Below are 46961 nucleotides of genomic sequence, written 5' to 3' on the forward strand. Positions count from 1 at the left end.
GTCCCCGCAACCAACACCATTCGCAACGCCAAACGCCGCCCCTCGGGGCGGCGTTGTCGTTTGTCGACCAAAGCCTCGAACGGTTCTTGGTCAATCTGAACCGATCCCTGCGTTGGTCAAGCTATTGGAGGATTCGCACGGCTGGTAAAGGTCGAGAATCCGGTCGACGGCACTTTTTACGCTGTTGGCTGGATCGCCTGGGAATGCACAAAGCGCACGCTGCCGGAACGGAAGCCTTGCGTCGTGTCCTCCGTTCGTTCGCGTGGACTACGCTTTTCGTCTGTGCAAGGCGGGGCGGGCGAGAGGCATTGCGCGGTGCAGGGCTACGACCGGGCTGTGCGGTCGAGAGATTACCGCGTCGTTCAAGCGAACCGCTTTCAGCGAGCACGCACGCGCGACCGTAGAGGACCAGATCGCCTGTCTGATGCACACGATCGGCCAGAGAGCTGGCGAGCGCTTCCCCAATGATGCGGGCATGAGAGTAAAAGAGAGTCAAAATAGCTGATCGGTGCCGAGGTCAGCTAGCCGTCCCGGTCCGCAACACGAAGCGGTCCATTGTCGATGAGCAACTGCTTCCATCAAGCCCGGTACTTCTCCTGTTCTATCGCGGCGAGGGCGCTCTGGATGTTGAGCAGTCGCGCCATCTTTTAAGGCGCGAGGGCCAAGGGGCTGATCGCCAGCCACGGTGCGGTATCTGTTCCCGCACCGCCTACCATCAGGTGGGTAACGTCGATCATCTTGCAGCGCGCATCGTCGAGGTGAGAAAGCCACCAGGGGAAACCGGCATAGCTCCGGGTATCACGACGCCAGATTCAGGCGACCGGCAAGACTTCGTTCGATCCGGATGCTTCAAGGAATGGCCACGTATCGACCACCACGCGGTCCCAAGCGGCGAAACCCCGTTCATCCTCGACCCATGCGACCCTGACGGCGTCGCCAGCCCCGGCCGGCCCAAAGCTGAAACCATTGAACGGGCACGCGACCTGGTCGGCTCGACCTCGTTCCCGCGCCGTTGAGCCAAGATCTGGCGCAGTGTTCCTGCGCCAGACGGGTTAAACAGAACGTGGAGCAAGGGCTTTGACACATCGTTCCTCACGAGTTGGTGCGCTGCCCGTACTTCCAAGGCGTCAACTTCGTCATGCGGTTCGCCGGATGCCCATCGGCAATGTGGGTAAGCACGTCACGCAGTCAGGCTTCGGGGTCGACGATGTTGGGCCGGGCGGTCTGGATGAGTGTGCAGATCGCCGCTGCCCGCTCACCGTCCTTGTCGGAGCCGGCGAACAGGTAGTTCTCGCGGCCGAAATTGACGGGTCGGAGGCAGTAGCTCCAATTGGAGGAAAACGGAGGGCAAGTCATACCTGACTTTCCCTAATAAGCAGTCTAGGGGCAGCGCTACGCAATCATTCAGCGGCGAGGACGAATGACGGTCCGCGACCGTTCTTCAGCGACGGCAAATGGCGACACAGTATTCGCCTGTGGGTCGTAGTTGCGGTCGATCCGGTTGCGAATGCGGGACTGGACACGGTTCTGGATACGGCTGTCGATCCTCGACAGCGGTGTGATCCCCTCCGTTTCGGTCTGACGCTGGCCGGCTTCGCCGACTGTCGAAGGGGCCACCCGACCGGCCCGCGCCGGTTCCACCCTAGGCCGCAGCACTTCGTTCTCATCCGGTGCCGGCAGGTCGCCTTCGGGCACGATCTGGGCCTGCGCCGCGACCGGTGCCGCCAACAGCAGGCAGATGACGGACAGAATTACCCGGCGGATCACAAGGTGTCCGGAAACCGCAGTCTTCACAACGCTGGAGCCAACTGCACGCGGTCGAGCTCTCCCGAGAGCCCCGCAACCGTGTCGGAAGCGCGTCCGACCAATGCAAGCGTCTGTACCGGGCAATCCGCCGGGACACGGAAGTTGCCCGCGAAGTTGCCGCTCCGTTCTGTCGAACGCGGTAGAACCACGCGACCCAGTTCGCGACCGTGCCAGCACTTCAGCGTCCAGTAGGGGAGTGCGTCGTTGGCTTGCTCTATCCCGCGACTATGCCCTTCAACCCGGTAGATGCCCGGCGTAAGCAACTGCATCTGCTGCAGCAGCATACCTCCGACGCTCGATGGCAAGGCGAAGCTGACGGTTCCGTCTTGGATAGAGGTTATGCCGCCAGCTTCCGAAACCGGCGTCCAGTCGAACGCAGAGGGAATGACGAGGTTCGCGGTAAAGCGCGGATCGCGTGAGCGGCGGCGATCCACACCGCGCCGGATCGTCGTGTAATAGGCCCACGCGTTCTCGACTGCGCCGGCACGAATGAGCGCGCCGACCGTCGCTGCCTTTGCTCCTTCCGGGAGGGGGACGCCCGCCTTGCCAAGTGCGCCGAACAGCATGGCGGCCTCGTGCGCATCGGCCGCACCGGCCGCAACTCGATTGATGAAGGCTTCGCTCCAGATCGGCTTGCGGGCCAGCGTCGCGACCAGCGCTGTGCGGATGTCAGCATTGCTCCCGGCTTTGGCCAACACCGGGAATAACAGTTCCCCCGCACCCGGCGACGTTCGCAGCGCGATGTCGTAATGGTGGAGCGCCCCGGGTATATCGTTGCGACCGACCGCATCCTCGATTGCCCATAGCTGCGTTTCTAGGTCGCGCCGCGATAGTACGTTGGCATAAGCCAGCAACCGGCGAGCACTGATCGCGTCGCCGCGCAACTGAGCGGCGATCCCCAACGTCGACACTGCCGCGACGGCGGTTGGATCCTGCCGTAGTGCGGTGCGTGCCAGTGCGTTGGCACGTACGCGTTCCGCATTGCTTGCATCGATGCCGGTCAGCGTTCTGGCAAACGCGGCGGTGACGCGACCGTCATTCGGAGCAAGCGCATGCCCGGTCACGACGTCTCCCTGCCGCACCATGTACGCGAGCGACCCGGTGGCGCCGACATAGCCCCCTGCGACTGCTGCGACTGCCAGGAGTCCGCGAACGATCCATTCGCGTGCAGAACGCTGCGACAGGGAGCCGACCTGGGGCATCAGTTGTGCGCAGCCTTTTCATCGGCGCGCGTGTCCTTCCCATAGCCATAGCCATAGTCATAGCCGTAGCCGTGATGCGCTTTGCTCGCCTCGAATTTGGTCAGGACGCCACCGATCACGCGTACGTTCGCACTGGCGAGACGGGCGAGGGCGGTCTTGACCATGGTCGAGCGGGTGCCATGCGATTCCACCGCGAAAATGACTCCTTCTACTCGATTCGCGATCAACGGAGCGTCCGCTAGTCCCATGACCGGCGGTGAATCGATCACCACATGGTCGTAGTTCTCGAGTAGACGATCGATCAGAATGGCAAGGCGGTTGCCGGTCAGCAGTTCGGCTGCGTTGGGTGGGATCGGCCCCGCCGACATAGCGGTAAGGCTAAGATCGTTCATCGAGAAGATGAGCGAACCAATGTCGTCGTCGCCGGCCAGAAAGTTGCTCAACCCCCGGTTGTGGTCGACGCCACCCAACTGGTGAACCGAAGGCGACCGCATGTCGCCGTCGACCAGAATGACCCGGCGTTGCGAACGGGCAAGTGTCGTCGCCAGTGCCAGCGCGGTGGTCGACTTGCCTTCCGATGGCTTGGTCGAAGTAATGGCAAGTGATCGCGGTACGCCGTGCTCTGTCGTGAACGCCAGGTTGGTCTGGACCGCCAGATAGGCGTCAAACAGGTCGGACTTGCGATCGAGCAGGGCATCCTTCGGAGAACCACCGTCTACCTTCGGTACCACGCCAAGCAGCGGCATTCCAAGACGTCGTTCGACCTCGGCCGGATCGGCGATGGCTTCGTCAATCTGTTCGAGCGCCAAGGCAAGCAACGTACCTAAGCCAAGTCCCGCCAGCAACGATATAAGAAGGTTTACCAGCAGTCGTGGGCTGGACGGATCTTCGGGTACGTCAGCAGGATCGACGATCGAGATGTTGTTCACACCGACGCCCCCGGCGACCCCGATTTCTTTGAAGCGCTGCAACACCCCGTCGTACAGGGCGCGGTTGGTATCAACCTCCTGCTGATAAATGTTGTACTGGATGCTGCGGCGGCGCAGGTCGAGATAGCTCGACTTGAGTTCCTCAACTTTGGCCTGAAGCGCACGCTCGCGCTCGCGCGCCTCGCCATAGTCAGCCTGAACCGACCGAGATACCCGGCCTTCTTCCCTGGCGATCGAGCTGTCGAGCTGATCGACTTGGGACTGGATCGCTTTGGCGGCGGGGTATTCGGGTTCGAACTGCGTCATCAGCCGCTGATATTCGGCCGCCAGTTCGGCACGCTTCTGGCGCAGGCCGTTAATCGCCACGTTGCGCAACGCCTCGGTTGAGGCACCGGCCCGACCGCCCTGCTGATAGCGTGCTTCGGCCTGGATGCGATCCGCCGTCGCTTGCGACAAAGCAGTGTTGAGCGCGGCCAGATCATCGGCGACGATCGACCGCTCGGACGTCGTCTTGCCGTCGTTGTTCGATTGCGCCGGCAGGTTGATGATACGCTGCGCTGATGCGTAACCCACGAGCTGGCGCTGGGATTCGTCCAGTCGTTCCTTAAGCTGCGCAAGCTGGCGTTCAAGCAGGTTGCGGCCATAGGAGGTCGCCTGGACCTTGCGCTCCAGATTGGTCTGAATGAAATTATCGCCCCATGCATTGGCGACGCGCGCAGAGAATGTGGCATCGGGGCTGGTGAATCGGATATCGACCAACCGCGACAACTGTGTCGGCGCGATGGCAAGGTTCTCTAGCAGAACCTCCCCGGCGACCCGCCGTCTGGTCGCTAGCCCGGATGCGGGATAGCGACCGTTGGTCAGTTGGAATGCTGGATCGGCGTCGTCCGATACGTCAAACAACGCGAAAAATTTGGGATCGTCGACCAACCGTAGCTGGACCGCCACCCGCTCAGACAGCGAGCGCGAACGCAGCAGGCCATACTGGGTTTCGTAGAATTCCTGGTCGGCAAGGCCTGCTTCGCTCTCGACGCCCTGGAATTCGGTGACCTTGTTCGATTCGCGCGCGATTTCAACCGTAGCTTCGGCGGTGTATTTGGGTGTCGTCAGCAGCGTGATGACCAGCCCGAGCAGAACGCAGGCACCGATTACGCCAAGGATGACGTAACGCCACCGCATCGCAATCCGCAGATATTGACGAAGGAACGAGGTGTGGTTGGCGTCACCCGCCGAAGGGTCCGCGATTAGCGGCCCGACCTGGCTACCGTCGCGCAGGTTGGATGCAACCAGATTCATTGCGGGAACAGCCTTTAATTCTGCAAGATTGCGATGAGCGGCGCTGCAAGGATCGGAGCGACCGAGGCGACATCACGGAACAGGCGACGCTGTGGAGAATCGCCCACGACGATCACGTCGTTGGCATAGACTTGTGGGTCGTCGTACGCACCGCGCCTGATGGCAGCGACATTGTACAATCCTGCCATCTTCTGATTGTTAACGGTACGCAGGATGACGACGTCGTCCTGCCGGGCGAATTCGGACATTCCCTTGGCTGACGCGATGGCGCGCATCAAAGTCATCTGGTTAGTCACCGGATACAGCCCCGGCTCGACCACCTGTCCGTCGATCGTCACCACCTGGCTTACCGAGCTGGTGATGTTGACGGTGACCTGCGGGTCCCGGACGTAGCGTCCACGCAACGCCGCTGCGATCGCGCTGGACAGTTCCTCGGCCGTGCTGCCGCTTGCCTTGATTGTCCCGACAAGCGGCATCGATATGCGCCCGCTGGCGTCCACCTGCATTTCCCGCTCCAGATCGGGCACGTTGAACACGTCGACCTTGATCGTGTCGAGCGGGCCGATCAGCGAAGGTCGGTCGGCCGCGACGAGATCGTTCCGGGTCGGTGCGGGCAATACCCCGCTTTCGGATACGACCGTCAGGTTGGAGGTCGTCTCGAGCGGAACCCGGTCGGCGCAAGCGGACAGCAGGGTCGCGAACAGCAGGACGGCAGAAGTTGTACGCATACGTTCGAGACGTTTCCGGGTGAAGGGAGAAGCCGGCAGCCTATAAGTGTTGGTCCGGCTCAGGTAAAGCTGGCGTCGAACGTCCGCCGTTGCGGTCACCCAGCCATACGGCCGCGATGACGATCAGGGCCATCATGATCGGTGTTCGGGCGGGATAGTCGATCACGCTGGCTAGCAGGACGAGCAGCAGCATTGCCGACCCAAGCCGCGGCAGGGCGTGGCGCATTGCCGGCCCGGCACGCCATGCGCGGAGGCTCGAACGGCCCCACCAGGCGAGGGCCGCCAGCAGCAACAGCAAGCCAGGCAATCCGGCGTCTAGGACGATCTCCAGCAGGTCGTCGTGCGCGTGGTTGAAATACGTCGGCTTCAGGAGGTCGAACGGCTCGTGCATGCGGAACAGCGGGTCGAAGCTGCCAAGTCCCGTACCGAACGGGAAATAAGTACGAACCATCTCCAATACGGTCGGTAGACCGCGGCGGCGCATGTCCTGCCACGGATCGACGGTAATCGCCCGGTTGATCGAAATTGCTCGATCGCTTGCGATGCTGACCAGAACGAGGATCGCGATCAGCCCGATAATCGCCGCGACCATCGCCGGGAACACCCAACGCGGATAGCGGGAAAGCGCCTGACTGATCGGACGCCGCACGAGGACCAGGCCGATCACGAGCGCTATCCCGCTTAAAGCCGTTCCGGCGCGCGACCCGCTGGCCAATACGGTCAGTGTGAACAATATCAGCAGACCTGCTGCGACCGCCGCGCGCCATCCTGGCGATCCGCCATTGGAAAACCCCCAGACCGGCGCCAACAAGCAGCCCATCGCAAGCAGCAGCGCGAAATGATTATAATTGGCGAAGGTGCCCGCAACCTGTCCCAGGTCGTCGTTGACGAACGGGTTGTCGAAGCCGGCCCCGGAGAATTGCAGCAGCCCGATCAAGGTCGCGGCGACGATCAAGCAGAGCATCATGCCCGGCAGCCAGCGGCGCTCATGGTCCCGCAGGCCGGCAACCAGGATTAGGGTGGTGATGGGAACGATCAGGGCGGCAACAGAATTGGCCGTGGCTCCCGGCACGATCGACCATGGTCGCCACGGTTGGGGTTGGCCGCTTGCGGCCGCCGCTTCCGCAAACGGGGCACGCCCCGGCAGTGCCAGCCATATGTCCGGCGGCAACGGCACGAGCTGGAGCAGCGCGAGCGACAGTGCGGCAACCAACAACAGGGCTACTGGTCGGACAGGCCGAAGCGCAGGACGATTGCCGAACAACGCCGCTACCGCCAAGACAATCGCCGCGGCGCTCCGCACCACCACCTGGCCCAGAGCATCGGCCCGCGATGCGCCGCCTGCGATCCAGAGGGTACACAGAAACAGGCCCAGCAGGATCGCATACAGGCCCGGTCTTGTCAGGGGATCGGAACGATGTCTGGCCATAGCCGCCTCAGGCAACCCGGTTGCTAGTCGGGAACCCGACCGCATAGGACGACCTGCCTGCTTGCGGGCGCCGCCAGGCCAGGCGGCACAGTACGAGATACGGGATCATGATGAAGATATAACCCTTGGTGATCTGGGGCAGGTAACCACGCGAATAATTGTAGTAGCCGACGAACCCGGCCACCATCGCGATGCCGACGATAAGATGCGCGGTCGACGGCGCGAGCTTTCGAACGAGCCTGTGCAGAAACAGATAGACGAACGCGAACAGGATGGAGCCGATCGCGATCCCGGCCCATCCGCCCATGATCGCGAATTCGCCGACGACCGGATATGTCGTGCCCGACCGGAAACCCTCGTTGGTCAGCAGCCCGTGAATAGCGCCCTTCCGATATTCGCCGACCATGCGCGTCGGCATCAGTACGCGCGGGACGAGTCCGGAAATGCTGTCGATGATTGGGGACAGCGGATAAGTCACGCCGCGGTAGATATAGGTGCGGATCACGGATGTGAGCCCGAACAGGACGTTGGACTCCGCAAATATTCCGAACAGTGGATCTGTAGTCGGGGCGCGCTGTGTAAAGTCGATCCCGGAAAATTTTGATCTGTAGAGCGTCATCACGGTGAACAGGGTGAATACCGCAGCGCTAAAACCCGCGGTCAGTCCAATCCGTTTGGCAACGCTCCGTTCCTTCAGGAACATGAAGACCACGATGGGAATCGCAAGCAGCGCTAGCTTGTATCGAAGCCCGGTGAAGATCGTATAAAATACCAAGAAGGCAAAGCGTGCCAGGACGGGACCGGTGAACCCGCGGCGTGCGAGCATGTACAGCCATGCTGGGATCATCATGTCCGCGAACTGGAAGGCGATGAGAAAATAGCTGGCTTCGCCGTTGAGTGCGGCGCGGGCGCTCGCGGCGCCGCCTTGGATGACGTAAAGAGCCGCCAGCACGCCGATAGCGAAGAGCATTTCGGCCGGGATGACGGACCGCAGGGGATCCGGACTGAGGCGGTCGGTGACGACCATCGTCGATGGCGTCCGGCGCGAAACCACCCAGACAGTCAACGCCATCAGTAGCGTCGCAGACGACAGGGTCAGCGCCGCCTCGTTTAACCGTGCCGCGCCCCACATGGTGCCGACGAAATAGGTGTTCTTCTGATATATCCAGTACCAAGTTCCGCCAAGGCAAACATAAGCGTGACAAAACAGCAGCACGCCCAGGAAGGGCCGGTGCATTGTCGGGGCCGTCATTGTCAGCCAGGCATGGGCAGCGACGATCGCCACAATAAGCAGGAGGGTCATCGACCTAATCCAAAAATCGTGCCCTTTGGCAACACTGAACGCACATCTTTACCTGGACCGCCGACTATCAGGACACCGCCAGCCTGTCCACGCGGGGGGTTGGGGCGCGCAGTACGTTCATCCACCTGTGGGCTGCCGGTCCAGCGCCGCGACGGAGGCACGAACGCCGTCGGTGAAGGCGTCCCAGTTCAGTTTTCTGGCTATGGCGAGGCAGTCGGCCCGCATCGCCGCCAGTGCTGTGGGTTCGGCCGCAATCCGGCGGAGGAGCGCGTCCGTCGCCTCCAGCGATGACGGCGCAACCTGGTAACCATGGACGCCGTCCCTGCACATGTCGGCCGGGCCGGTGTTTTCGGTCCAGACGATCGGCGTGCCCACAGACATCGCCTCGACGTAGACGAGGCCAAAGCCCTCGATCACCGATGGCATAAGGAACAGGTCCGCGCTCGCCATTAACGCGGAAAGCTCGGCCTCCGTCAGTCGCTGCAGCATCCGCGTACCGGGGGCAACCATGTCGGCGATGACGGGATCGCCGACATGGGAGACGATGACATGCTCGAACCGGTCGCGGATCTCCGGGGGCAGTCGCTTCAGCGCTTCGAAGGCCCAGTGCATTCCCTTGCGCTGCGTCAACTGGCATACAGTGAGGAGCCGTATCCGTCGCTCCGCGCCCCAGAACCGGCTTGGGTCGACGTCCGAATGCTCCAGCAGCTTGCTTCCGTAGGGTATGATGTCGAATGGCAGCGCGAGATCGGTGCCTTCCTCGACGCTCCGCCGGGTTACGCCGCTCGCACAGATGACGCGATCGCACATCGCGAGCGCACGCCGGACGTCGGCTATGTCCTTTTCATCTAGTATGTCCTCGAAATCCTCTAGGAACCGGATGGGGCGGATTGACGAGAATGCCGCGACGTCGGCGGCGATGACGCGGTGGATGAACCAAGGGGTCGGATGAACCTGGAAACAAATGAGCGCGTCGGGTCGACGCCCGATCATTCGGTAGAAGCTGGTGAATCCGTGCAGAAAATAGGAATAGACAATAGCCCGGTTGGGTCCCAGGAAGCACAGGATCGCCGCGACGAAACCGAACAGGTCATCTACCCAGCGCTTGCGTGCCCGGTTGTGTAATCCCGGCTTGAGCAGCGCCGACAGCAGCGCCGTAGGCCAGAACGATCTGGCATAACGGGAGGACAGTCGTTCGTTCCACCGCTTGCTAATCCGATGGCGCAGCCAGTCGGGCGTGTAGAAGTCGGTGACCGCCTTATGCAGGCGCCCCGCCTTTTCCAGTGCGATCGCGACCTGATAATAATCGCGCGCGCCGATCGTAACGACATCGTAACGCGGCAGTCGCTTATTCGGGGAGTGGGGCATAGAAGGGCGTTACTGCCTTTGTCATCGAGCTTGCGCGAACGCCCAAGCGGAAGAGAGGTGCAATGAACTGCGACCTAAACCAGGGAGGGGGTAACCCTCAGCATAGTTCATCTGCCCGAAAGTGCCGGCAACTGCAATACGCCATTGACCTCGTCTGCTCTTGCGTTCAAGTGGCGATCTGGCCAAATTTGCGGATGTATTGCATCGCTTTCGGTGCGTATCGACTTAGTGAAGTGGAAGAATATGAACTTGGTATACCCAAGTCCCGCGTTCCGGGAGCGGATGGGTGCCGGTTCGAATGCTAAGGCGGTATTCGACAAGCAATCGTGCAAAGGTTTCTTATTCAAGATCTATATTGCATTAGTGCAAATCGATGCGGTTGCATTTGTCGCGGGTATTATTTCGCGAGTATTTTCTAGTTTGGTCGAATGTTTCATCTGCAGGGATCTGGGTTACATTGATTCCTGGTCGATCTGGCGCGACATCGCGCCCATCACTGCGACCTTTCGCGTACTCCTCATCCGCAGATCCGCCTTTTAAGTCGCGGATAGGATCGATGATCTTACAGGGTGGCGTTCTAGGCCGCGCCGGTATCGTGCTGCGCGGCCGAACTACGATAGGGCAATCGGCATGAGCAGGGCACGCAGTGCGGCACACGGGATGGTCGCGCTTTCCGCGATGCGCATCTGGGGCGTCGTTGTCGGGTTGATTTCGCTTGCGGCGCTCGCGCGCCTGCTGCCACCCGACGAATTCGGTCTGGCGGCGATGGCAATGACGGTCGTCGCTTTCATCACCCTGTTTCGCGACTTCGGCCTTGCCTTGGTGGTGATGCAGCGATCGAGCCTTGACGCCGAGGATCAGTCGACACTGTTCTGGCTGAACCTGTTGCTGACTGTGTTCCTCACCGTGCTCGTAATCGCGACCTCCGGGCTACTCGCGTATTTCTACGGACAGCCCCGCCTCACGCCGCTGTTGTGTGGTGCTGCCCTCAGCCTGTTCATCTCGGGCCTGACCGGTCAGCATGACGCGCAACTGCGCCGCGAGATGGCGTTTGGAGCGGTTGCACGAAGTGATGCCCTCGGCCTGACCGCAAATCTGGTGGCAAGCGTCCTTACGGCGATGGTGCGACAGGATGCGTGGGCGATTGTCGTCGGTTCCATCGCGCAATCGGTGACGCACAGCCTCAGCATTTATCTTGCCCATCCCTGGCGGCCGCAGCACGGCCTGCGACGCGACCGCGCGCGCGCATTCCTCCGGCCAGGAATGGACGTCACCATCTATTCGGTACTGACCTACCTTTCGACCAACGTTGCACAGATCATGATCGGCTATTGGCGCGGACCGGGTGCGCTCGGTCTTTTTTACCGCGCGCAGCAGATATTCATGCTGCCCTACCAGCTCATCTTGTCGTCGGTCACGCAAGTCCTGTTGGTGCTCTTGAGCAAGCACCAGGGCGATACGCAACGCTACCGCCAGATCTATCTGGGATGTCTGCAGCGCATGAGTCTCATATTCTTCGTTCTAGCAGCGGCATTGCCGTTTGTTGCGTATGATCTCGTGCTTTTCATACTCGGACCCCGCTGGGTAGAATCCGGCCGTATCCTCGCTTGGCTCGCTCCGGCCCTGGCCGCGCACGGTGTCACCGGAATCGTGGCGCCCGCACTGATCGCGATCGAGCGATCGGCCACTTTGCGCAACTGGGCTCTCATCGATGTGCTTGCGCGTGCCGGCGGCGTGATGCTGGGACTTCCGTTCGGGCTGACTGCGGCCGCGGCAGGCTTTTCGATCGCATCTTTGGGGATTTCCGTGCCGCTGGGGGTGGTCCTGCTGGCACGATCGCGGCACGTGGGCATCCGCGATCAGGTTGGGGCCTGTCTGCCGTCGCTGGCCGTCGCCGTCGCCGTCGCCGTCGCCGCTGCGCTGGCCCATTCGCTTGTTCACCACATGCTGCCGGGCGGCCTGGCGACACTCCTTCCGACGGCGCTGTTCGGTATCAGTGCCGGGGTAGCGTTGGCGGCCATGCTGCCCGCGACCCGCGCGTTCGTCCTGCACGATCTGGGAGAGGTGTTGCGGATGACGGGATTTGCGAGGTTTGCAAGGCACGTACCTCCCGCCGACGGTGAAGCGGATCACCACGGTCGATAGATTGGCCGATCGGTCGGCCGGGTTGACGGGATTGCGCGGCCAAGGGTATTCGCTCTTGGACGCGGGTCCCGATCTTTCGATCGGAAAGTCGCCTTGGCGGCGACGGACTCTATCCTTGTTCTCTTTGGGCGCGACCCCGTGGATGCTTTGCTAATTATGGACATGGTGTTCGCGATCGGCTCGGCCGAACATGCAGGTCGGGAGGAAAGCCGTGTCGGCTGATATCTTCGCGCGTACAGCGGTCCTCGTTCCTACCCTGGACGCGGACTATCGGCGCCGACAGGCTGGCTGACGGTTTTTTACCAACGCTGGTGCAAACCGCTTTTCCGACCGTGTCGCCCGACCTGACCCATGAATCGACGAATGGAAGAACGCCAGTGAGCAAACTTGATTTCGGCTGCGGCCAGACGAAAGAACCGGGCTATGTTGGCATGGACATCTATCCCGGGTCCGGGGTCGATGTGATTCATGACTTCGACGTCTTCCCCTATCCCTTTGCCGACGACAGTTTCGATGCAATCGTCAGCAAGTCTTCGCTTGAGCATGTCGACGACGTCGTAAAGACTGTGGTCGAACTGTATCGGATTCTCAAGCCCGGTGGCATCCTTGAGGTCTGGGTGCCCCATTATTCGGGACCGGACGCCTACCGGGATCCGACGCACAAGACGTTCTTTGCCTATACTACGTTTGATCGGTTCACCGGTGAAACATCCTACGAAACGCCACATTCCGGAATGTTTACAATGGTGCAGCGGACATTTGGCCTGCCGACGCGCGGCAACCCGCTGAAGGCGCTGCCAAAGATCTTCGCCAATCGCTTTCCCGAACTGTACGAGCAGGTGTTGTGCTGGATGATGCCCAGCAAGACGATGTACTACAAACTGCGCGCCAACAAGCCGCGGCTTGGTATCGCTACCGGCACCGGTGGAGCGCAGGCGGGCGAGCAGCCAGCTCCGTGACGACATCCGCATCGGACGGCACGGCAACGGCTGCGGCCGTCGCGCAGCGTCGACCGTCGAGCAGTCTTCCGTCGCGCAACAACCTGGACCTCGCGCGGTTCATGTTCGCCAGCATGGTCGTGCTCGTCCATGCTAGCGTCCTAACCGGCCATCCTGCGCTCGCGCCGCTTCATGTCTACATCTCGTCGGACATCGCGGTGCAGTCCTTCTTCGTCATTAGCGGGCTGCTCATCGTCCAAAGCTATGAGCGCAGCCGTTCGCTGCGCTCCTATTTCGGCAAGCGGGTGCGCCGGGTCTATCCGGCCTATCTGCTGGTGATCCTGTTGTGCGCAGCGGGTGGGCTGGCGCTAACCCGCCTCACGGCGAGCGAGTATCTGGGTGCCGGGACGCTTAAATATCTCGTCGCCAACCTGACATTCCTGAATTTCTTGCTGCCTGCGCTGCCTGGCGTGTTCGAGGACAATCCGATGTCCGCGGTCAATGGCTCGCTCTGGACGCTCAAGGTCGAAGTCGCCTTTTACCTTGCCGTTCCACTAATCGTCTTGGCTGTTCGGCGCTGGGGCGCGGTTCGGGTGCTCGTTCCGCTTTATTTGCTGTCGGTACTGTACATGGCGCTCGGGCTTCTGCTTGCTGAACGCACGCAGCATGCATTCTTCGACCTGCTTGCCAAACAGTTGCCTGGCCAGCTAACCTATTTCTGCGTTGGCGCTGGTGCTTATTATCTGGCTCAGCGACGCGCGCTGCCTATCTTGCCGATGATCGTGGTAGGGGCGCTCCTCCTGCTCGCCTCGCAATTTTTCCTGCCATTGCTGCTGCGTCCGGTTGGTCTTGGCCTGCTGGTACTCGGGGCTGCTTATGGGCCGTGGTTAGGAAACTGGAGCCGCTACGGCGATTTCTCCTATGGCATCTACATCGTGCATTTCCCCATCATCCAAACCCTCGTCGCCTTGCGCGTGCTGGAAGATCGGCCGTGGCTGCTCCTGCTGTTCTGCTACGCGCTTGCCGTGCTCGTATCCGTTCCGCTCTGGCACTTGGTCGAAAAGCAGTTCCTGCGCAGCGACAGCCATTATCGCAATGGGGAGGGGCCGGGTGTGGATCCGGTCCCGACGAACACATCGGGACGGGTGAATGCGGTCTGATTGTAGCAAGCGGACCGTAGCGAACATGATCGGAATATCGCCAGCGATGCGTCCGGGACGGATCATGCTGGCTGCATTGCTCCCGTCGCTGGTGGTCATGTCGCTGATGTTCGGCCAGGCATGGGGTGCGGTGAAGGCAAGCGTCCGCCTGATACCGGCCGCCGCGAGACAAGCGATAGCCCCCCCCCGACGGGTCTTTGCACATTATGTGATGTGCTGCACCCTCCACGGGCCCAATGTTTCGGTGCCGCAACTGGGCCAGGAAATCGCACTCGCGCGCGATGCCGGTCTCGACGGCTTCGTACTGAATGTAGGCGCCTGGACACGTTACCCATCCTACGCGTCTGATACAAAAAACTTTTTCGCCGCCGCCCGTGCCACCGCGACGCAGTTCAAACTGTTCTTTTCCCTCGACCCCTCCGGTGGTCTTACACCGGCAGAAGGTGCCGACATCATTGCTACCTATCGAACGGACCCCGCATATTTCCGGGTGAACGGCATGGCAGTGGTCTCTACCTTCGCCAGTTCGGACCGGTGGAACCGGGAGCTGCGCGCGCTGCTACAGCGTCGGGGTATAGCGATCCTGCTGGTGCCACACATGGTCAGCACCCGTGACGAAGGTGAATCGGGCGGACACGAGACACCCGGTCCCGAACTGGTAGCGCGCTTCCTGACCGATGACCCAGAACTGGCCGGCTATTCCTGGTTCGGCGCAGCGGCACCGGGAAGGACGCTGGGCGACGTAAGCCGGGCCGCGGCGCTGGCTGCCCGACGCCTTGGCAAGTTCTACATCGCTCCGATCACTCCATATTATCTTGGTCACAACACCAACAACCGCGTGTTTGACAACGCCGGCTTCGCAGGGCTGGACAGCCAGTGGATGGCGGCGATCGAAGGCGGTGCCACTTGGGCACAGATCGTGACTTGGAATGATTGGGAAGAGCGCAGCTATGTACGGCCGCTTGGGGTGGGGGCGCAGGCGGATACCGGACAATGGGGTCCGCGCAACCCCCATGACGGCTTCTTGGATGCAAGCCGGTACTTCATCGACTGGTACAAGAGCGGGCGCAAGCCGACGATCCGATCGACCCGCGCGTTCGTTGCCTTCCGACCCGACCCGGTATCGCGATGCATCAAGGACAGGTACGCATGTCCTGCAGGGACGCAAACCTTGTCCGATACGCTCTACGTGGTCGTCGAGGCCGCCGCCGCGACATCAGTGACGCTCAACGCCGGCGACCGCACCCGCACCTTCGCCATCCCGGCGGGGCGGACCAGCCTCCGCATGCCGATGGCTCGTGGTGATGTCTCCATCGCCCTGTCGTCGCGCGGGTTGCGGCGTTACTGGCGTGCTCCAGTGGGGTTTGCGATCGTACCGAATAGCGACCGGCTTAATATGGTCGCATTCACCGTGCCCCTCGAATAGCGGCGAATGATGTTCTAATCTCTCCCGGTTTGGTGGACACGCTTGGTTTTCAGTCATGCCCTGCCCGGTTTGCCTGGGGTGAGATATCCGAGGGCCGAGTGCATGCGGTGCCGGTTGTAGTTGCCCTCAATGTATCCAAGCAGGCGCCTGCCTGGCGTCAGCATCGCCCATCGGCACTGGTGCACAAGTTCGACCTTCAGAGTGTGCAAAAATTTCTCCGTCGGGCATTATCGGAGCAGTTGCCGGTGCGGCGCATTGACGGCGTCGCGCCGATTACCGCGAGGTAAGCGACATAGCCACCGGCGGCCGCGCGGCGTGCATCCCGGGTGATCCGTACCGACCCTGATGACGTACCTGAAGCCCGCGAACGTCGCCGGGCAACGACAGGTTCGTCGTAGTCCATACATTCAGTGCGGCCCGCCAGTTGCAATACCCGCTGCGCAATACGCCGGCCATGCGGTTCGCCTAACCTAGCCAGCCAATCCTCGACCGAATGGCGCACCCCACCCTGACGCCAATTTCGCTAGGTCGGCCCGATAGAACCGCGTCGACCGAGGCGAGGGAGCAATATCCATCTCCCAAGCAACAGCCCTTTTCGGCGTTACCGTCCAACAACCGCCGATACAAATATCGAACGCCGCTCCATACTCTGTCGCCGTGCCGACGCTATCACACGGATCGAACGGTCCGGGAGCCGAGATCATCGGAATTGGCGCATCCGCCGATTGTTGCATGATTGCCCTTGAATTCAAGCATGGGTATGCCGCCGGCATGACCTCCCCCGTCCAGCGCATCCGCCCCCGCCGCCATGGCGACGCCCGTGGCTGGTTCACCGAGACCTATAACCGCGATACCTTCGCCGCGCTCGGCATCGCCTGTACCTTCGTGCAGGACAATCACTCGCTGTCCGTTCCCGCCTACACGTTGCGCGGGCTGCATTTCCAGGTGCCGCCGCGTGGGCAGGACAAGCTGGTGCGCTGTATCCGCGGGCGGATCTTCGACGTCGCGGTCGATATCCGGCGCGGATCGCCGACCTTCGGTCACTGGGTCGGGGCGGAACTGTCGGCCGAAAACGGGGAGCAGTTGTTCATCCCGATCGGGTTCGCGCACGGCTTTCTGACGCTGGAGCCCGATTGCGAGGTCGTCTATAAATGCTCGGACACCTATGCCCCGGCACAGGATGGCGGGATCGCATGGGACGGCGTCGGCATCGACTGGCCGCTGCCCCTCGGCACGCGGCCCGAACTGTCGCCCAAGGACGGGATGCAGCCGCCGCTGGCCGGGTTCGACAGTCCGTTCGCCTATGATGGCCGTCCGCTCCTCCCCCTCGCCTGAAGGACATCCCATGCGCATCTTCGTCACCGGCGGGGCCGGCTTCATCGGTTCGGCGCTGGTCCGTCACCTGATCGAACATAGCGGGCACGAGGTGCTCAATTTCGACAAGCTGACCTATGCCGGCACGCTGACTACCGTCGCGCCCGTCGCGGACAGCGACCGCTACCGGTTCGTGCAGGGCGACATCTGCGATGCGGCGGCGGTGCGCGCGGCGATCGCCGACTTCCGCCCCGACGTCGTCACCCATCTGGCGGCGGAAAGCCATGTCGACCGGTCGATCGACGGGCCGGGCGCGTTCGTGCAGACCAATGTCGTCGGCACCTATACGATGCTGGCGGAGGCGCGGGCCTATTGGCTGACGCTGGACGACGCGGCGAAGGCGGCGTTCCGCTTCCATCACATCTCGACCGACGAGGTGTATGGCTCGCTGGGCGATACCGGGCTGTTCACCGAAGAAACGCCCTATGATCCGCGTTCGCCCTATTCGGCGTCGAAGGCGGGCAGCGACCATCTGGTCAGCGCATGGGGCCATACGTTCGGGCTGCCGGTGCTCATCACCAACTGTTCAAACAATTACGGACCCTATCATTTTCCCGAAAAGCTGATCCCGCTGATGATCGCCAAGGCGTTGGATGGCGAGGCGCTGCCGGTTTATGGCAAGGGCGATCAGGTTCGCGACTGGCTGTATGTCGAGGATCATGTGCGGGCGCTGCATGCGGTGTTCGAACGCGGCACGCCGGGGCGCACCTATAATGTCGGCGGCCATAACGAACGACAGAATCTGGAGGTCGTGCAGACGCTGTGCGCGATCCTCGACGATCTGCGCCCGCGTGCCGACGGGCAATCCTATGCGACGCAGATCGCCTATGTCGCCGACCGGCCGGGCCACGACAAACGCTATGCGATCGACGCGTCGCGGATCGGCGACGAACTGGGCTGGCAACCGACGGAGACGTTCGAGACCGGCATTGCCAAGACCGTCGCATGGTATCTGGCGAACGAGGACTGGTGGCGTCCGCTGATCGCGGCCAACGCGACCGCACGGCGTGGGGTCGCCGCCTGATGTCGACGCGCAGACATGTCGACATGTCGGGCCGGCGATGAAGCGCGTCCTCGTCACCGGCGCGACCGGCCAGCTGGGGCGCGAACTGGCACGGATCGCGTGGCCCGCCGGATGGGAAGCGGTGGCGCTGGACCGTGACGCGCTTGACCTGACCAACACGGCGGCGATCACGGCGACGGTCGCGCGCGAACCATGGACGGCGGTGGTCAACGCCGCCGCCTATACCGCCGTCGACAAGGCGGAGCGCGATGTCGTCGCGGCATGGACGGCCAACGCACTGGCCCCGGCGGCATTCGCGGCGGCATGCGTCGCCGCGGACATTCCGCTGGTGCAGGTGTCGACCGACTATGTCTTCGCCGGCGACCGGGACGGCGCGTGGCAGGTGGATGATCCGGTCGCGCCGCTGGGCGTTTACGGCGCGTCGAAGCTGGGCGGCGAACTGGCGGTACGGACCAGCGGCGTGCGCCATGCGATCGTGCGCACTGCGTGGGTGGTGTCGGCGCATGGCGGCAATTTCGTCGCGACGATGCTGCGGCTCGCGGAAACGCGCGATACGCTGGGCGTAGTCGACGACCAGCGTGGATCGCCGACCGGTGCCGCCGATCTGGCGCGGGCGCTTGCGACGATCGCGGTGCGCCTGTCCGAAGACCGCACGGCCCCCACCGGGACCTTTCATTTCAGCAATGCCGGCGCGGTCAGCTGGGCCGGGTTCGCCGCCGAAATCTTTCGGCAGTCGGCGGTGCGCGGCGGACCAGTGGCGGACGTCACCCCGATCACCACGGCCGATTATCCCACCCCGGCGCGGCGGCCGGCCAATTCGCTGCTCGACACCCGCGCCCTTCAGGACGCCTATGGCATCGTCCCGCGGGATTGGCAGGCGGCCTTGGGCGACATTCTGGACGAACGGATCGGACACGCATCATGAAGGGCATCATTCTTGCCGGCGGTTCCGGCACGCGGTTGCATTCCGCAACGCTGGCGGTGAACAAGCAACTGCTGCCGATTTACGACAAGCCGATGATCTATTATCCGCTGTGGGCGTAGCTACTGGCGGGTATCCACGAGATCCTCATCATCTCTAGCCCCGGATATACAGATAATTATCGCCGGCGGTTTGGTAACGGTTCGGCAGTGGTTCTTCCGTACCGGAATAGCTAGCAAGGCGTTCATAACATTATCGCCAGAGGCAGTTATGGATTTGGAAGCGGGCCGATTCACCTGGTGACGAATGAATCCGCAGACCCTCAAGTCCATAACCACCTCTGGCACGAATTGCCCGATTCAGCTTTGGCGCCGCCAGTAGAAGGGTTGCATCGACAGGCGCTGTTTCCAAGCGTTGGACAGTTTGGCCTCGCGGCTGCCCATCTTGTAGCCAGCATATTTGGCAAGGGTACGCACCATCGCCGACGGCAGCAACAGGGGATCATGCCGCATCAAATAGGCCAGTTCAGACCGAATGAACCGCAGCCCCTCGCCTTCGGCGGCACCGAACGTATCGATTAGCCAGCGATTGCGGCCGTGAAAAACGCCGACGTCGAAATAACGGCGAAACTCCTCTACCATCGTGTAGCCATGGCTGTGCTGCACTTCGGCATCGCCGCAATAGGCGATCCGCCAGTCGTCGATCAGCATCCGTCCGGCGACCAGTTGGTCTTCGGCGAAGAACGCATCCTCAGGAAATCCGCCGACTGCAGCAAGGGCGCTCGTCCGATAGGCGGCGAAGGAATCCGAACAGAACACCGTCTTGACGCCGATGCGCTCTCGATCGGCCAGGCTGCGGGTTTCCGATCGTGGCGGATAGTTGGTCAATCGGGCATGGCGTTCAATACCGCGTGCCACCCTTCGCGGTAGCTGCCGGCCATAAGCCATGCCAACTTGCGGATCGGCGAATGCGTCTACCAGTCGAAGAATCGCTTCGTTACCTTGAGGAATGGCGTCCTGCGTCAGCATGACCACGATGTTGCTATCAGGTCGCATTTCGACTGCGCGTTGACGTGTGCCACCATGATTGAACGTGCGCCGGTCGATCCCAACCACCGTCGCGCCAAAGGCGCGGAACGCATTGCAACTTTCATCGGATGATTCCGAATCAACAATTAGGAACTGCTCGGCAGGCAATCCTTGTCGGGCAAGCGCGGGCAATAGGGCGGGCAGATGCGGTCCCGCGTTCAAGGTAGGAATGACGACTGAGATTCGCGCCGGGTCAACTGGCCATTGCGGTGTATGGTACATGGTCACCTGTTCCCGATATCCGATTTATTTAGAAGGCGTTATCATGCCGGATCACGAATATGGTACGAAGAAGGATCCATATATCCTTGCGCATCGACCAGTCGCGCAGATACTCCAGATCCGCTGAGACCCGGTTCGTCAAATCGGTGGCGACCACAGTCGCACCGCGAAAACCGCGGATCTGTGCTAAGCCGGTGACGCCGGGTTTGACAGCGTGACGGTGGCGGTAGCGATCGTCAATGTCCCAATAGAGCAGTTCGGCGGCCTTGGCCGACAAGGCGTGGGGGCGCGGCCCGACCATACTCATGTCGCCCTGCAAGACGTTAATGAGTTGCGGCAGCTCGTCGATGCTGTTGCGACGGATGAAACTACCGACCCGGGTAACCCGGCTGTCGCTGCGGGTGGTCAGTACCGATGCCGATGCGTCGCAACGGTCTTGATACATGCTACGAAATTTCAAGACCATGAACAGCGTGTTGTCGCGTCCAATACGTTGTTGGCGGAACAGGATCGGACCTGGCGATTCGATACGGATCGCGATTGCAACCGCGATCAGGATGGGGGACAGCAAGACCAGCGCGGTCGCCGATGCGACGATGTCGAAGATCCGCTTCACCGTACGGTCGCGCAGGTGCAGCGGCCCCGCCGACACGACGATCGTGCGTGCGCCATTATAGCGGCCGACGCCGATCATGCCGATCCGGTCTACTTCCGGGGCCAGGATCTCCCCGTCGACCGCCATGGATTTAAGCACATGTGCCCAAGGAGCGACGCGGTCGTCGCTGCAGGCGATCAGCACCCGGTCGGCATGTGCTACGCGCTTTGCCAGTTCATTATACTGCAACGGATCATCGGTGCGCGGATCGAAGCCGAACTGACCGGCATCGAGGACGATGTCGCCGGGCTTGGCATCCCACGCAATGCCGTCGACAATCACGACAGTGCTGAACGGTGTGCCCAGACGATTCAGCAGTATTCTGCCGATCACGATTCGCCCTGCGATAAGCAGCGAGATGGCGAAGATTGTACCAGTCCAGAAAACAAGCCGCGAGAATATTGCTCCCACCTTGAAAGAATAGGCAATGATAAGCATAGTGGCAGCGGCAAAAGCGATCGCCCGAATAGACCGAAACGCGCCGATCCGTGGGTCGTGCAGCACTGCCGAACTATAAGATCCGTTGATTGAGGCAACCCAGATGTAGATCGGTAGCAGGACCGAAATCATCGTCATACCATGCGTCGCGTGCCAAGTGCCGATGAACAGGATGTTGGCAAGCAGAAAACTGCTGGCAATCGTGATTGCATCCCATCCTGCCAGTATCGCGTAACATCGGATGCGGCGGCGTTCCATGTTCCCGATCGGCACCGAATCGCTATGTTGATTGCCGATCTGGTCGAAATGATGACGGCTATGCAGGTTCATCTGACAGCTTTCGGGAACAAATTTCTGAAAAAATATCGATAATACGACGTCACTATTGAAACGCAGGCATTAACACGGAATCATGGCACGGGGTCCGGTGCCAGCATCGCGTCAATGGCATTGATCAGTTGCGGCGGGGGGCATGGTCCCCATGTCAACGGATCAACTTGTCGCAGCGTGGTAGCTGGCGTGTAATAGCCATGCGTGGTGGTAACGAGCGGAATGCCGTTCTCGATCGCATAGAGATCGATCAACGACGTCACTTCGAAAAAACTGGCGTTGATGACCAGCCTTGCCCCTGAAACAGCAGGAAAGAACAACGTTTTCGGCAACTGGCTGACATAGATGATGCCGTTGGCCAAGGCGAAGTCGATGGTGGCCGTAAAATAGGCATCGTCGGACCCCTTTCCCCCGGCCAGGATCACTTCGTACCCTCGGTCACGGACGCCCATCGCGCTAAGTGTTTGCAGGGCAGCGAGCTGGTTCTTGCGGAGTTCAATGCGTCCAGGTACCAGCACATAGCGTGGCATGTTAGCCTCTGCCAGCCCGATATACGGCGTTACCGGATGCGGAAGCAACCATGCGCCACGCGCCCGGGTGTCATATCGCGCCTCGATTTCGGCCAACTCGGCCGGCGACGTGACCAGTAATTCGCAACGTTTGATCAAGCGGTCGATCACCCGTCGCCGGCCGATTGCGGCGCGCAGCCGGCCCAGGTCGCGGGTACGGGCCGCCTTGGCTGTGTCCACCAGCGTTTCGTAGCGATCGGGGCTACCGCCGGCGATCCTGCTCAGCAGCCGCTTCGGACCACGCACCCGGTCCAGATATTTCATGACCCCGGCGGCGGGGTGATGAAGTGGATACAACAACGCCCGCCCATCGGGGTGCACCCGATCCAGTGCGCTGGCCGCCTCGAACGGACGATCAATGTTGAACAGGAACAACAGGTCGTCCACTTCGAACGCCTTGGGCAGTTCCGCGACGCCAGCGACCGAGATCGTAGCCCCCGCAGCACGGGCGGCGCGAGCGATCTGATATGCCAAATCAACGTCTCCACCGGGCTTGGTCGCATGGTCAGCCCGCAGCACGAAATAGCAATGCCGATACCGGGCAAGTGTCGCAATATCGAAAGATGCTACCAACGTCCTAATCCCCTGCGACGATATGCCCGCATGACAAGATCGCCGCAGTGGAGCAAGGAATCTGGCGTACGCGATCCCGCGTCGAATGTCGTCTCCGACCGCAAGGCCAAACCGACGCTCGCTCTATCCTGGCGCCACGTATAGCACTAAGGGCAATCAACCGGGTGTGCCATGTACCCACAGACGTCGGAGAAGCAGTTGAACCGTAAAGGAATCATTCTAGCCGGTGGGTCGGGTACGCGCTTGTATCCAATTACGGTCGGCACGTCGAAGCAGCTTCTGCCCGTCTATGACAAACCGATGATCTATTATCCCCTTTCAGTGCTAATGCTGGCAGGGATTAGAGAAATCCTCGTTATCACGACCCCTGACGATCAGGCTGCGTTCAAGCGGCTACTGGGGGATGGTAGTCAATGGGGCATGCAACTCGACTATATCGTCCAGCCCAGCCCCGACGGACTTGCCCAAGCATTTATTCTGGGCGAGGAGTTTCTGAACGGCGGAGCCAGCGCAATGGTGCTGGGCGACAACATCTATTACGGTCATGGCCTGACCGAAAGCTTGGCAGCAGCCAGTGCGCGGGAAAGCGGCGCTACCGTGTTCGGTTATCACGTTAACGATCCGGAACGGTACGGGATTGTAGAATTCGATGCCGCCGGCCGCGCGGTCAGCATCGAGGAAAAGCCTGAACGGCCCAAATCCAACTATGCCGTTACCGGCCTGTATTTCTATGACCATCGCGCCAGTGAGATCGCACGGTCGATCAAGCAGTCGCCACGCGGCGAACTGGAAATAACGTCGATGAATGCGGTCTATCTTGAAGCGGGTACCCTCAACGTGGAATTGCTGGGCCGTGGCTTCGCCTGGCTTGATACGGGCACGTTCGAATCGCTGGCGCAAGCGGGAGAGTTCGTACGGGCGCTGGAACAGCGTCAAGGGTTGAAAGTTGCCTGTCCCGAGGAAATCGCTTTTCGCCAGGGCTGGCTCGACCGCGACGGGCTGCGCGCCGCCGGGCGATCCATGCACAAGAACGCCTATGGCCAGTATCTGCTCGCACTTGCGGGCGAGGGCTGAGACATTCGGCACGAAACGAGCAAGACCATGCATATCATCGTCCTGGGCGGTAACGGCTTTATCGGCAGCCATTTTGTGAAACGTGCCGTCGCCGCGGGGCACCGGGTCACGGTGTTCGACCTGTTGGCGAAGCCACGTCACGATCATGGGATGGCGTTTGACTTCCGCTTGGCCAGCACCGCCGATCTGGCGGCCGACATCGGTCTGTTGCGCGCCGCCGACGTCGTGGTCCACTGCGCGTATTCCACTGTCCCGGCCACGGCCAATGCCAATCCGGCCCGCGATATTACCGACAACCTGATCCCGCTGGTCGCGTTGCTTGATGCGATGTGCGTCGCAGGGTTGCGACGGATCGTGTATCTATCGTCGGGCGGCGCGGTCTATGGCCCGCCGCAGATGGTTCCGATCCTCGAGACGCATCCGCTCGATCCGATCAGCGCATATGGCGTGACCAAGGTCGCGGCTGAGAAATATTTGGGCATGTATGCGGTTAATCGTGGCTTGCGCCCGGCAGTCATACGGCCGGCAAATCCCTATGGCGTGGATCAGGGTAAGGTCGGGCTGCTGGGGGCGGTGACGACCTTCCTCAACCTTCTTGCCGCAGGGGAAGCGGCGACGATGTGGGGCGATGGTTCGATCGTTCGAGATTTCGTACATATCGACGATGTGTCGCGGCTGTTGCTGGCAGCGGCGGAGCAGGATCGACCCGGCATCTATAATTGCGGATCGGGGGTCGGCTGTTCGCTGGCGGCACTGATCGAGACGATCGACCGGATTACCGGCCGGCAACTGATGGTGAAGTATGCGCCGGCGCGCGATTTCGATCCATCCGAAATTGTATTGGACATCAACGCGGCGCATCGCGCATTCGGATGGGAACCATGCGTGTCGCTGGAAGCCGGTATCCGCGATGTCGCGGGCAGTTTGGGGTTGGTTCGATCGGCAGGCGGAAACGGCCGAAGCGCAGGATCGGGTTGATCTGGTTGCGATAATATTGGCGGGTTTCGGTTCCGATCGGGTTGACGATATCTCGCTGCCCGAAGTGATGTAATTTCTACTCGAAAGCACGAACTGGTATTGCCTCCTTTCTGCTAGACGGTGCTCGTGCCCATGAGAACAACCACTCTTCGTGCTTTCGGGTAGAAAATCGCGATGACCCCGACCCCACCCGCCAAGCCTCGCTCCCCCCGGCCCAAAGCGACCCCCCGCCCGGCACACCGCGACCTGTTCCGGCTCGACAGTCCGCTAAACGGCGAGATCCGGGGCGAGCGGTCGTTGATGGCGTTTCCGTTCTTCGCACTGGCCAAGAATGCGTGGATGAAACCGCTTACGTATCAAAGCGATACCGTGTCGATCGAGGTGCGTCCGTCGGCCAGCGGGGTAGCGACGATCTATGACAAGGAGATCGTCCTCTACATCGCCAGCCTGATGGCCGCGAAGATCGAGGCGGGCGAGCAGGTCGCGCAGGATTTTATCTTCACCGCGCACGACCTGTTCAGCGTCACCGGGGCCAACCACTCCGCCCGCTCCTATGCACGGCTGTCGGAGGCGCTGGAGCGGCTGCAGGGGACGCAGATCAAAACCAATATCGAGGCGGGCGGCGAGGGCGAGGAGGGGTTCTTCTCGTGGCTGTCCGAAGCGAAGCTGCATTATACCCGCACGCGCGGCGGCGAACGGCGGCTGAAGGCGGTCAAGGTGCGGCTCTGCGACTGGCTGTTCCGCGCGATCCTGCTCGACCGGCACGTGCTCGACTATGCCATCGCCTATTTCCAGCTCGGGCCGATCGAGCGGCGGATCTACGAGGTCGCGCGTTCGACCTGCGAGGACGACCGGATGGAGATCGACCTCGCCACCTTCCGGCTGCAGGTAGGCTATCAGAACCCGCTCGCCAATTTCCGCGCGGCGCTGCGCCAGATCGCGGCGGTCGACACGATCCCCGATTATCGCATCGAGCTGGTCGAGACCGTGCCGTCGGCGGACGACCCGCCTGCCCCCGCGCGCCGCGGTCGCCCGGTCGCGGCGGTCCAGGTCGTCATCCACCGCCGCCCGCGCGATGCCGCGCCGGAGAATGCCGCGTCGGAGGATGCTGCAGGGCTGCCCGAATCACCTGCCGAATCGGATACCGCCGTCGATCGCGACTGAGCGCGAATTCCTATCCGAAAGCACGAATCCGCCGGGTGAATTCCTACTCGAAAGCACGAATCGACGCGGTATTTCCTATCCGAAAGCACGAACTGGACGGGCGATCGCGCGCGCCATTCGTCGATTTTCGTGCATTCCTACCCGAAAGCACGAACCGGGAACGCTTCCGATGTTGGAAATTACCTGCAACAGTCGCGGGATCGCGCCCGGTCCTGCGGGCGGCAGCGAGGAATGGCCGTGACCCCATAAAGAAACGCCCGGCACGAAGGCCGGGCATCCCGAAGGTTTTGGAACGACGTCGCCAAACGTCGACCCGAGGTCTAACAAGCCTCTTCCAGATACCTCCGAACCCGATCCGGTTCAAGGATGCGCGTTTCGCGCCACGCCCTTTTTTTATCTGGTCCCGGCCCCGATCGAGGGGATGGAAGACGATGAAATATACCCTGGGGGAAGCGGCAGCGATGGCGCTGGCGCAGACGACACGCGCGCGGTCGGCGCGTGGCCGGTCGGGCGCGCCGCATCGCACCGGCGCGCCGGTCCGGCGCGGTAGCATTGAGGCGGGCACGTTCGAGGAGGCGTTCTTCGCGGTGCCGGGCAAGGGCGAGACCGACCGGCTGCTGCGCATGGCGCGCGCTGCGCTCGACGCCGCCCGGCAGCTGCGACAGGTCGAGCGCAGCGGCGCGCGCGCGCTGACCGCCGCCGAACGCCGGCTGACCGTGCTGACCGCAGGCGCGGTGCGCGTCTATGAGGAGATCTGCACGCTGGCGCGGCTGAACCGCGGGCAGGTGTTCCCGAGCTACGATCATCTGGCGCGTGCGACCGCGCTCGGTCGCGCGACCGTGGCACGCGCGCTGCGCGCGCTGGAGGCGGCGGGATTTCTGGTGCGGCAACGCCGCTTCCGCCGGGTCGAGGCGGGGGAAGCGGACGGGGGGCCGCGCTACAAGCAGACGTCGAACGTCTATCGCCCGACGCTGCCGGGCCAGTTGCTGGCGCTGCTCCCGCGTTGGCTGTGTCCTGCCCCGCCCCCGGCCGACACGCTGCACCACCGCGCCGAGGATGCCCGACAGGTCGCGACGATGCGTGCCGGCCTCAGCTGTCGCGAACTGGCCGAGACGATGGTCGGCGGCGCACTCGGCCGCGTGCTCGCCCGGATCGGTGCACGGATTGATGCCACATCGTGCGAGTCTCATGACGATCCGCAACCGCTCTCCCACCCTTTTTGAAAGAAAGAATGACGGTGTTGGCCAAAGCCAACAACAGATCGGAAAGAATACTCTCGATGTGACGACAACCGAAACGGACGAGCAACCTGCCGTGCAGGACGAGCCGGCTGACGCCGGCCCGATGCTCTCCGACGAGAGCAAGCGCAACCGACGCCGGCCGCCGCCACGATTGTGCTGGGGGGTAGGTGGAAGGCCGATGTGCTGGGATGTCATGTACGGAGCGAAATCGGGCAATACGTCCCGTTCGGCCACCATCTCGACAATCCCGCTCGAACCGGCATACTCCCCAAATGACCTTCGTTGTTCACATCGCGGCCGTCGGACGATTTAATCGCCCGGCCTGATACGTCAGGTCGGGTCCGTCTGGGTGAACCGGTGCCGCAGGCATCTTCAGTTTAACGCGCGATTGTCACCCGGCGGAAAAGCCGGCGGGCAACGCGTTTCTGCAAGAAGGGCGATAGCGGTGACGCTACCTGCACTCATTCAACGCTACCTCGATGCGTATAATCGCAAGGACGTTGCCGCACTGGTGGCATGCGTTGCCGATGATATTATATTCGAGAACGTCTCCAATGCGGGGCAGAGTACGAAGATCGAAGGCCGCGCCGCCTTCGCCGAACTCGCCGGACGAGCGGCCACGATGTTCACCATTCGCTGCCAAACCGTCCGGAACGCGGTTGTCGATGGCGATCGTGTCGCCCTCGAGGTGGATTGGACCGGCACCCCGGCCATCGATCTCGGGCCGATGAAGGCCGGCGAGCAGGTCGCCCTGCGTGTCGTGTCGTTCATGACGATTACGGGCGGAAAGCTGACGCGGATCGTGGATTTGAGCTGATCCGCGACCATCGGCGCGTACCGCATACGCCCCGACATTCGCCTACCTGTCCCCGACACTAGAACAGCTTGCGGACGCCGAGGCGGATCGAGCGGCCGATCGGGTCGAGATAGGCCGACTGGAACCGGTTGGGCGTGGCGCCGGTGCGGTCGCGTACGTCGATCCGGTCGTTGAGCAGGTTTTCGACGGTCAGCTGCATCGACATCTTCCGGGTCCATGGCGCAGGCACGATGCGCGCGATGTCGAACGAACTGTACAGGACCAGCCATGTGCGACCGGTGAAGCGCAGGTCGGACGCCGGCAGATCGCTGCGGATACGCGTCGCGCCCTGCAACCGTCCGAACATGCCGATATTCACCGGGCCGTACGACCCCGACATATTGCCCTCGACCTCCCATCGCGGCCGCCCGCCGGTGCCGTCCAGCGTCGCGCCGTCGAGCAGGTCGAGCGGGGCCAGCCCCGGCGCCAGCACGATCCGGTCCTCGAGGCGGTAGGTCGCGGTCAGGTTGGCGAAGAGGCTGGGTCGCGGTTTCGGGGGTGCGGGCGGGGGCGCGGTGGCGGAAGCGACGCCCGTCGCCTTGGGCGGTGGCGGCGGCGCGGGGCCGAGCTGCGTCCACAGATTCACCCCCATGCGCAGCTTGCGTTCGCGTTCGGCGGCGATGTTGACCGTGCGCAGGTCGACCGCGATGAGCCGCCCGGCGGCATCGCGCACGAACCGGTCGGGGAACACCGACTGGAACGCGGCGGTCGCGCTGCCCGGCGTACCGGTCTGGTCGGTGATATCGGTCGTGAGATAGTCGAGATTGACGCGGAATTCCTTGTCCCGGATCGGCTTGAACGCCGCGCCGATCGTCGACACCCGCCGCCGTTCGGGCGTCAACGCCGGATTGCCGCCGAACACGCTGGTCACCGGCACGCTGGTCCCCGTCGTGAAATCGAAGAAGGGCGTGTTGGGAACGACGAGCGTCGGCGCGGACAACAGCGCGATCGCGGGCGGCGACTGCGTTTCGTTGACCGATGCGTTGAGCTGCACGCCCGTTAGCGGGGTCCAGGTCAGGCCATAGGCATGAGTCGTCAGCCGGCCATAGCGCGACACGTCGGACACGCCGATCATCGCGTTGGCCGATACCTGCCCCAGAAACGACAGCACGTCGCGATCGGCGGCGGCGATCGGCAGGTCGGCGTTGATGCTGGCCCCCATGACGGTGCGTTCCAGCATCAGCGCCGGGTCGACCGTGCCGGACTGGCTGCCGCGACTGGTCGACCGGGCATAGTCCGCCGACACCGTTACCAGCGCCGCGCCCGCCGGAAGGTTCAGCAGCGGTCCGTTGACGACGCCCTTTGCCCCCGTCGTCTGCGTGACGGTCCGGCTTTGCTGGACGGTGCGCAGCTGTGCGGTCGCCGGATCGATCGCCGCCAGCGGATCGCCGCCGGCCGCGACTGACGCCTGCAACGCGTCGAGCGGCACGCCGTTTTCGGAAAAGGCGAAACCGCGCACGCGGTCATGCGTGCCGGTGACGTTCCATGCCCAGCGGCGGACGCTCCCCTGCAGCGTGCCGCCCGCATGCAGGTTCAGGCTGTTGCCGCGCTGGCGCAGCACGCTGTCGGGCAGATAGCGGTTCACCCGCACGTCGTCGGCGAACGGTAGCACCCCGCCGGTCGGCACGTCGAGCGCGACGGGGGCAAGGCCGCTGAACCCGGCGGTACGCTGCGCCTCCATCTTCAGGTTGAGCGATCCGTCGATCGTCGCGCCGATCGGCGACGCGATCGACCCGTCCACCCGCACCATGTCGTTGCGCGGGACCAGCGAACGATAACGCCCGATATCGGTGACCGTCGGTGCGGCGGCATAGGCCGACAGCAGGCCGCGCGCGGCGGGATCGGCGGGCACCGCCGCGATCGCGACCGCGCGGCCGGCGATCGCGTCGAGCGCAGGGTCGATGCTGCCGCCGTTCGCGGCGGTGACGTTCCCGCCGATCGAGAACGGGGTGTCCGGATCGGGCCGCAGTCCGCGCTGGCTCTGCAGGACCGGATTCTGCCGGAAATAAGCGACGCTGAGCGAGGTCCGCCGGCCGTCGTCGATCTGTGTCGTCGTCGCTTCGGTATAGTTGGTCGCACCGCCGCCTTCGGTGGTCGTGCCCGCCAGTTGCTGCGTGGACAGCGCGCGGAAATGCCTGGGCGTGATGAAGTTCGTCACCCGCACGGTCGGTGGAAAGCCGAACCGCGCCGCCTCGCGCTCGGGCAGCACCTCGACCCGCTCGATCGCTTCGGGCGGCAGCGTCGCGATTTCGTCGAAGCCCGACAGCCGCCGGCCGTTGAGCAGGAAGACGGGATCGCTGCCGCTGGCGGAGGTGACGAGGCCCTTGATCCGGCTGAGAAGTTCGGTGAGGTTCGTCGCGCCCAGCGTCGCGATCGTATTGCGGTCGAGCACCGCCAGCGGATCGACCTCGCCGATCGCGGAGCCGCGGACGCGCTGGCCGGTCACGACGATCTCCGACCCCGTCGTCTCGTCGGCTTCCTGTTCGGCCGGCGCGGCGGTCGGCGACGCCGGTGCTTCCTGCGCCAGCGCCGTGGCGGGCAGGCACAGCGCCCCGGCCTGCAATGCCAGATGGCGGTATCGCCGCGAACGCTGTCCTGTCATTCCCGGAACCTCCCGAACCCCGCGTCACGCGTGGCGGCCCGTGTGGTTCAAGGGGGAAAAGACGGTGTAAATGCGGCGCGGCGGTGTTTGAATCCGCCTGGCGTCCTCGTCCGGGGATCGTCGGTCCGGTACCGGCCGCGACGCGACGCCCATTGGCCTGGTCGCGCTACCCGGGTGGCGCGTGACCCGGGGCGGTGCGGCAGCGATATTGACATGACCGCCATCATGCCGCTTTCGCGGATACAATATGGGGCCATTGCCCCGCCGCACCGGAGCCTGTCCATGAAGCAACTCGTCGCGTTCGACCTCGACGGCACTCTCGCCGAAAGCAAGCAGCCGCTGGGCGAACCGATGGGCGAGGCACTGGCCGACCTGCTGGACGTGGCGCATGTCGCGGTGATCTCGGGCGGGGACTGGCCGCAATTCGATCGCCAGGTCGCGAGCCGCCTGCCCGCGCGCGCGGATCGCAGCCGGTTGTGGCTGATGCCGACGACGGGGACCAAGCTCTATACGTTCCGCGACGGCGAGTGGCATGCGGTCTATGCCGAACTGTTCGACGATGCGACCAAGGCGAACATCCTGACCGCGTTCGACGCGTCGCTGGAAGCGACCGGCTTCGTCCCCGAACAGACATGGGGTGAACGGATCGAGGATCGCGGCAGCCAGATCACCTTCTCCGCGCTGGGCCAGCAGGCCCCGATCGACGCCAAGGAACATTGGGACCCCAAATTCGAGAAGCGCCGCATTATCCAGGCCGATCTGAAGGAACGCCTGCCCGGCCTGTCGATCAACATGGGTGGCGCGACGTCGATCGATATCACCCGCGAAGGCGTCGACAAGGCGTATGGTCTGCGCCGGCTGAACGGCGAAAGCGGCATCGCGATCGACGACATGATGTTCATCGGCGATGCGATCTTCCCCGGCGGCAACGATTATCCGGCGAAGGAGATGGGCATGGACACGGTCCGCGTCCGCGACCCGCAGGAAACGCTGGCCGTGATCGCGGCGATCGTGGCGTGTCTGGGGTGAGGGAATTGTAGAGGTGTCGATATGTCGATATGTCGACACTTCGACACCTGTTGTGGGCAGCGGCTTCACCGGCTTTCTTTGACGCGCACGGGCAGAGCGCTGTGTCCTATTACGCCCGTTCCTTGCGAGCAGCCGGCTGCCCGTCGTTCCCGCAAGGCGCGTCGCCGTTTCCGTCCTCCTGAATCGTTCACACCGATGGACAGCAGCGGCAAAACGAGCTTGGACGATTGATGGCAGGATAGCGCTCGTGAGGCGCATTGTATTACGTATGGCGGACGGGCGTCGCTTGCCGGAGCAATGCGGCAGGCTCGACGCGCGCACATACGGACTACCCGATATGTCATGGACGATCGCCCTCACGACCCTTGCGCAGTTCGTATCGCCTGCTCCCGTGCCGGTGGCGCGCGCGGGAGACTGGATCGGTACGCTGACCCTGCCCTCGGGCGCGACGTTGCGCGTCGCGGTGCATGTCCGGGTCGACGATGGCGGCGTGCTGCGCGGCAGCTATGACAGCCTTGACCAGCGAATATGGGGTATGCCGCTCGATACCGTCGCGATGACGGCGACGACGCTCGACTTCACCGTACCGGGCAACGGCGCACGCTATGCCGGACGACGCGAACCAGGCGCGCGTCACTGGACGGGAGTCTGGACGCAGGGCGGCACCGCGTTCCCGCTGGTGCTGGCCGAGGGTGGCCCCCCGCCCCGCCCGGCCGTCGCAGCGGACGCATGGACGCCGCCGTCGGATGCCGGGATCGGCGAGATCCTCGACTACCGTATCGCGCAGCGGCCGGGCGAGGCGATCGTCGTCGGCGTGATCGATGCGCAGGGCCGGCGCATCGTCGCGCGTGGTGCCGCGCGGCCCGATACGCTGTTCGAGATCGGTTCGATCACCAAGGTCTTTACTGGACTGTTGCTGACCGACATGGCGGCGCGCGGTGAACTCGCGCTGGACGATCCCGCCGCGAATTATCTACCGGTGGGCTGGACGTTGCCGGTACGCGGTCGACCGATCACGCTGCTCGACCTTGCGACGCATCGATCGGGGCTGCCGCGGGTGCCGCTCAACCTGCCCTTCGCCGACGAAGGCAATCCCTATGCCGATTATACGCCGGCGTTGATGCGCGATTTCCTGAAGACATGGGTGCCGGAGCGCGAACCGGGTGCGGCCTATGCATATTCGAACCTCGGCGTCGCGCTGCTCGGGCAGATCCTCGCAAACCGCGCGGGCACCGATTACGCGACGCTGGTGCGGCGTCGCATTACCGGCCCGCTGCACATGATCGATACCGACATGCGCCGGGCGGGCGGGGATATGCGGCGTCAGGCGATCCCGCATGATGAATTCCTCCGGCCCGTCGCGCCATGGGAAGGCGGGGTGATGGTCGCGGCGGGCGGGCTGCGCTCCGATGCGGGCGACATGCTCGCCTTTCTCGCCGCGCATCTCGGCTTCACGCCGTCGCCGCTCAAGCCGGCCATGGACCGCATGCGGATCGTTCGCGCTGAAACCGACGGGCCGGAAACCGCGATCGGCATCGGGTGGATGGTCACGAAGACGCGGGTCGGAGACGTCGTCCAGCATGGCGGCGCGACCGGCGGCTATCTGGCGAGCATCGCGTTCGACCCGGTGCGGGGGCGCGGCGTGGTGGTGCTGGCGAATGCGATGACGCAGCCCGGCGTCGACGATATCGCGCTGCACCTGCTGACCGGTTCGGCGATCGACGCCACGCCGCCGCCGCCGGCACCGCCCCCCGTCCGCGCCGTCATCGCGCTGTCGCCCGTGATGCTGGACCGGTTCGTCGGGCGCTACCGGCTTGCGCCCGATCAGGTCATTACGGTGTTCCGGGCGAAGGACCGGTTGATGATCCAGCTGATCGGGCAGCAGGCGCTGCCGATCTATCCCGCAGGACCGTATGATTTCTTTGCGAAGATCGTGGCGGCGGATCTGACGTTCCGCGAAACCGCCGGACGGATCGACGGCGTGACGCTGCGTCAGGACGGCGAGGAAAAGATCGCGCCGCGCATCACAGGGTCATAGGGACGCTCGACGCTTCGACATGTTGCCATGTCGCCATGTCGACATGTATGGACGTTGTCATGCCGACCATCGCGATCATCAGTCAGAAGGGCGGCGCGGGCAAGACCACGCTCGCGCTGCACCTTGCCGCCGCCGCGCAGGAAGCGGGCGCGGTGTCCCTCGTCATCGATACCGATCCGCAGGCGACCGCCAGCCAGTGGGCGGCATGGCGTGGCGACCTGCCCCCAGAAGTGATCGACAGCCCCCCGCCCCGCCTTGCCGCCAAGGTCGCGCAGGCGACGGCACAGGGCGCGAAGGTGATCGTGATCGACACGCCGCCGCATGCCGACAGCGCGGCGCGCGCCGCGGTCGAGGTCGCCGATCTGGTGCTGATCCCGTGCCGGCCGAGCGCGTTCGACCTGTCGGCGATCCAGACCACCGCCAAGCTGGTGCAGCTGCTGCGCAAGCCCGCGTTCGTCGTGTTCACCGCCGGCCCGCCCAACGCGCCGCGTATCTATCAGGAAGCCGGCGAACTGGTCGAAGGCTATGGCACGCCCCCCTGCCCCGTGCTGCTGCCCGACCGGGCGGCGTATCGCCACGCCAGCGCCGAGGGCCAGTCGGTGATGGAGTTCGAGCCGACGGGCAAGGCGGCCAAAGAAGTCCGTGATATCTACAAGTGGACATGTCGACAGCTAGACATGTCGACACCCAGTTTCCGACGAAAGGCATTGACATGAGCCGCAAGCCCAGCTTCGCCAATCTGCGCGACCGCGCCGCGCCGGTCGCCGCGCCCGCCCCGGCTCCCGCTCCAGCCCCATCGCCCGCCGATGCGGGCAGGGGGCCGGCGAGCCGTCAGGGCCGCAAGCAGATCGCCGGTTTCTTCAGCCCTGAAATGTCGCTGGCGATGCACATGCTCGCCCGTCGTCAGAATCGTAGCCTTCAGGCGTTGATGGCCGAGGCGTTCAACGACGTGCTGCGCAAACATGGCGAAAGCCCGATCGGCGATTGAGCGGGCGGCGGCGACCGATAACATCGTCGGTCATGGGCGCTGTGCGACCGGCGGGATGGTCTAGGGCGGCCGGGCAGGGCGATCAACGGTAACGCTGTGATTTCGCATCGTTTCCAAAATGCCGACGTGTCTACATAACGACATGTCGACACGCATTCTCGTGGATCGTCCAAATGGTGGATAGCGTTTACCAAGCGCGAAGGGTGGCTGGATAATAGGCTGATTAGAAACGATATAACTGGCAAAATATGGTCGTGCAGAATTTGCTGCGGATACTTCTACGGTGACATTTGCTGCCGGATTGGTAGAACGGCGCTATGGATATCTCTCGTGAAATGCTGGCTTATGCGATCATCGCGATCGTGGCGATCGTAACCGTACCGTGGCTTGTGATCCTGTTACGCCGCCGCCACAGGGACAAGCTGCGCCGCCGCGGCATTAAGCGCTACGGGCACTGATCTGTGTCGTGACCATCCCCGGACCGGGTCCGGGGATGGCCGGTATTGTTAGCGCGGCAGTGCGTCGATGAACGCTTGGACCGGACCCTTCAGCTCCTCGCGCGCAAGGCCCAGGGCGATGTTAGCGGTCAGCCAGCCTGCCTTGTCGCCGCAATCGTAACGCTGCCCGTCGAAGGTGAAGCCGTGGAACGGCTGCGTGCCGATCAGCTTGGCCATCGCGTCGGTCAGCTGGATCTCGCCGCCCGCACCCGGTTCCTGCTGGTCGAGGATCTTCATGATTTCGGGCTGCAGGATGTAGCGGCCCGGGATCATCAGGTTCGACGGCGCCTTGCCCTTGGGCTTTTCGACCAGTCCGACCACCTCGGTCAGCTTGCCGTCGATCTTGCCGGGCGAGATGATGCCGTATTTGTCGGTTTCGCTGTCGGGTACTTCGAACGCGCCGATGACGTTGCCGCCGACCTTTTCATAGGCGCCGACCATCTGCTTCAGGAAGCCGCCGACCATCAGCTCGTCGGGCAGCAGCACCGCGAACGGCTCGTCACCGACGATCTCGCGCGCGCACCATACCGCATGGCCGAGGCCCAGCGGCTCCTGCTGACGGACATAGACCGGTGAGCCGGGCTTCTGGCGGATGCTTTCGATCACCGACAGCGACTTGCCGCGCGCCTTCATCGTCGCTTCCAGCTCGTAGGAAATGTCGAAATGATCCTCGAGCGCACCCTTGCCGCGGCCGGTGACGAAGATGATCTGTTCGATCCCCGCTTCCAGCGCTTCTTCGACCGCATATTGGATCAGCGGCTTGTCGACGACGGTCAGCATTTCCTTCGGCATCGACTTGGTCGCGGGCAGGAAGCGCGTGCCGAGGCCGGCGACCGGAAAGACGGCCTTGCGAACGGGTTTGGACGACATGGGAACTCCCTTGGTTCGACTGCCGCTGCGATGCGGCAATTCTTGAGACGCGGTAATGCAAAGAAGCCGCAATGTGTCAAATTACGATGACGATCGAACGTCATCGGCAGGCAGTGACAGGATTTTTCCGATCGATGCGACGACAGCGACACGTCGAGCATTCTACGTGTCGACATGTAGGATTTATCGGACGGGGAGGGTGAAACCCCTTTTGTTCCCGTGCGATCTGGCCCAGAATCAACGGCGTAATGCCGATCCGTCCCGAACATGTCTTTCTGTATCCGATCGACTGGCCGCAATTGTCGCGCTTCGTGCGGTTCGTGCGGGCAGGGGGGCGGTGCGAACATTGTCGGCGGCCGCACGGGCGGCGGGTGTTCCATCTGGGGGACGGGCGGTGGTGGGACGGCGAGGCACGCTGCTGGCGCAACGGACGCGGCCGGCGGGTGCGGCGACCGGTGGAGAACCTGTTCGAACATGGCCGCTGGACCGCGGTGGTGCTGGCCTGCGCGCATCTGGATCACGATCCGGGTGAGAATGCGCTGCACCGTCTGGCGGCGCTGTGCCAGCGGTGCCACATCCTGCACGACGGTCCCGAACATCGCCGCCGCCGGTGGATGAACGCGCATTGCCGCCGCGCGCTGGGCGACCTGTTCCTGGGGCCGTATCCGATGCGGGGAGCCGACTGGATCACACCGGTATGGGTTGGGGGAAGGGCGTGCCGCGTGGCACCTCTGAACGCGCGGTAACCATATGGACTAACCGGAAATTTCCGCCTGATGACCATAACCTGGGCCGGCCGTGCACCCGCGCGGACGCAAGACGGACCCAGCATGACCAGTATCACGGCGAACCCGGGCGTCGCGCTCGACATGTATGAAACGGCGATCGCCAGCTATCTGATACCCGAGCTGGCAGTAACCGGCACGGACCGGATTGAGCTGACGTTCGACAACGGCTTTCGTGACGTGATCGCCGTGGACGGGCTGCGCGTTGCAACCGATGGGTCGATCACGGGCGGCACGGTCACCAGCATCGTCGAGTATCGCGACGGTGTTTCGGCGTTCGCTGTCGAGGGTCTGGCGGTGCCGGTCGCCGATCTGCTGACGTGGATCGAAGAAGGCGATTATACAGGGATCTTCGCGCAGTTGTTCCACGGCGCGACCACGCTGACCGGATTCGATCTCGACGACCGGCTCTACAGCTTCGATGGCAACGATACGATCCGGGCTGGTGCAGGCGATGACGAGATCGACGCCGGTGGTGGGATCAACGTGGTCGACGGCGGGGCAGGGGACGATGTGCTGATCCTGCCGGGCGATGCCGGGGACTACAGCCTGTTGCAAGGAGCGGACGCGCTGTTTCTCGTTTCCGCGCATGGCCGCTATCGTGTCGGCGGCGTCGAAAGTTTCTGGTTTGACGACAGCGACGTGACGCAGGCGGAACTTCCCGCCGTCACCACCGCGTTCGATGCCATGCGTTATGTTGCAAGCTATGGGGATCTGGTCGCGGCCCTTGGCAATGATGTGGGCGCGGCGGCGGCGCATTTCGTGAACCATGGCTTTGCGGAGGGACGCGATCCGCTGGCGTTCGATGCGCTGGCCTATATTGCCGCCCATGGCGATCTGCGCGCTGCGTTCGGCACCGATACGGCAGCGGCGACGCAGCATTATATCGGATGGGGCGAGGGCGAGGGGCGCAGCGCCCGGTTCGACGCGCTGTCCTATATTGCGAGCTATGCGGACCTGCGCGCGGCGCTGGGTGCCAATGCAGGGGCAGGGGCGGCGCACTATATCCGCTTCGGTGCCGCCGAAGGGCGCAGCGCCGGCTTCGACATCATCGGCTATCTGGCGTCCAATCCCGATCTGATCGCACGGTTCGGAGCCGATCGCGCCGACGCGACCGCGCATTACATCACTAGCGGTGCGGTAGGCGGACTGCGAACCGATGGCTTCGACGGTTACGGCTATCTGGCCAATTATTCCGATCTGCGAGCCGCGTTCGGTAAGGATATAACGGGGGCGATGCGCCATTTCGTCGATGTCGGTTTCGCAGAAGGGCGCAGTGACGATTTCAATGGTCTCGAATATATCGCGTCGCACTCGGACCTGATCGCCGCTTTTGGTACCGATGCCGCTGCAGGTACCAGGCATTTCGCATTATATGGCGCGGGCGAGGGGCGTGGGATTACGTTCGATGCGCTGGCGTATGCAAGCAGCCATCCCGAGCTTGCGACCGCCTATGGTGACGATGCCGATCTGTGGGCGCTGCATTACATCGACACGGTACGCACTGCGGCGGCAGGCGACTGGATGTAGCGGTCACGTCCCCGGCGTGCGGCAAGGGATCGTGCGCCGGGCCGGTCACTCCGTGGCGGGCAACAGCCGGCGCAGGCCGGGCGGTGTCGCGCCCTGAAGCGACAGATGGCGCAGCGGGTCCGAGGGGTCGGCACGCAGCGCGACCAGACGGATGTCGGCAGCAACCGCGCTGTGGAAGACGCAGCTTAGAAACACGCTGTCGGTCCATACCGCGTTGAGAACGCTGGCCATATCCTTCGACAATTGCGCGACCAGATATTCGCATCCGTCGATGATCAGGATCAGCCCCAGCCCCGGCCAGCGCGATCCGACCAGTTCGGTGGACTCGCGGTTGAACGGCATGCCCGGCTCGGCGTAGCGTTCCTCATAGGCGATACCGGCAACGGTCACGCCACGCGTCCGGGCGGCGTCCACCTCCGGGCGCAACAGGTCGTAGATCTGCGGGAAAAAGTCGAACAGAACGATTTCGTCGGCACGGTTCAGCATGTCGCGGGCGCGTTCGATCACCTGCGGCGCGCTGTGGATCGAATAGACGCGCTCGTCGCTGGAGGGCTCATGGACGCGTTCCAGCGCATCCAGCGCGCCGGTCGAACGCCGGTCGAACGCCGTACGCAGCAGCCCCAGCAACTGACGCGGCGGCAGCGGACTGTAGGTTCGTTTTTCGCTAGCATCGTCGCTGACGAGCACGGCCCCTTTCTGGGTCAGCGTCGCCAGCCCCTGATAGACGTTGGCCGGAGCCTTTCCCACCAGCTGTGACAGGCGGTATCCTGACGCCGGACCATGACGCAGCAATTCGCAATAGATCCGCGATTCCAGATCCGTAAATCCGAGGCTGGTGAGTGCGCCTTCGGGTGCGATCGGTTCCAATTTCATATCTCCGGTTCGTACCGCAGCTGCGGATTAACAGCTCAGCCCATAGCAGGCCGTCATACATAAATACTGATTGACATGCTGTTAGCAGTAGTCACTACTCACCCGCAACGTAGGTCGCGGTTCGTTCCACGACCCGTTGATATTCGGCGACAATTAGGTCGGCGGCGAATCTGCCGGCGGACGCTAGGCATCAACGTACATGCAGGGAGACAAGGCGATGGCGATGAACGATATTGGTCGGGCAACCATTCGGGCGACGATCGCAGGGTGGGACGAAACCGGGAACACGGGCGCTGCGGGTCAGCCGCAATATGGTCTGATGGATGCTGGTCCAACGGCAGCGACCGTTGCCATCGCATCGCTGGGTCTGGCTGATCCGGAAGCGGCGGGCCAGTGGCATCTGGGCAAGCTGGGCGATATCGCCAAGATTTGGGAAGACTATACCGGCAAGGGCGTGAAGGTCGGCGTGTACGATTCCGGCGTGCAGTACGGCCATTACGATCTAGCATCCAATTACGACGCGAGCCTGCACGTCACGATCGACGGCAAGACCTATGACGGGGACTATTCGCCTCTGTCGGGCGCGCACGGCACGTCAGTGGCCGGACTGATCGCAGCGGCTCGCAACGGCGTCGGCACCGTGGGCGTCGCCTATGACGCTACCCTGACCGGGGTGAACATCTTCGACCCCTATTCGGGCGGCAAGCTGAACCCCGGCATCTATATCAACGCCGCAGACGACAGCCTGTTCATCGAGGCAATGCGCCAGACGAACAAGTTCGACGTCGTTAATCACAGCTGGGGCTCAACTGCCAGCCTGTATGGCAGCACGTTCAGCCGCGGCGTCGAAGGTACCGGTGCCTATCAGATCGCACAGGCGGTCACCTATGCCGCTGAAACCGGACGTGATGGCCTCGGTACCATTCAGCTCAATGCGGCCGGCAACAACTCGATCGACGCACAGGGTGATTCCAGCCACACCGATCGCCACTGGATTTCGGTTGGTGCCTATCGCGAGGTCGACGGACTGGCGTCGAACTACAGCTCGCGCGGCGCCTCCCTATTGGTGTCCGCGCCATCGAACGATCTGGCGGTGATCGGCGGTACCGGCGTCGTCGCCACCGACCTGCTCGGTAAGGACGGCTATAACCTCATCGGCGATCCCGGCGGGCGACTTGACTATACCGACCAGTTCGGGGGGACGTCCGCCGCTAGCCCGATCGCGGCCGGGGTGGTCACGCTGATGCTAGACGCCAATGCCGGTCTGGGCTGGCGCGACGTGTCCAACATCCTCGCCAATTCGGCAAAGCTGCCGATCGCGTTCGATCTGCAGGCGCGCAACCTTGCCTATACCGATCCGGTCGACGGTTTTTCGGGTACAGCACGCATGAACGAAAGCCGGTTCGTCGTGTCCGGCGCGGGGAGCAACACCCAATCGAACGGCGGCGGACTGCATTACAGCACCGATTACGGCTATGGTGCGATCGATGCTTTTGCCGCCGTCCGCATGGCGGAAGTGTGGTCGCTATTCGGTGATGCGAAGACGAGCGCGAACGAGGTCCATTATGCTTCTACGGTGTTCGAGACAAACCTTTTATCCGGGGGCGACAGCACGATCGATTTCACTACCGCATGGGACCGGTTCGAAGGCAATCAGGTCGGGTATGAATTCGCGATTACTGATGCCGATATCGATCTAGAGCATGTCGATATGACAATCACCTATACGTCGCTGGTGGATTTCACTGAATATGGCCTGCCTGGCCTGTTCCCCTATGACTTTGGTGCTAATCGCCTAAAGCTGACGGCGCCGGACGGGACCTCGGCGTTTGTCGATACGCTACAGGGATTCGGTCTGAATTCCGCCGAGCGGCAAAGTTTTACCTTCGGTTTCGCGAATTTTCGTGGCGTCAGTGCGGTGGGTACGTGGAAAATCGAACTCGAAGCGACGAACAACGGTGTCACGACCATTCATAACGTCAAGCTGGACCTGTACGGTTCTGCTCCGACTGCGAACGACGTGTTCACCTATACCGACGAGTTCGCAACGATGGCGGCGATCGCCGGCGAAGCGGGTCGGCGGACGCTGGTGGACAGCGACGGCGGGATCGACTGGATCAACGCAGCGGCGGTGACCAGCAACGTGTCGCTGTCGCTGATCGAGGGGACGTCGACCAGCATCGGCGGGGCCAGCTTCACCATCGCCACGGGGTCGGTGATCGAACATGCGGTGACCGGTGACGGCAACGACACGCTGACGGGCAACGCACTGGACAACGAACTGCGCGGCATGCGCGGCGACGACACGCTGTTCGGCAATGCGGGCAACGACCGGCTGTACGGCGGTGCCGGCAACGACCAGCTGTTCGGCGGCGTGGGCAACGACCTGCTCGACGGCGGCGCCGGCATCGATTTCCTGAGCGGCGGCGCGGGCGATGATATCTATGTCGTCGATACGACCGACGACCAGATCAGCGAGTTCGGCGGCAGCGGCAGCGACACCGTGCGTTCGTCGGTATCGTGGACACTGGCTGCGGGACTGGAGAACCTGACGCTGACCGGCAGCGCGGCGATCAATGCCACCGGCAATGCCGGCGACAACCTGATCGTCGGCAATGCCGGGGCCAACCGCCTGTCAGGCGGGGCGGGCAACGACACGATCGCGACGGTGGCTGGTGCGATGCTGATCGCGCCAGGCGGCGGATCGGACACGGTCGATGGCGGATCGGGCGTCGACACGCTGCACATCGGCGGGGTGCGCTCGGACTACCAGCTGCTGACCAGCGGCGAGCGTACGTTCGTCGTGAGCGAGCGCGGTGCGATCGAGATGACCGGCGTCGAGCAGGTGCAGCTGGGCCATGGTGGCACGACGACGCTGGCGGGTGCCGGTCTGACCGCATTCGACGGTCTGGCCTATATCGCCAGCTACAGCGACCTGCGCGTCGCGTTCGGGGCGGACGCGGCACAGGGCGTGGCGCATTTCACGACCTTCGGTTTCGGCGAAGGCCGCAGCCTGACGTTCAATGCGCTCGACTATATCGCATCCTATGGCGATCTGATCGCGGCGTTCGGGACGGATGCGACCGCGGGTGCCAGCCACTTCATCACCTTCGGCGCGACCGAAGGGCGCAGCAGCAGCTTCGATGGCTGGGCGTATCTCGCCTCGTACGGCGACTTGATCTCGGCGTTCGGCGCGGACGAGACGGCAGCGGCGCGTCACTATATCGAGTGGGGCGTGAACGAAGGCCGCGGCACGACCTTCGACGCGGCGGCCTATGCTGCGGCCAATACCGACCTGTTGGCGACCTATGGCAATGACGGGGAGGCACTGGCGCGTCACTATGTGACGTGGGGCTATGCCGAAGGCCGGACGTTCGGCGTTGCGGCGGCTCCGGCCAATGCGGCCGCGCCGACTGTCGTAGCGGCGGCGACGTTCGCGACGAGCATCGCAACCCCGGCCAACGACGTCGCGTCGTTCGCCGACGATGCCGGGCTGTGGACCGATGCCGGCTTCCACGGCCTCTACACCGACGCGTTCGGCTTCGCCTGACGCGCGACCCGAAGCGGGCCGTCCCTCATCACCCAAGGGCGGCCCGCCGGGATCGCAGACGCGCTGGTTGCCGGTCGGCAGAGACCGAACCCGCGATAGCTTGTCGATCATGTACCGTTCGGCATCGGCGATCTGTGTTACCCACAATTCGCGTACCGTCCGACCCGTTACGACCCTGCAGGATCGCGTCGTTCCATCCAGCGATATCGCCGTGAAGTTCGAACGTCGGGCGACCGCCGTTACCTTGCGTCCAACCGGTGATCGCGCGACTATCCGTGCAGGATCAGGAGGTTTCGTGGCGAACGATTTTCCGCAGGGCACGGTACACGAAGCCGGTGATGACCTTCGGACCGCGTTGCGATCGGACCCGGCGGTGCTGCGGCGCTGGGAAAGTCTGACACCGCTGGGCCGCAACGAGTTCCTCTGCTGGATCGAGGATGCGAAACAGCCGGCGACGCGCCAGCGCCGCATCGAACGGACCTTTGACGAGGTGCGCGGGGGCAAGTAGCGTCCCTGTTGCTGGGTGGGCTGCATTCATCGCACCGACAAGTTGCTAGGCCGCTGGCAACAGGCGGTGCTGATCGACCGGAAGGCGAGGGACGGCGGCTAGCGTTGTAGGTTTGATGAAGCCGTTTTCGGGATCGCACGTACGGCCGGTCCGTGGCGTATCCGTTGGAGCGGTTCGGCACTCGGAACATGGTGTTCCGGCGCCCCTGCGAAGGGCATGCTGCCGATGTCTTCGAGCGCATCTTCCTACCTACGGTGCTTGCGACCCAGCTGTGGCCGGACGATCTTGAATGCGGTGGCGGGGCGGTAAATGTTGCGCCGCTTGGAAGCGGGGCATCTGTCCGCGTTCCCTTCCCCCATCGACACGTAGATCGGGATCGCTACAGATCGCCGCCATGCGTTTTCTGCCGACCTGTCTCGCCGCCGCCGCCATGGCAACCCTTCCGGTGCATGCGACCGGAACCCCCGCCGCGCCGCCGTCGCGCCCGACCCGTGCCGCGCCCGACGCGCTGGCCGATCTTCGGGCGTGGCTGGCACTGCCCGATGCGCAGCGCAGATTCAATGCCGCCGCGCTGACGCGGCCGCTCGACCGGGCGAACGCTGCCCGTGCGCTCGACCTGTTGACCACCGACCGGCTGCGCACGCTGGCGACGGACGATCGCAATGCGGTGGCGGCAAAGGCGATCACGCTGGGCGACCGGACGCTGCGCTGGGACAGCAGGGTCTTCGGCACTGCCCCTGCGGGCGGTCGCAGCCTGTGGATCTCGATGCATGGCGGCGGCAACGCGGCACCTGCGGTCAACGACCAGCAATGGCGCAACCAGATCCGCCTCTACGAACCGGCAGAGGGCATCTATCTCGCCCCGCGCGCGCCGACCAATACGTGGAACCTGTGGCACGAAGCGCATATCGACCCGCTGTTCCAGAAGCTGATCGATGCGCAGGTCGCGATCAACGGCGTGAACCCCAACCGGGTCTATCTGCTCGGCTATTCCGCCGGCGGCGACGGCGTGTGGCAACTGGCGCCGCGCATGGCGGATCGCTTCGCCGCCGCTGCCACGATGGCGGGGCACCCGAACGAGGCGACGCTGCTGCCAGTGCGCAACCTGCCCCTCGGGGTGTTCATGGGCGGGGCGGACGCGGCCTATGACCGCAACCGCATCGCCACCGAAAAGGCGGCCGAGCTGGTCCGGCTGCATGCCGCCGATCCGGACGGCTATGTATCGATGGCGCGCATCTATCCGGGCCTGCCGCACTGGATGAACCGCAAGGATGCCGAGGCGCTGCCGTGGATGGCGCAGTTCACGCGCAGGGCGTGGCCCGACCGGGTGGTGTGGGTGCAGGACGACGTGACCAGCGACCGCTTCTACTGGCTGCAGATTCCCGACCCTGCGGCGGTGAAGGCGGGCGACCGGATCGACGCGATCGTGCGGGGCCAGACGATCACGCTGACCGGGGCGGTGCCGGCGGGGATGATCCTGCGCCTGTCCGACCGGCTGCTCGACCTCGACCGCGCGGTGACGGTGCGCGTCGGCGACCGGGTGGCGTTCCGGGGCAGGGTGCAACGCACCGCGGGCGCGATGCGGACGTCGCTGCTGGAGCGCGCCGACGGGGCCAGCGCGGCGTCGGTGTTGCTGCGGCTGCCGTAGCGCGGCTTTCGACCGGCTTGCATCATGATCTGGCGCAGCGGAATGCTGTCGTTGCCCTTCGGACACGGCCCAGCGGCCTCGCTTCGTTCTCGCATTCTGCGCCGGGCCGAAACCACGCCGTGCGATGACGCGACCCGATCGGAAACCACACTTGGCAGGGTCCGTCAGCGGGCGACTTGCACCACTACGCCCGTTTCCACTGTTGCCCATGCCCGATCGGTGGTGAGCGCGATCCGGCCCGTCGCGCCTGCCGCCGCGAGACAGGCACGATCGCCCAGCGACAGCCCGATGGTGCGCGTTGCCATGCGCAGCCGGCCGGCGCGCATCGCCTGATCGTGATCGAACGCGACGATGGGCAGGTCGAGTTCGGCGATGCTGTCGGTCACGACGTCGTCAGGAACGCCGCGTTCCTGCAGCTTTGCCACGACTTCGGACAGATTGACCGCCGATACCGCCGCATGGGGCAACGCCGCCTGCACCCGCTCGGCCCCCGGCTCGCCCAGCATCAGCGCCAGCAGCGCCGACGCGTCGATCATGTAGCCGGCGTCACTCACCCGCCGCCTCGGCACGACGATCGGCGATCAGTTCATCCGACAGGCTGACCCCAACAGGAATATAGTCGCGCAGCCGCGCCTGAATCCGCGACACCGCATCGCGCAATGGCCGGACATGGATTTCGCCGTCGACCATTTCGAGCAGCACCGTATCGCCATCGCCCAGCGACAGCGCGCGGCGCATTTCAACCGGTAGCTGCAATCTGCCTCCCGAAACGAGTTTGCCACGCTGCACGTTCATGCCGCTATACTCAAAACTGTATTTCAACAACATGTATACATTTAGCATAATGTCGACGTAAGGCAAGCGTAGATTAGGGTATAGCTAGACGAGACATTAAACTTGGCACGTTTTATCCGTTCGATCAGGGTAGGTCACAGCCATATTGAACATTCTTCCGACATGGTTCAGACCCTGTTGGAACAGTTCGGAGAATATATGGCATTGTTCGGCTATGCCCGCGTATCGACGGTGGCGCAGGACCTTGCCGTGCAGGAAGGGGCGCTGCGCGCAGCCGGTTGCCAGACGATCCGGTCGGAGAAGCAGTCGGGAGTGACGCGCGCCGCGCGTTCCGAATTGCAGACGTTGCTCGATTTCCTGCGCGCGGGCGACACGCTGGTCGTAACGCGGATCGACCGGCTCGCGCGGTCGATGAAGGATCTTCAGGATATCGTTCACGAACTGAAGGCGAAGGGTGTCGCATTGAAGGCGACCGAACAGCCGATCGACACCGCCACCGCCGCAGGCAAGGCGTTCCTCGACATGCTCGGCGTGTTCGCGGAGTTCGAGACGAACCTGCGCCGCGAACGCCAGGCCGAGGGGATTGCGGCGGCCAAAGTACGCGGCGTTTACAAGGGCGGCAAACCGCGCATCGACCCTGAGGCGATCAGGGTATTGCTCGCCGAGGGCATGAAACCAGCGCATATTGCGCGGAAACTTGGGATATCGCGTGGTACCGTCTACCGCTTTCACACGGGCACAGCGCGTGGCGGGAGCATAATAATGTAGGCGCGCGGGCCGCATGTTGCGGTCGAAATCGCCTGCCAGAGGCACCCGTTCCTAGAATTATCGCGAAACTTTCTTGCTGATAACCGTTGACAGCTCGGTTCATGCCCCCTAATTCCCAGCAACCGCAGCGGTGACGAACCAGTCGCCGTTGCAGCCACAACAGACACGGCACGCCGACTGCCCTTCCTTAAGAGGGGCAGCGAAGCGACGCCGGTTTTTGTTTGGTTCTTTGACATTGTTGA

At 63.3% G+C, this 46961-nt stretch carries 40 protein-coding genes and 1 pseudogene; 24 read left to right on the top strand and 17 right to left on the bottom strand.

Going from position 1 to position 46961, the window contains the following annotated elements:
• Positions 1 to 1092 precede the first annotated feature (1092 nt).
• From IFT55_RS17810 to IFT55_RS16005, 8 genes are all read right to left on the bottom strand, one after another.
• The gene (locus IFT55_RS17810; protein WP_446740735.1) at positions 1093 to 1188 is read right to left on the bottom strand and encodes a transposase domain-containing protein; all 96 of its coding nucleotides are present in this window, start codon (positions 1186 to 1188) and stop codon (positions 1093 to 1095) included.
• Between the two features lie 216 nt (positions 1189 to 1404).
• Positions 1405 to 1794 (bottom strand): hypothetical protein, encoded by a 390-nt coding sequence (locus IFT55_RS15975; protein WP_192093352.1) that lies wholly within the window; start codon positions 1792 to 1794, stop codon positions 1405 to 1407.
• A complete protein-coding gene (locus IFT55_RS15980; protein ID WP_192093353.1) occupies positions 1791 to 3008 on the bottom strand; it encodes a hypothetical protein in 1218 nt (405 codons plus the stop codon). The genes IFT55_RS15975 and IFT55_RS15980 overlap by 4 nt, the downstream gene beginning before the upstream one ends.
• Positions 3008 to 5233 carry a GumC family protein gene (locus IFT55_RS15985; RefSeq protein ID WP_192093354.1) on the bottom strand — a complete coding sequence of 742 codons (2226 nt, stop codon included), beginning with the start codon at positions 5231 to 5233 and terminating at the stop codon, positions 3008 to 3010. Before IFT55_RS15985 ends, IFT55_RS15980 begins: the two co-directional genes overlap by 1 nt.
• 14 nt (positions 5234 to 5247) lie before the next feature.
• A complete protein-coding gene (locus IFT55_RS15990; protein ID WP_342029334.1) occupies positions 5248 to 6060 on the bottom strand; it encodes a polysaccharide biosynthesis/export family protein in 813 nt (270 codons plus the stop codon).
• Positions 6002 to 7390 carry an O-antigen ligase family protein gene (locus IFT55_RS15995; protein WP_192093355.1) on the bottom strand — a complete coding sequence of 463 codons (1389 nt, stop codon included), beginning with the start codon at positions 7388 to 7390 and terminating at the stop codon, positions 6002 to 6004. The genes IFT55_RS15990 and IFT55_RS15995 overlap by 59 nt, the downstream gene beginning before the upstream one ends.
• 7 nt (positions 7391 to 7397) lie before the next feature.
• Positions 7398 to 8693, bottom strand: a complete 1296-nt coding sequence (locus tag IFT55_RS16000) for a hypothetical protein (protein ID WP_192093356.1) — start codon at positions 8691 to 8693, stop codon at positions 7398 to 7400.
• A 117-nt stretch (positions 8694 to 8810) separates the two neighbouring features.
• On the bottom strand, positions 8811 to 10061 hold the full coding sequence (locus IFT55_RS16005; RefSeq protein WP_192093357.1) for a glycosyltransferase family 4 protein: 1251 nt from the start codon (positions 10059 to 10061) through the stop codon (positions 8811 to 8813).
• A 630-nt stretch (positions 10062 to 10691) separates the two neighbouring features.
• On the opposite strand from IFT55_RS16005, the gene IFT55_RS16010 reads away from it, so the two are divergent.
• From IFT55_RS16010 to IFT55_RS16025, 4 genes are all read left to right on the top strand, one after another.
• Positions 10692 to 12206: a lipopolysaccharide biosynthesis protein gene (locus IFT55_RS16010; RefSeq protein WP_192093358.1), complete on the top strand. Its 1515-nt coding sequence runs from the start codon at positions 10692 to 10694 to the stop codon at positions 12204 to 12206.
• 377 nt (positions 12207 to 12583) lie between these two features.
• Positions 12584 to 13165 (top strand): methyltransferase domain-containing protein, encoded by a 582-nt coding sequence (locus IFT55_RS16015; protein ID WP_192093359.1) that lies wholly within the window; start codon positions 12584 to 12586, stop codon positions 13163 to 13165.
• Positions 13162 to 14304 carry an acyltransferase family protein gene (locus tag IFT55_RS16020; protein ID WP_192093360.1) on the top strand — a complete coding sequence of 381 codons (1143 nt, stop codon included), beginning with the start codon at positions 13162 to 13164 and terminating at the stop codon, positions 14302 to 14304. Before IFT55_RS16015 ends, IFT55_RS16020 begins: the two co-directional genes overlap by 4 nt.
• A gap of 64 nt (positions 14305 to 14368) precedes the next feature.
• The gene (locus IFT55_RS16025) at positions 14369 to 15730 is read left to right on the top strand and encodes an endo-1,3-alpha-glucanase family glycosylhydrolase (protein ID WP_192093361.1); all 1362 of its coding nucleotides are present in this window, start codon (positions 14369 to 14371) and stop codon (positions 15728 to 15730) included.
• Positions 15731 to 15783: 53 nt separating this feature from the next.
• Here IFT55_RS16025 and IFT55_RS16030 read toward each other — a convergent pair whose 3' ends face one another.
• Complete coding sequence (locus tag IFT55_RS16030) at positions 15784 to 15939, bottom strand: IS3 family transposase (protein ID WP_192093362.1); 156 nt, start codon at positions 15937 to 15939, stop codon at positions 15784 to 15786.
• Between the two features lie 523 nt (positions 15940 to 16462).
• Here IFT55_RS16030 and rfbC point away from each other — a divergent pair.
• From rfbC to IFT55_RS17515, 4 genes and pseudogenes are all read left to right on the top strand, one after another.
• The gene (gene rfbC, locus IFT55_RS16035) at positions 16463 to 17065 is read left to right on the top strand and encodes a dTDP-4-dehydrorhamnose 3,5-epimerase (RefSeq protein ID WP_249403882.1); all 603 of its coding nucleotides are present in this window, start codon (positions 16463 to 16465) and stop codon (positions 17063 to 17065) included.
• 10 nt (positions 17066 to 17075) lie between these two features.
• Positions 17076 to 18128: a dTDP-glucose 4,6-dehydratase gene (rfbB, locus tag IFT55_RS16040; protein WP_192093363.1), complete on the top strand. Its 1053-nt coding sequence runs from the start codon at positions 17076 to 17078 to the stop codon at positions 18126 to 18128.
• Between the two features lie 37 nt (positions 18129 to 18165).
• Positions 18166 to 19053 carry a dTDP-4-dehydrorhamnose reductase gene (gene rfbD / locus IFT55_RS16045; protein WP_192093364.1) on the top strand — a complete coding sequence of 296 codons (888 nt, stop codon included), beginning with the start codon at positions 18166 to 18168 and terminating at the stop codon, positions 19051 to 19053.
• Positions 19050 to 19259, top strand: a pseudogene (locus tag IFT55_RS17515) (sugar phosphate nucleotidyltransferase); the annotation flags it as partial. The gene rfbD and the pseudogene IFT55_RS17515, both read left to right, overlap by 4 nt.
• Positions 19260 to 19409: 150 nt before the next feature.
• Here IFT55_RS17515 and IFT55_RS16055 read toward each other — a convergent pair.
• From IFT55_RS16055 to IFT55_RS16065, 3 genes are all read right to left on the bottom strand, one after another.
• Positions 19410 to 20360: a glycosyltransferase gene (locus tag IFT55_RS16055; protein ID WP_192093386.1), complete on the bottom strand. Its 951-nt coding sequence runs from the start codon at positions 20358 to 20360 to the stop codon at positions 19410 to 19412.
• 28 nt (positions 20361 to 20388) lie between these two features.
• Positions 20389 to 21783, bottom strand: coding sequence for a sugar transferase (locus IFT55_RS16060; protein WP_192093365.1), 1395 nt, complete (start codon positions 21781 to 21783; stop codon positions 20389 to 20391).
• A gap of 80 nt (positions 21784 to 21863) precedes the next feature.
• Positions 21864 to 22826 carry a hypothetical protein gene (locus tag IFT55_RS16065; protein ID WP_192093366.1) on the bottom strand — a complete coding sequence of 321 codons (963 nt, stop codon included), beginning with the start codon at positions 22824 to 22826 and terminating at the stop codon, positions 21864 to 21866.
• Between the two features lie 270 nt (positions 22827 to 23096).
• On the opposite strand from IFT55_RS16065, the gene rfbA reads away from it, so the two are divergent.
• From rfbA to IFT55_RS16090, 5 genes are all read left to right on the top strand, one after another.
• Positions 23097 to 23999 carry a glucose-1-phosphate thymidylyltransferase RfbA gene (gene rfbA / locus IFT55_RS16070; RefSeq protein ID WP_192093367.1) on the top strand — a complete coding sequence of 301 codons (903 nt, stop codon included), beginning with the start codon at positions 23097 to 23099 and terminating at the stop codon, positions 23997 to 23999.
• A gap of 27 nt (positions 24000 to 24026) precedes the next feature.
• Positions 24027 to 24977, top strand: coding sequence for an NAD-dependent epimerase/dehydratase family protein (locus IFT55_RS16075; RefSeq protein ID WP_192093368.1), 951 nt, complete (start codon positions 24027 to 24029; stop codon positions 24975 to 24977).
• Positions 24978 to 25151: 174 nt separating this feature from the next.
• A complete protein-coding gene (locus IFT55_RS16080) occupies positions 25152 to 26141 on the top strand; it encodes a replication initiator protein A (RefSeq protein WP_192093369.1) in 990 nt (329 codons plus the stop codon).
• 431 nt (positions 26142 to 26572) lie between these two features.
• Positions 26573 to 27364: a helix-turn-helix domain-containing protein gene (locus IFT55_RS16085; protein WP_192093370.1), complete on the top strand. Its 792-nt coding sequence runs from the start codon at positions 26573 to 26575 to the stop codon at positions 27362 to 27364.
• Between the two features lie 463 nt (positions 27365 to 27827).
• Entirely contained in the window at positions 27828 to 28199 is a 372-nt protein-coding gene (locus tag IFT55_RS16090) for a nuclear transport factor 2 family protein (protein WP_192093371.1), read from the top strand.
• Positions 28200 to 28257: 58 nt separating this feature from the next.
• On the opposite strand, the gene IFT55_RS16095 is transcribed toward IFT55_RS16090, so the two are convergent.
• Positions 28258 to 30840 carry a TonB-dependent receptor gene (locus IFT55_RS16095; protein ID WP_249403883.1) on the bottom strand — a complete coding sequence of 861 codons (2583 nt, stop codon included), beginning with the start codon at positions 30838 to 30840 and terminating at the stop codon, positions 28258 to 28260.
• 282 nt (positions 30841 to 31122) lie between these two features.
• On the opposite strand from IFT55_RS16095, the gene IFT55_RS16100 reads away from it, so the two are divergent.
• The 5 genes from IFT55_RS16100 (at position 31123) to IFT55_RS16120 (ending at position 35353) form a co-directional block, all read left to right on the top strand.
• A complete protein-coding gene (locus tag IFT55_RS16100; RefSeq protein WP_192093372.1) occupies positions 31123 to 31869 on the top strand; it encodes an HAD-IIB family hydrolase in 747 nt (248 codons plus the stop codon).
• A gap of 337 nt (positions 31870 to 32206) precedes the next feature.
• Positions 32207 to 33907: a serine hydrolase gene (locus IFT55_RS16105; RefSeq protein WP_192093373.1), complete on the top strand. Its 1701-nt coding sequence runs from the start codon at positions 32207 to 32209 to the stop codon at positions 33905 to 33907.
• 59 nt (positions 33908 to 33966) lie between these two features.
• Positions 33967 to 34623 carry a ParA family partition ATPase gene (parA, locus tag IFT55_RS16110; protein WP_192093374.1) on the top strand — a complete coding sequence of 219 codons (657 nt, stop codon included), beginning with the start codon at positions 33967 to 33969 and terminating at the stop codon, positions 34621 to 34623.
• Positions 34620 to 34895: a ribbon-helix-helix domain-containing protein gene (locus IFT55_RS16115; protein WP_192093375.1), complete on the top strand. Its 276-nt coding sequence runs from the start codon at positions 34620 to 34622 to the stop codon at positions 34893 to 34895. The genes parA and IFT55_RS16115 overlap by 4 nt, the downstream gene beginning before the upstream one ends.
• 317 nt (positions 34896 to 35212) lie before the next feature.
• The gene (locus tag IFT55_RS16120) at positions 35213 to 35353 is read left to right on the top strand and encodes a hypothetical protein (RefSeq protein WP_192093376.1); all 141 of its coding nucleotides are present in this window, start codon (positions 35213 to 35215) and stop codon (positions 35351 to 35353) included.
• A gap of 48 nt (positions 35354 to 35401) precedes the next feature.
• Here IFT55_RS16120 and galU read toward each other — a convergent pair whose 3' ends face one another.
• A complete protein-coding gene (galU, locus tag IFT55_RS16125; RefSeq protein WP_192093377.1) occupies positions 35402 to 36262 on the bottom strand; it encodes a UTP--glucose-1-phosphate uridylyltransferase GalU in 861 nt (286 codons plus the stop codon).
• Positions 36263 to 36510: 248 nt separating this feature from the next.
• Here galU and IFT55_RS16130 point away from each other — a divergent pair, with 248 nt between their 5' ends.
• The gene (locus tag IFT55_RS16130) at positions 36511 to 37008 is read left to right on the top strand and encodes a hypothetical protein (protein ID WP_249403884.1); all 498 of its coding nucleotides are present in this window, start codon (positions 36511 to 36513) and stop codon (positions 37006 to 37008) included.
• 84 nt (positions 37009 to 37092) lie between these two features.
• Positions 37093 to 38577 (top strand): calcium-binding protein, encoded by a 1485-nt coding sequence (locus IFT55_RS16135; protein ID WP_192093378.1) that lies wholly within the window; start codon positions 37093 to 37095, stop codon positions 38575 to 38577.
• 45 nt (positions 38578 to 38622) lie between these two features.
• Here IFT55_RS16135 and IFT55_RS16140 read toward each other — a convergent pair whose 3' ends face one another.
• Complete coding sequence (locus IFT55_RS16140) at positions 38623 to 39450, bottom strand: TrmB family transcriptional regulator (RefSeq protein ID WP_192093379.1); 828 nt, start codon at positions 39448 to 39450, stop codon at positions 38623 to 38625.
• A 223-nt stretch (positions 39451 to 39673) separates the two neighbouring features.
• On the opposite strand from IFT55_RS16140, the gene IFT55_RS16145 reads away from it, so the two are divergent.
• The 3 genes from IFT55_RS16145 (at position 39674) to IFT55_RS16155 (ending at position 45156) form a co-directional block, all read left to right on the top strand.
• Positions 39674 to 43000, top strand: coding sequence for a S8 family serine peptidase (locus IFT55_RS16145; protein WP_192093380.1), 3327 nt, complete (start codon positions 39674 to 39676; stop codon positions 42998 to 43000).
• A gap of 295 nt (positions 43001 to 43295) precedes the next feature.
• Positions 43296 to 43508, top strand: a complete 213-nt coding sequence (locus IFT55_RS17735) for a YdeI/OmpD-associated family protein (protein ID WP_342029335.1) — start codon at positions 43296 to 43298, stop codon at positions 43506 to 43508.
• A gap of 394 nt (positions 43509 to 43902) precedes the next feature.
• Positions 43903 to 45156 (top strand): alpha/beta hydrolase, encoded by a 1254-nt coding sequence (locus IFT55_RS16155; RefSeq protein WP_192093381.1) that lies wholly within the window; start codon positions 43903 to 43905, stop codon positions 45154 to 45156.
• A gap of 164 nt (positions 45157 to 45320) precedes the next feature.
• Here the strand turns inward: IFT55_RS16155 and IFT55_RS16160 are convergent, their stop codons facing one another.
• Both IFT55_RS16160 and IFT55_RS16165 read right to left on the bottom strand, forming a co-directional pair.
• A complete protein-coding gene (locus tag IFT55_RS16160; protein WP_197976505.1) occupies positions 45321 to 45710 on the bottom strand; it encodes a PIN domain-containing protein in 390 nt (129 codons plus the stop codon).
• On the bottom strand, positions 45703 to 45912 hold the full coding sequence (locus IFT55_RS16165) for an AbrB/MazE/SpoVT family DNA-binding domain-containing protein (protein WP_249403886.1): 210 nt from the start codon (positions 45910 to 45912) through the stop codon (positions 45703 to 45705). Before IFT55_RS16165 ends, IFT55_RS16160 begins: the two co-directional genes overlap by 8 nt.
• Before the next feature lie 237 nt (positions 45913 to 46149).
• Here IFT55_RS16165 and IFT55_RS16170 point away from each other — a divergent pair, with 237 nt between their 5' ends.
• Complete coding sequence (locus tag IFT55_RS16170; RefSeq protein ID WP_192093383.1) at positions 46150 to 46719, top strand: recombinase family protein; 570 nt, start codon at positions 46150 to 46152, stop codon at positions 46717 to 46719.
• Positions 46720 to 46961 lie beyond the last annotated feature (242 nt).

Source organism: Sphingomonas sp. CFBP 13720, assembly GCF_014842075.1.
In the GTDB taxonomy this organism is placed as follows: Bacteria; Pseudomonadota; Alphaproteobacteria; order Sphingomonadales; family Sphingomonadaceae; genus Sphingomonas.

Coding starts and splice junctions, on each gene's coding strand:
- rfbA (WP_192093367.1), top strand. CDS start 23,097: ATGTACCCACAGACGTCGGAGAAGCAGTTGAACCGTAAAGGAATCATT.
- IFT55_RS16145 (WP_192093380.1), top strand. CDS start 39,674: ATGAACGATATTGGTCGGGCAACCATTCGGGCGACGATCGCAGGGTGG.
- IFT55_RS16080 (WP_192093369.1), top strand. CDS start 25,152: ATGACCCCGACCCCACCCGCCAAGCCTCGCTCCCCCCGGCCCAAAGCG.
- IFT55_RS16000 (WP_192093356.1), bottom strand. CDS start 8,693: ATGACCCTCCTGCTTATTGTGGCGATCGTCGCTGCCCATGCCTGGCTG.
- IFT55_RS16105 (WP_192093373.1), top strand. CDS start 32,207: ATGTCATGGACGATCGCCCTCACGACCCTTGCGCAGTTCGTATCGCCT.
- IFT55_RS16095 (WP_249403883.1), bottom strand. CDS start 30,840: ATGACAGGACAGCGTTCGCGGCGATACCGCCATCTGGCATTGCAGGCC.
- rfbC (WP_249403882.1), top strand. CDS start 16,463: ATGATTGCCCTTGAATTCAAGCATGGGTATGCCGCCGGCATGACCTCC.
- IFT55_RS16170 (WP_192093383.1), top strand. CDS start 46,150: ATGGCATTGTTCGGCTATGCCCGCGTATCGACGGTGGCGCAGGACCTT.
- IFT55_RS16005 (WP_192093357.1), bottom strand. CDS start 10,061: ATGCCCCACTCCCCGAATAAGCGACTGCCGCGTTACGATGTCGTTACG.
- IFT55_RS16100 (WP_192093372.1), top strand. CDS start 31,123: ATGAAGCAACTCGTCGCGTTCGACCTCGACGGCACTCTCGCCGAAAGC.
- IFT55_RS16135 (WP_192093378.1), top strand. CDS start 37,093: ATGACCAGTATCACGGCGAACCCGGGCGTCGCGCTCGACATGTATGAA.
- IFT55_RS15995 (WP_192093355.1), bottom strand. CDS start 7,390: ATGGCCAGACATCGTTCCGATCCCCTGACAAGACCGGGCCTGTATGCG.
- rfbD (WP_192093364.1), top strand. CDS start 18,166: ATGAAGCGCGTCCTCGTCACCGGCGCGACCGGCCAGCTGGGGCGCGAA.
- IFT55_RS16085 (WP_192093370.1), top strand. CDS start 26,573: ATGAAATATACCCTGGGGGAAGCGGCAGCGATGGCGCTGGCGCAGACG.
- parA (WP_192093374.1), top strand. CDS start 33,967: ATGCCGACCATCGCGATCATCAGTCAGAAGGGCGGCGCGGGCAAGACC.
- IFT55_RS15985 (WP_192093354.1), bottom strand. CDS start 5,233: ATGAATCTGGTTGCATCCAACCTGCGCGACGGTAGCCAGGTCGGGCCG.
- IFT55_RS16140 (WP_192093379.1), bottom strand. CDS start 39,450: ATGAAATTGGAACCGATCGCACCCGAAGGCGCACTCACCAGCCTCGGA.
- IFT55_RS16130 (WP_249403884.1), top strand. CDS start 36,511: ATGCCGATCCGTCCCGAACATGTCTTTCTGTATCCGATCGACTGGCCG.
- IFT55_RS16060 (WP_192093365.1), bottom strand. CDS start 21,783: ATGAACCTGCATAGCCGTCATCATTTCGACCAGATCGGCAATCAACAT.
- rfbB (WP_192093363.1), top strand. CDS start 17,076: ATGCGCATCTTCGTCACCGGCGGGGCCGGCTTCATCGGTTCGGCGCTG.
- IFT55_RS15980 (WP_192093353.1), bottom strand. CDS start 3,008: ATGCCCCAGGTCGGCTCCCTGTCGCAGCGTTCTGCACGCGAATGGATC.
- IFT55_RS16115 (WP_192093375.1), top strand. CDS start 34,620: ATGAGCCGCAAGCCCAGCTTCGCCAATCTGCGCGACCGCGCCGCGCCG.
- IFT55_RS16025 (WP_192093361.1), top strand. CDS start 14,369: ATGCTGGCTGCATTGCTCCCGTCGCTGGTGGTCATGTCGCTGATGTTC.
- IFT55_RS16075 (WP_192093368.1), top strand. CDS start 24,027: ATGCATATCATCGTCCTGGGCGGTAACGGCTTTATCGGCAGCCATTTT.
- IFT55_RS16155 (WP_192093381.1), top strand. CDS start 43,903: ATGCGTTTTCTGCCGACCTGTCTCGCCGCCGCCGCCATGGCAACCCTT.
- IFT55_RS16055 (WP_192093386.1), bottom strand. CDS start 20,360: ATGTACCATACACCGCAATGGCCAGTTGACCCGGCGCGAATCTCAGTC.
- IFT55_RS16010 (WP_192093358.1), top strand. CDS start 10,692: ATGAGCAGGGCACGCAGTGCGGCACACGGGATGGTCGCGCTTTCCGCG.
- IFT55_RS16120 (WP_192093376.1), top strand. CDS start 35,213: ATGGATATCTCTCGTGAAATGCTGGCTTATGCGATCATCGCGATCGTG.
- galU (WP_192093377.1), bottom strand. CDS start 36,262: ATGTCGTCCAAACCCGTTCGCAAGGCCGTCTTTCCGGTCGCCGGCCTC.